This is a genomic window from Shewanella sp. UCD-KL12, from assembly GCF_001957125.1.
Lineage (GTDB): Bacteria > Pseudomonadota > Gammaproteobacteria > Enterobacterales > Shewanellaceae > Shewanella.
The window spans coordinates 288358-346028 of the sequence record NZ_MPHJ01000002.1; the positions used below are offsets into that span (position 1 = coordinate 288358).

A 57671-nucleotide genomic window follows, 5' to 3' on the forward strand; every position below is an offset into this window, starting at 1 on the left:
TTCGCTGACTTTCGACTTATGTGTCGCGACCAAGATAGCGCCAGCACAGAAGAACAAGGTGATTTTGCCAAACGCATGGGTCGCAATGTGCATCGAGCTACCGATAACCCCAGATGAGCTAGCGAGTAGCGCCCCTATGGTGATATAGCCAAGCTGGCTGACGGTAGAGTAGGCAAGGCGCGCTTTTAGGTTGTCCTGACGCATGGCCACGATTGAGGCAAGCAGTACCGATGCACCGGCTAAATAGAGCAGGAATTCAGTTGTCGGAAGCGTGGGCAGTAACTCAATACCAAAGATAAACACGCAGACCTTTAATATGGTGAACACCCCTGCCTTAACAACGGCTACGGCATGCAACAGGGCGCTCACTGGCGTTGGTGCGACCATAGCGGCAGGCAGCCAGCGATGGAACGGCATGATGGCAGCTTTACCGATACCAAACACAAACAGTACCAATATTGCCCCGGCGACGCTGGTATCAACGTTATCGCCAAACACGCCACCTGCGGTGAAGTCTAAGGTGCCAGCGACAAACCAGGTCAAGATAATCGCTAACAGGAAGAAGGCGATAGAGGTGCCGAGCAAGATACCTAAGTATACGCGTCCTCCCTGCTTGGCTTTTTCTGTGCCTGCATGGGTCACTAACGGGTAAGTGGATAGGGTTAACACTTCATAGAAGATAAATAGGGTGAACAGGTTGGCGGAGAATGCCAGCCCCATCACTGCACTTATGGCTAAGGCGAAGCAGAGGTAGAAGCGGGTTTGATTCTCCTCGCCGTGACCGCGCATATAGCCGATGGCATAAAGGGTGGTGATAAGCCAAAGGAAGCTAGCAATAAGGGCGAATAGCATGCCTAACGGCTCAACCACGAAGCTGACTTCAAGGCCTGGCAGCAGTTGCCACCAAAATACCTCGATAGAGGCACCAGCAGTGAGGCCTTGATAGAGGTTCACAACGCAAAAGAGAACGGCAAGGCTGATGGATATGGTGACAGCCTCACGCAGGTTGGGATATTTTCCCGTTGCCAAGATCGCCAAGGTGGCAAGCAAAGGCAAAATAATGGTTAGCTGCAGTAACAGCTCCAAAGATAGATTCATGGGTTGATTCCAAACAAGCTTTGAGAAGCCGCCTGTGCTACCTGCACACTAAGACGGGTATCGATACCAAAATAGATATTGGCCAGTACGAGCGCCCAAACTGGGGCGAGGAAGGTCCAAGGTGCTTCCTGCACCGCTTCGCGACCCGGCAATGGCGGCTTGAAGTAGGCCGTTTCAACGATGCGCCATATATAAACGACTGCCAATAGTGAACCCAGTAATATCAGTACTGCCACGGGCCACATTCCCTCCTCAATGGCGGCGACAAGCAGGTACCACTTACTGACAAAGCCCACGGTTAACGGTACGCCAATCAAACTCAAGCCACCCACAACTATGGCTGCCATCGTGATGGGCATCTGCCTACCAAGGCCTTGGAACTGACTTAGCTGTACACTGCCTATGCGGTACATCACAGCGCCTAATGCTAAAAACAGCGCGCCTTTCATCAGGGCGTGATTAAACAGATGGAGCAAAGTAGCCATAAGCCCTGTGGTGGTGTTGATGGCATAACCAATGATCATGTAGCCAACTTGAGCGATGCTCGAATAGGCGAAGATATGTTTAACATTGGTTTTGTATATTGCTGCCGTTGAGGCTGCGAAAACCCCGACCAGACCCAGGGTGATAAATATGTTCTGTAGCGGCAAGGTTGAGAAGGAAAACTCGATGCCAAATACCGTATAGGTGAAACGTATCAATAGATAAACGGCAACCTTTGTTGCTGTAGCAGCGAGGAAAGCAGTTACGATTGAAGGCGCATAGGCATAAGCATTGGGTAACCACAGGTGCAGTGGGAACAAGGCTAGCTTTAAACAGACACCGACGATTAAGAAGGCAAATGCGGCAAATACGGTGCGGGTTTGGTTAACCTCTGCCAGTCGGTCTGCGAGATCGGCCATATTCAAAGTACCTGTCATCTGGTACAGCAAGCCAATGCCGATCAGAATAAAGGTCGCACCTATGGTGCCCATGATTAGATATTGATAGGCGGCCCAAAGCGCGCGTCTATCTTTACCCAGTGCAATGAGGGCGTAGGCTGACAGTGAGGAGATCTCTAAAAATACAAATACGTTGAACACATCACCGGTGCAGACAATGCCGAACATGCCGGTAATTGACAGTAGATACAGGCTATAAAAGAGTGTGTGTCGTTCTTTTGGCAGCTCTTTTTGAAGGCTGGTATTGGCTGCAAAGAGGACGACTGTCCCTATGGATGAGATGATCAGCAGTAGCAGAGCGTTGAGCTCATCGATGCGATATTCAATCCCCCAAGGGGCATCCCACCCGCCAAGCTGATAGATAATGGTGCCAGAGCTCATCACCTGTTGGAGTAAAAGTATGCTATTGAGGCAGGTAAAAGCGCTCACCAGCAGGGCGAATAGCCAGACTAGCTTAGAGCGATTTAGGAACCAGCATAAAGGCGCTGCCATCAGCGGCACAATAACTTGTAAAATAGGCAGATGGGCTAGCACGATGTTTTATCCTCAGTGAGCTGATCTTGAATTTGAATCTCATCCTCCTCGATAGAGCCGTATGACTCTTTGATTCTTACGACTAAGGCCAGGCCGAGTGCTGTTGTTGCAATGCCAACCACAATCGCGGTGAGAATAAGCACATGGGGAAGCGGGTTAGAGTAGCGTGCCACGCCTTCTGCCAAGATTGGCGCGCTACCGCTATCGACATTGCCCAAGCTGATGTAAAAGATAAAAACCGAGGTCTGAAAAATCGTTAAGCCAACCAGTTTTTTGATCAAGTTGCCATGGGCGATAACGATATAGAAACCTATCATCATCAGTAGGACTACGATCCAGTAGTTATAGAGTCCTAGTATCATCACTCCACCTCGCCATTGTTCTGTTTAGTGCTTTTTAGTTCAGGGGTGCCCTGTTGACTAGTCTGCTGTTGTGCTTCTCTGCGGCCTGAAAAATTGAAAAAGATAATGATCATCACAGCGGCAACGGTAAGGCCCACGCCCAGTTCGATAATCAAAATGCCTAAATGCTGGCCAGCAACGGGATCGTCAGCGAGTACGTTGTAATCTAAGAAATTACCGCCGTTAATGAGTGAGACCACTCCCACGCTGGCGTAGAGCAATAAGCCGATAGCGGCGACCAGTTGAACAACCGTTTGATTAAAGACACGTCTTGCGGTGTCTAGGCCATATAACATGGCATAGAGAATAATTGCTGCGGCAAAAATCACCCCCGCCTGAAATCCACCACCAGGGCCAAAGTCGCCATGAAATTGCACATAGAGTGCAAATAAAAGGATAAAGGGGATCAGTATTTTGCTAACAATGCGTAGCACCATATGCTGCTCATGCATCTCATCTTTTTTGATCTTTTCTCCGTTTTCATCTTCTTGATGAGACTTGCGGCGTCGAGGCAGTGACAGTAGTGATAGCACACCAATACCAGCAGTAAAGATAACGGCAACCTCACCTAAGGTGTCAAAGGCACGGTAGCTCGCCAGTACTGAGGTGACAATGTTAGGTACACCGACCTCCTGCATAGAGTCGTTTATGTAGCGCGGAGCGACATGCTGATGAACGGGGGCATCGAAGCTGCCAAAGTAGGGCATATCTAAGGTGCCGTAGATAAGCATGCCACCTGTGATAAAGACAACCAGTAAGGCAAGCAGGGGTTTATGACGTTTTGGCGCCTCGCTACGTCCTGTCATGGTGATAGCTGTTAGCATGAGCAAGCCTGAAATACCCGCGCCGACTGCCGCCTCGGTAAAGGCCACATCTACTGCATCGAGTACCACAAAGAAGCTTGCGGACAGTAAGCCGTATATCCCAGTTAGCATAACGACGGCCAATAGATCTTTGGTTCGCACAATGGCAATAGCGATCACGACGAGAAAGCTTAATAGAACGACATCAACTAAAGTTTCGATGACTTGTCCCCTCCCTGGTTGATTGAGTCGTCAAGCATTGGCTGCACATTGTTACGCAGTGCGGCTTTGGCCAGTGCATGGCTTGCTGTTGGGTTGATAAATAGGGTGAATAGCAAGATCATCATCAGCTTAAGTAGTACTAAACCTGCAGGATTTTGTAGCATTAGTCCAATAAGAATCATCCCCGCACCTAAGGTGTCAGTGACGCCAACTGCGTGCATACGGGTAAAGAAATCGGGGAAACGTAAAATACCGACACCACCTGAGAGGCACAGAAAAGAGCCGAGCAGCAAACACAAGCCACTGGCTATCTCGAGTATGAGATTCATTATTTATCCTCTTTCGTGGATGGGTGTTTTTGAGGTGGATGTTTGAACTCATTTGAGTCTGAATATCGCAATACCCCGATAACACTGATGAAGTTAATTAGGGCATATACCAAGGCGATGTCGAGAAATTCAGGCCGTCCCATCAAAAAGCCTAATATCGAGATCAGCAGGACCGTTTTAGTACCGAACATATTAAATGCTAAGATTCGATCGTATAGGGTTGGCCCCACGACACAGCGAGTGATCGCGAGGAGCATGACAACAAGAATGGCTATTGTGGCTGCAGTTAACATCTGGTTTCCAATTCAGTGACTCGGCGATCCATCTCGCCAGCTTTTAAGGTATCGATATTTTCTTTGATCAAGGCGTGTATGGTCATACGATCATCGACGATGTCTACAGCAACAGTGCCTGGCGTTAAGGTGATGGAGTTGGCGTAAATAACCTTACCGAGATCTGTTTTCTGACTGGTATCTATTGTGACGAGTGTGGGGGAGATACTCGTGTTACCCAGCCAGATATGTTTGACCACTGAGATGTTAGAAACAATGATCTCTTTGGTGAGCCAAAGCAGGTAGCTTGGTAGCTTCAGTGAAAGATGTGTGGGCTGAGACTCATGGTCAATCACATCCATGCGGTGCGCGATAAAAAGCACCAGCAGGATAGATGCAGCCCCCAACGACAGGAGAAGTAGGTTGCTGTAGTTAGAGTTTATCCACCAAAAAAGAACCAGACTCAAACATAGGTAGAGGGTATGGCTCGGTGAATATTTAGCTTTTTTATCAGCTGGTCTTTCGTCTAATGGTTTATTGTCTTTCATGGTCAATTTTCACCATAACCAATGTGCTCATTGGGTGGGTTAAAGGGCAACACTTGGCTGTGTGTTACGTGTTGTCTATGGTTCGCTGTGCTCTATAAGCATGAAGATTCGACTTCAAGCGCCCCGAATATTTGGGTATGTAGTAATGGCATCGACTCGATTGGATATGACAAGTGTCCAACCAGGCGTTCTGCCAAGTGTTTAACATCTTCATTTTGAGGCAGGCATAATTGCGTGGGTTGCTCTTTCGAAGTCTTTTTCCCTACTCGTGTTTGGTAGGCTCTATCAAAAAACTCTCCTGAGGTTTCACGCACTACATAATTGGACTTTGTGGATAAAGAACCTGCAAGAAATCCTTGAATGTAGTAAACACAGGCGTTGTCTGAATATCCTTCAGTGGCATTTTTAAGTGACATACAAGAGTCAAGTACCGCTTGCTCCTCATCTGTGGGACCATTTGGGGCTGCAAATACCGAAAAAGATAAAGTGAATGTCAGTGTTAATAGCACTAATAGCTGTCTGCACATCATGTAAACTCCTTGTTTATATGTTGACTTAATCGAGTGTGTAGTAATTCGAGTGTCATAAATGCATAGAACGCAGAAATTTATATATTCTCAGAAAAGATTTATATCTGAATTTCTGTACTGCTACTTAATGAACCTTGACGTGTTCACATTTTTTATCTTGCGCGCATTTTAACAGTCTATGTTACTGTTTTTATCTGTATATAGAGCCTAGCAGTAATACATTAAGTATTCATTCCTACTTAGGATTTATATTTCCATTGTTATTCATTGTCGTCAATGACTTTGATAGTTAAGAGCAAAGAGCTAGTTACTGTATACTCGGATATTGCTTTATCATTCATCGGAAATATCGAGGTGTTTTTGTATGTCATTGTTTTAGCTGTGTTTTATTTTTTGGTTTGATGCATATTTAATCTAATTGAATAAATGATTAAGTTTTGATTTATGTTGGGTTAAGCTTGTTTATGGCTATTTTTAAGTTTATTTTAAGTTTTCGATGCGCTTAGATTTATCAATTTTTGAGTGTTTTCATTTTAAATGGGGTCGAAAGATGTGTTGGTAACCACTATTTCTTTGTGGGTATTTATTACGGACTGATTGGCTATTCTGTAATAATTATATTAACAGTGCTTATCTTTATTATTTTATTAGTCTGGTTGGTTTTGGCTGTACCTATGTTTGTTTTGTTATGAGTGTACAGGTTTAAATTGAACGTTTGGTCTTGATAAGCTGGCTGCTAAGTATTAACAAATCCATAGGTAAACAAATCATCATTAATGCTTAGCGTGTGGTTTATATTTTTAAGTCTATGGATAAATAAGTGATGCATATCGCGGTGTGATTTCGATGTTTAAGAGTGAGTTTTATATAGTGGTTTTGGGAGTGAAAGTTGCTTGTTTTATCTGTCGATTAAATGGAGATTTTTATAGATCTTTCCCTAACAGTAGGGGCTTTTGTTTAGAGAAACGCTCAGCAGGTCAAAATGAAGGCTATTCGAGCACTTCTTTGATGTAACCCATCTCTCTTGTTCTCGCTTGGGTTTATGATTCTTGTCTATTCTCACACAAAGAAGTCGCATGCAGATGACAAGTATTAATCAACAAAGGCTCGTTGAGCATTTTTTCTCGCTGGTAAAGATCGACAGTGAGTCAGGTAATGAAAAAGCGGTTGCCCAAACGTTAGTGGAACAACTCGGCCAACTTGGCTTTGAAGTTACTCAACTTAGTGTGCCAGGCACTATTACCAATGGCTTTAATATCTACGCTAAGCTGCAAGGTAAACTCGCGGGAAGTATTGTTTTCAGCAGTCATATGGATACGGTCACTCCAGGTAATGGTATTGAGCCTATCATTGAAAACGGCATTATCCGTGCTAAAGGCGATACCATATTAGGCGGGGATGATAAATCTGGCATTGCGGCAGTTATGGAAGCTGTACGTAGCATTTTAGAGAGCGGTGAAGCGCATAAGACCATTGAGGTTGCCTTTACGGTGTATGAAGAGCGTGGCATGCATGGCGCTAAGCATTTCGATATGGATAAAATTGAGTCTAAGCAAGCTATTGTGCTCGATTCAGGTGGACCGATAGGTACCATTATCACTACAGCGCCTGGTCAGCAAAGCTTGAAGATCACCATCGAAGGTAGGCCTGCACATGCAGGGCTTGAGCCTGAAGCAGGCATTAATGCGCTAACTGTTGCAGCGGACGCGATCAGTCAGATGCAGCTGAGTCGTATCGATGATGAAACCACCGCCAATATTGGTGTGGTGCAAGGCGGTCAGGCGACCAATATTGTGATGCCTGAGCTGTATATTGAAGCGGAAGCTCGTTCACTCAATGACGACAAGCTAGCCAAGCAAGTAAACCACATGGTGTCTACCTTTGAAGCGGCGGCAGAAAAGCATGGCGCAGGTATCGAGATAACTTCAAATCGCTCCTACAATGCCTACCATATTGCAGATGATGACAGTCATGTCGTTGAGATTAAAGCCGCCTTTGAAGCCATGGGAGTTGACGCTGTCACTAAGCCTACCGGTGGCGGCTCTGATGCCAATATCTTTAATGAGAAAGGTTTGAAGACGGTTAATCTATCGACGGGCATGTCGAAAGTGCACACGACCAATGAGTTTATTGCAGTCGCCGACTTAGTGGCCATTACAGAGTTTGTTCGTTGTTACCTGACGCGCTGATTAGCAAAATGGGGCCATAAGGCCCCATCTTTTAGCAGTCTAATAAGGCTATTTGCTATCTGTTGTAGGCACTTGCATCCAATCGACTGTAACGCCAGCTTGGTCGAACATATCTTGGCTTATTTTGATCTTCTCTCCCCAGCGAGACAAAAAGTCCTCACTAGGTTGTGGGCTATGCACTGTGCTTAATCCTGTTTGGATTATCTTTGCTGCGCAGTTAGGGCAGGGAAAGTGGGTTACCCAGATCTCACAGCCACTAAGATCGCGCTTGGCATAGAGGATAGCGTTCTCTTCAGCGTGAAGGGTTTTGAGCAGTTTCATCTCACGGTTATCGGTTTCTGCGCTGTCGGACACACCGTGTGGGTAGCCATTGAAACCTAGGGAGACAATACGATTGTCTTCGGTGATCACTGCACCCACTTGAGTTGAAGGATCTTTACTCCAAGATGCAACGAGATCTGCCATCTGTAGAAAACGTGTCGCCCACTTTGTCATCATCTTAAAGATACTCCAATTCTATGCTACTGAATAAACTCGCCTAACTAGGCGCTATTCTCTCTGGAGAACAGTGATAAATCAACCTCTAGACGCCTCATGTTTGTGACTGTTTTCAGACATGATTCGATAGATGTTCATACAAGCGATGTAAAATACCGCTAATAGCGATGTAGCAAAAATCCCCCCCATCTGCTGCAGATGAGTATGTGTTGTCGTGTTCCAGGCAAAATAGGCTATTGAGTATGCCAACGTTATGTAGGTGATTAAGGCATAGACCTGTTTACTGTCATTAAAGGGGCTTATATTGGTGAGCTTATGCAGTATAAAGCCGATTAGACTCAGGGTAACGACAAATAGAAAGGCATGTAAATCAAACAGCACAAGTGCCATCTCTAGGTTGAGGGTTCCAATATTCATTGTTTCTCCTTAGCTTTCCCCCTTATTACCAGTCGGTATGAGCTCGAGTTGGTATGGGTTAAAGCTGCAATTGACTCAGTTCATTTATTGTTTTGCTTTATAAAGGGTATGCAATATTTTGAAAAAAACATCTCGACAGGGCATTTTATTCACTCTGATTTATCACTCGCTTTCACACTTTTAGCGAGTTAGCTGAGCATCGAGCACTACAGTTGTGAAAGCTTCTGAGTCACCGCTCATTCACTGGCTGACTAAAAGACAAAGTCGCGCTGAAATGATTGTTCGTCACCTCAGTTGTAAAGTGATGAGAAAATCTCTCTGCAAGATTTTTTATCAGCGTAAGCCCGAGGTTAAAATGTTGCTGCTTACTGAGCTCATGTTCTAACTCATTGGCGATGGCATTGGTAAACGTTATCCCATGCTGCTCAATTGTGATGTTGAGGCCGAGTGCTCCCTCGCAGTGTAAGCCATGATGAATGGCGTTGTTTATCAAATTGAAGAATATAAGTTCTATTACCTCCTCAGGTATAGATGCTGAAGTTGGGTATTGAGCAGTATTCTCTAGGCTTATATCTAGCTTATGAAGAGTTGAAAGTGCTTTTGATTCTAGTATTACCTTATCAAGTACTTTATTTATGTTCGATTTTGCTTGAAATTGATCTTTCGAGGTGAGCCATAGCAGGGCATTGCTGATCCGCTTTATGCGTGCCAGAGATCTGACTAAGCGTTGCATTGATGCTTGCTGATATAGCGCTGGCTGATTGACCTCGATTAACTCAAGGGAGTGGTCCATTACTTGTAGAGGTGTTCTGATCTCATGGCTCATACCTTGATTAAATGCTGTTTGCTCTTCGATGAGCTGGGCCTGTTTTGTGAGTGCTTGCTCTAATTGCTCCGCAATGGCTTTAATGTCTGCTTCTTCAATATCAATCAGCTGCTCAGAAGATGAGGTTCCTTGCTCGCTTCTTAATTGAAAGTGTTGGCTTAACCGGTGAAAAGGCTTTAAAGCATGACTTGATATGGACTTGGCAATGAATACAGACGCTGCGATACAGGGGATAAACAGTAAGAACAAGATGAGAAGAATATCTTTAGCACCACGCTTAACCACAAACTGCTCGGTTACATTCATCAACAGTAAGCCGTCTGAGATTTTCATATAGTGGTAATGCTCTTTGCCATAACTAAACTCCCCAAATGGCTCATCAGTATCTATGCCTAACAAGGGGTTATTGTTCGAGGTGCTGAAACCGAATGCAGTTAAGTCGGCGACCTTGTTGATATGGGGCGGCAAGGTGTCTGTTTGCTGTAATTGATTATCGGCATACTGAAGCTGGTGGTTAAACATGGCGTCTTCTAGCGAGTAGGCGATGAAAAAGGTCACCAATGAGAACAGTATAAACAGACAGAAAGTCAGTAGGGTGACTGTTTTAGTGACTCTTGTTGATAATGTGGCCGCGCTAAATAATCTCAAAGCGGTATCCTATGCCTTTTACTGTTGTGATAAAACTTTGGCCGAAATGCTGTTCGAACTGCTTTCTCAACTTGTAGATATGGGCCCTTAAGGGATCGCTGTCGGGCGTATCTTCCCCCCACAATACTTTATGTAGATGTTTGGTTTTAACCACTTCTGGCGCATGCTTTACAAGTTCAGCGACAATATCAAAGCCGACTTGATGTAGCTGTAACTCATGGTTTGTATAGCGAAAAACAAGGCTGTCTTGGTTGAGTTCAACACCATTAAAAGAGATGGAGGCTGAAGCGGGTTGGCTATTTTTGGCTAAATTTGCTGTGATACGAGCAGAGAGCTCAGCAAACGAAAACGGCTTAACCAGGTAATCCCAAGCGCCTGATTCAAAGCCTTTTAAAATATCATCGGTAGCGCCTCTGGCCGACATCATTATTACAGGCAGCTTAGCGAGTCGGTCCTGGAGTAATGAACGGCAAATATCGAAGCCATCAACAAAGGGTAAATTAATATCAAGCAGTACCAAATCATAATGGTGTTTATCTAAATGGTGCATTGCCTGTTTTCCGTTATAGGCAAAGTCGAGCTGATAACCTTGTGGGGTTAAAAACTCGGCTATTCCTTGGGCGATATCAATATCATCTTCTACGATCAATATATTTGCCATTTGCACCTTACTTATGAGCCTCAATTATTTTATATACTTCTGGTTTTAGCCACTTTTCGAGTGCTATCCAGCCATTTTCAATCTGCATCATCACCACGACTTGCAGGTCGTTGACTGGATCTGCCCAAAAAAGGGTTCCGCCTTTACCAGCCCAGAAAAAGCTTCCTTTTCCTTGCGCCTTGCCTGGCTTCTCTTTAATGCCAAGTCCATAACCGAAGCCTGCATCTTGGTATACTTTTGGTAAAAAATGAGTATCTAAACCTGTGGTTTTCGAGCTTAACATTGTTTCTACTAATTGCTGTGATAAAACTCGGTGACCATTGAACTTGCCTTTTTGTTGTAGCATAGCGAGAAAATTACTGTAATCCGATGCTGTTGATACTAACCCGCCTCCGCCAGACATCAGCACTGGTCGCTCTAGGTATTCACTGTCATCGCCTGCCTCGCTTAAGTCTATGTCCCCATGACCGTATTGGTAAGCTTGTTCAAATTTGCTGATATCATATTCATACATATCAACTAAGCGAGACTGTTTATTTTTAGGTACATAAAAACCTGTGTCTTTCATGTTTAACGGCATGAAAATATGCGTTTTTAAGTAGTGGTCTAAGGGCATATTGGCCACACTCTCTATGATGGCTCCCTGGATATCGCTGGCAATACTGTATCTAAATTGATTTCCTGGTTGAAACCTCAAGTCTATGCCAGACAGGTCATCGACTAGGTCCGCTAAGGTGTTGCTGCGACTTAATGGGTTAGCGAGCAAATATCGAATACTGACCCAACTTTTAAAGCCTCCGCCATAGCCAAACCCTGCGGTATGTGCCAGTAGTTGATGTACGGTGACTATCTGCTGCTCACCTTCAAAAGTAAAAGGCTCAAAGTTGGGCAGGTATTTACGGATATCATCATTGAGTGACACTTTTCCTTGCTCAACGAGCTGAAGTAACGCCACCGCCGTGATAGGTTTACTCATAGAGTAGATACGAAAAATTGAGTCGTGCTGCATTGGGCGGTTTTGTTCTACGTTAACCTTACCGTAGGCGCGGTAATGGAGTGTTTCATCGCCTTTTTTTATTAAAACGACAGCGCCAGGGAGGTTATGCTCATTAATGAATGAGGTGAACTTACTTGAAAACTCTTCGTTTGCTAGTGTGCTACTTGAGAATAAATAGAGACTCAATAGCAACTGAAAGGGCTTGTTCATCATCTTGGGTTAACCTTATTAATTGAATTTCTAATAGGATAAATCCGGTGATGTAAACCCAATGTAAATTGGAACGATGGCGTCAATGGTTGTGTAATATCCGAGTTAACCTGTGGCAGTACCTCACTACTTATTAATTTGAGTTGCGGGTGCTTGAACGTCAATTTTAGTTATGAAGGAAGAAAGATGAGAAAAGGAATTTTTTAAATGGATAGCTTTGTGAAATGGACAGTTTTGTTAACTATATTATGTTTCATGCCAGGGGTTACTTATGGCGCTACGCAAGATGAGCTGATTGTTGGCAAGTGGACTATTATCGATAAGTCTTCAGATACGACAACTGTAAATGGCCAATATGAAAAAGCGACTTGGCTATATTCTTATCATTTTAAAACAGATGGTCACGTTGTCATCACGGACGAAGAATAAAGCAAAGGGCCTTTTGCATATCGTATCGAAGGCAGTACACTTTTTATTACCAAGTATGGTCTTGTTGCGACTTGGGATATCGTCGAAGTGTCTAACACTCTTTTGGCAATCAAGTCACCATTTTATATAACCCGTTTCAAACGAGATGATGAGTAGCAAAGTTAAAGGGTTAGCCATACTAGCCAAGTTATTGTGCTTATTCCCAAGTTTGCTTTATCAGCTCAATGAAGTTATCCCTCATGGTGTCGCTGAGGGGGAAGTTAAAATCCTGCTTATCGACTAAGGTGGTTGTGGCTTTTGAATCATCAAACTTGTTAACTGTGATATGGTCATTGGCTCTTGCGATGCCGTCATACTGGCCAAATAGTTTGGCTGCTAGTGGTTTGGGAATATTGTGATTGGTAAAATCTGATGTGATGTAGTTATGATAATCATTAGGGTCTTCATCTAATGAGCGATAGGTTGCTAGCTCAATATACCCTTGCTGGACTTTCATCCAAGATTGATTCTTCCCCTGTTTATAGCCCACTTCAACCTTATCTGGCGCTGTGACTATGTTTGATGTGACAAACATAAACTCCCTGTCTTCTAAGTAGAGACTGATGTGGTAGTAGCTGTGATGTTCATAGAAGCCGTCTACTGCACTTTCGAGTTGAGGGAGCGCATATTCAAAGGAGATATGGGCATTAGATTTATCAAAGCCATAATCATGAAAATAGCATGTCACACGTTCAAATTCTGGCGTCTCTCGGCACAGGGTGTCGATAAGCTCCTGAGTTAAGCCTAGGGCGAGTGCTGCTTGGTTAAAGCCTGCAGAGATAGTGAGTTTAGCTTCGTCGATGGCTTTTTCTCTGCCTTGCTCGCGAACTTTTTCGAAACCATCTTCTAAATGCTCATCTCGTTCAGGGTTGGAGTCGGTGTTACTTGCGTTTGCGATAGGAGCTAACACTAGAGTCAAGCATAAGGACAATAACTGCTGCATTATTTCTCCAATAAGGTTCGGTTTCATCAAACTGGTTAACAAGGTGCTTTTTATCTTTTGCTGCGCTTATTATCATAAAGTGGCGTTATGAATATGGTTAGGGCGACCGCATTTATGCAAAACTTTTCTTAGCACCGCTTGGGTGAGGGCAGATTTACATCTGCTCTGGGTAAAGGTTTTAGCATAAAGGCGTTAAACCGAGATTAACGGGCTCGTAATCGGCATTGCGAGCGATAAGGCAAGCAGGCTAAAAAGGGGGATTTGCAGTCATTAGGACAATTTTGAGCGTATTGGCTAGGGATTATGATTGCTGAGCTTGAGCATGATGGCGCTATTGCCTACAATAGCGCACGATTATTTATTATATTTTTACACTACAGGCCACGACCATGACCGATACAAGTTCACAACCAGCCTTACCCGATCGCCTTTCCGTCAACCCTCGTAGCCCACATCATGTGGAAGCTATTTTCGAGCATGACATAGGCATCACGCTTAACGGTAAAGAACGTTTTGATGTTGAAGAGTACTGCATCAGCGAAGGCTGGGTAAAGATCCCTTCACCTAAAGCATTGGACCGTCGTGGACAGCCACTTTTGGTGACTCTGAAAGGTACTGTTGAAGCGTTTTATAAGTAAACACGCTTGATTGATTAAAAGCGATAGCGGTGCATCACCGTTAACGTTTGTGAAAACGCCCTTTATCATGGCGCTGCTAATTTGTATTAGTAGTACCTTGAAAAGGGCGTTTTTTGTTTTCAGCCCTAAACCACTGGCTTCAGAAGGTGGTTATCATCCATAGGCTTTGCCTGAAGTCGTTAATAGAGCCTTTTTATGCCGAACTTTGTGCAGAGGTTTAGTGAATAGTGCAGTGCAAGCTTCTAAATCAGGGATGATTTAGTAGAGCCTATAGGGATATATCAACGGCGACTTGCAGGTGCACAGTAACTAAAGCTCCCTTATAGGGAGTCATTTTAAAGCCACCTCCTTCAGAAGGTGGATTGTTTATATCTGGGGCAGTTTATCGGAGCGTATTGTCACAGTAGGCATAGCGAACACTGAACATGCTTTCATACTCATGAGGGGATATCGCAATCGGTATTACTTTCTTTGGTCTCACCAGTGTTTTCGTTTCGAGAGAAAGAAATCAATAAAAGCGCGAACCTTAGGCTGCTCAAGCTTAACTTGGTGATAATAGATATAGAGATCGACGGAGGAATACCAATATTCCTCTAAGACAGGTACTAGCTCTTGATTGGCGACATAGGATTTTATATCTAAGTTATCAACGAGTGCGTTGATTAATCCAAGCCCTTGAACGGCGAGCTTTGAATGTCCGGCAACAGATTTTATCGGTGCATTGAGTAAAACATACTCCATTTCACTTTGCTGGCTGTTGGCGGTCTTATTAACGACTAGCGCATTACTCGGTTGTTGATGTGGGTGACTGATCATCTGGTGCTTGGCGAGTTCGTCCGGTGTATTTGGTGTGCCGAACTTTGCCAAGTAGTCAGGCGCTGCAAAAATACCAAGCTTTGCCTGCCAGAGTAGTCGTTGTTTCAGGTTCGGGTATTTTATGCCTAAGTAATCTGATATCCCCCAATAAATATCATGATGATCTTCATCGACATCAATAATGTTTTCTTTCATATCAATCATGAGTTCAATATCAGGATAGAGGCGATGAAACTCTGCTAACCAGGGAAAAATGGTTTCATCATAAGTTTGTATATCTTGAGCTATCACTTTTAGGGTGCCAGTAAATTTCCCCTCTCGTGACTCAAGCCAATGGGACAAGGAGTCATGTTGCTGAAGTATTTTTTGCGCTCGAATTAGAAACTCGTCACCAAACTGGGTTAATTTGATTTTGCGGGTGCTGCGTTCAAACAAAGGGGCACCCAGGCGCTTTTCAAGTTGTGATACCTGCTTGCTTATCGCCATCGGTGTTTGTTTTTGGGCGTTTGCAGCTAAGGTAAAACTGCGGTGTTTGGCCACCAAAATAAAGGCGGTGAGGGTTTCTGTTTTGAACATAATAGCCAAGTTTGTAAACTTTTAGTTTATCTAGCTTATACCTGTAAACCATTTTTCTGTAGCTATATTCTCTATACAGTATTCTTTAATCGCAACAGCATGCACGGAGAGGAATTATGGATTACTTGGAATATCTACTATTGGGTTATTTAATCATTTGGCCCATATACATCTATTTCACCCATGAAAAAGAACAGCAAAGTGTTATCGCACAGCCTGAAAAACGATTAGCTGTTTACCGCCTTACTATGCTTCAGTTGTGGGTGCCCGTACTGCTCTTGATGATACTGGTTTTTCAGGAGCATATTTCGATGAGGGATATCGGCTTGCAGTGGCATTGGGGACTGGCTAACCAAATTGCTATGTTAGGGCTAGTATTGGTAACTGGGTATTTTTTTCTATCGCTCAAACAGCTCAGTGAAAGCCCAGAAAACCATCAAGCTATACGCAAACAGCTCGCTCATATTCAGTGGTTAATGCCGACAACACGTAAAGAGTCCGGTTACTTTATCTTTGGTGTTTCTATCACTGCGGGTATCTGTGAAGAGTTGTTGTTCAGGGGCTATTTAATGAATATGTTAGCCGAGTATATGCCCATGTATGGTGCGGTCATCGTCTCGAGTCTGGCCTTTGGATTACCGCATCTTTATCAAGGGGCGATACATATTCTGAGAACAGCGCTTATGGGAGTGGTAATGGCGTTGATTTATCTGGCGACAGATTCGATCATCATTCCTATTGTATTACACGCAGTGATTGATATGTACAGCGGCGCATTGGCTTACCTAGTTTACAGAGCGCAGCCCAGTGATGTGTTTGTTGAAAATACTTGATGGCTACATTCGCACTACGAACATTTATTGCATTGAACAAATCAACTCGTTAACTATTATTAGTACTACCCTTTCAGGATAAGTTGATTCGAATGCCAAACTCTCCTCTCGATTACGCTAAGCAAGCGCAAGAGCTGTGTGTGCTTTCTGATGTTTATATGACGCTTAATAAAATGCTATCTAGCGATGGTTGCAGTATGGAGGAGTTAGCTGATGCTATTGCCTATGAGCCCGCTATCGCCGCATCGATTTTAAAAATTGCTAATAGCGCCATGTTCAGCATGCCAAGAGAGGTAGATAGTCTCTCTAAAGCCTTAGTTTTACTGGGCATTCAACAGGTTAAAAAACTGGTTAATGCCTATGGCATTACAGCGGCATTTTCTAGCATAGATCCTAAAGTGGCTGATATGGACAAGTTCTGGGAGATAAGTGTCGATTGCGCTTTGATCTGTCAGTACTTTGCAAAGAGCAAAAGGGTTCCTGATACCGATAACATCTTTCTTTCTGGTTTATTTCATAATCTGGGCATGCTGGCCATTGTTCACAGTGAGCCCGGCAAAGTGAGCTATTGTGAGGACTATAATAGTGACGATACACCATGGGAGCGGCAGAGTGAGATGTTTGGTTTTACCTTTGCAGATTGTACGACTGAGCTATTAAAGTTGTGGAACTTGCCGGAGACTATTATACAGCCTATCTCAGATTTCAACTCTCCTGCACTTGGCCAGTTACCTGCTAACTCAAAACTACTTTATATGGCTTCCCGCTTAGCCGTAATTAATGCAGAACCTGGGATGTTTACTAAGGAAGCACTCATTAATCAGGCGGTGTTGGTAGAGCTGGATATTAGCTTAGATGAGATCAACGAGTCGCTTGAGTATTGTAATTTACAAGCGATGGAGCTTTTAGCGACTTTTCCTATACAAGGTAAGAACCGTTAGCCTTGAGGCTCATTGTTAAGGCTTTCGCCGATATATATTTTATCATGCTGCAGAAAGACTGTATGAGTCACAAACTTGAGTTTTTTGCATGAAGATTTTAATAAATAAATCATATTCGTAGCGTATTATGTTGAGAATATGTTTGCCAAAGTGCTTTTTTAATCGCTTGCCGTAACAGTTTATCGTTAGCATTGGCATCAAGCTACATATGGTTCACTTATCACAAGGAATATTTATGTCCCGTAGCCATCAGCAAAAAGTGTACATACCCAAGGATGTTCGCAGTAACCAATTCATTACAGCAGAGATCAAAGTTACCGATGCTTTGCTAGCGCATTATCCTGATTTTAAAACATGTTATCAGACCCTTAGCCGCTTAATCTTCCAGCTTGGAGTGCAAGAGGAGCTATATAACATACATGTGATAACTAACGATAAGTTACCTGTGGTGCGTTTTCATACCGAAGCGTATTGTTTCCCTACGGCTGAGCAGATCGTGCTGTTCTATAATCCTGATTACCATGAAGCACAACGCCTTCATAGTCAGGATGATTACCGAGCGCGAAAAATCAGAATTGTATGCTTAGCGACTGGCGAAGATATCCGTGCTAACTCAGCTAACTTCCATATTAAGGTGCAGTCGTTCCTTGCTAAGCTGATGCCACAGTTACCGGAAACTGATCTCACTGTAAAAATTCGTGATCATCAACACCTCTCTTATGATCTTTTTGCCAAAGCTAAAGGTAACAAAGAGAGCTATGGATATAAGCTCCGTTCAATCAGTGAAAGGTACCGAGCAAGAACTTGTCAGCTTCCTGAAGGGCACGGTTCATTATGTTATGTCACGGTAAAACTGCCTTTAAGCCGTAAGCTTAAGCAAGGTCTGCTACCTGAGAATACTGATGATTTTACGCCAATGTATCAGAAGCTAGAAGACGCGTTTATTCAAGCTGCATCAGCTAAACAACTTAACCGAATTGCTATGGTTGCGAATGGCTTAACGCCGCTTGTACGTAACAGTAAATACGACCAAGTTGATGGTACTGATGAAGTACAAATGCTCGGCTTTGACCCTAATATAGACGAGCAGCAGTTTATCAGTCACTGGAATGGTGATCGCTTAGTTGAAACGGTCAGTTTCACTATCGCTGCGGCAGAAAGTGATAGTAAAGAGGGTGGACTTGGGCGCTATTTGAATCGAGTGGAGGAAGCACTAAAGAGCTTTACTTCGGAACTCGAGTTAGACCGAGCCCGTGAAGATCTTATTGTGCGTTTCCATCAGCATATTAGTTACCACTCAGTTAAATAGTTAAGCTCTCACCTTAATGTGGCACCTATCTAACGGTGCCACTTTCCTCATTGTTCGCTAGCCTCATGTGCTCTTGATCTCTTGGAGTCATACAGCTTGAGAATATATCCAGATTTTTATCGTATGGGCTGGTGGCAACATTTAAAACACCTAGCATACTGTGGAAAATATTATCGTGGCTAAAGGTATTGTTTTTAGCCTGAGTTCGAAGGCAGGCGGTATCTATGTATGGGCTTCGTTGCTCTGGAAACCAAGCTAAAAGCGGGATGTGTGTCTGCTCTTGTGGGGCAAAGGCATAGGGGAAACCGTGTAGATAGGCGCCGGACTCACCGAGAGACTCACCATGATCTGAGACGTAGAGCATAGATGGCTGAACATCTTTTGGTAGAGTGTCTAAGCTCTCGATCACTTTAGACAGTACCAAATCGGTATAAGCGATTGTATTATCATAGGTATTGACCAGAGACTCTGAAGAGCAGTTTTGTATATCACTTCTTTGGCAATCGTCTTTAAAGGGACGAGTTTCACTGGGGTAACGCCTGTAATAGGTCGGCCCGTGAGAGCCAATCATATGGAGTACGATAAAGGTGGTTGGAGCGGTGAGGTTTGCAAGCTTCTTCTGCAGTGGCTCTATCAGCACCTCATCGAAACAGTATTCACCATCACAAAGTGGGTTATCAGATTTCACATCGATATTGATGGTAGGCACACGTTCACATACACCTTTGCAGCCGTTGTTATCTATCCAAAGTACATCGACTCCGGCAAGGGAGACTAAATCCATTAAATTCTGTTCATATTCAGCGTCATTCTTATCAAAGTTACTTCTGGTCAAGGCTGAAAACATACAGGGCACAGAAACGGCTGTCGCCGTTCCGCATGAAAACATATTTTCAAACGAGATGAGACCGTATTTTTCCGTGGCCTTGTTTGTTGGCTTGTCATAACCGTTGTAACTGAAGTTTTGGGCTCTGGCGGTTTCACCTAATACCATGACAATCACTTTCTTCTGAGTCTCATCATTACTGAGCAGGCTCGGGGCGTTGTCTAAAGTCTTAAAGCTTCTTGGAGCGGTAAAATATTGATCTTTGGTGTACTTAACACTGTCTACTAGATATTGAAAAGGGATAGATGATTTTTGTAGCTGCCTATGATTACGCCCTACAGAGGCGTAGTTTGGGTAAAAGATCGCGGCAATGATCAGTATGGACAGTATAGAGGTTGCCATGAGCTTTATTCTTGATACCAAAGATTTTAGCGTGGTGGATTGCTTCACTCTAACCAGTTGAATAAAGGCTGCAGGTAAAGCGCCTGTCACGAAAAAGAAGGCTACAAGATGCCAGTTAAGATAAGACAATACTTCGGCCGTATAGGTTTCAGCTGAGTTTTGGATCATTCCGTAATCGAATATGACGCCATAGCTTACCTTGGCATAAAACACCAATGAGGAGATGAGCGTTAAACTTATCAGGCAAGGCTTTAGAATCGGTCTCGCTGAAAACAAGCAGAACAGCAAGGTACACAAGTTAAATGCCAATATGGGAACTGTGGCAAGAAATAGCAGATTATAGTTATCTAAGGCCAGTACGGTTCTTGTTACCTCTTGTAGAAACGGGAAGTTAAATACCAGAGTAAAGTAGAGTGCGACTAACAGGATGAGTTGATTTGTGCTCAATTGGCATATTGAGAAACGTTTAAATGAAGGTGACATGAATTAAAGCCTTACGATAGCGAGCTGTAGTGATCTATTTTTGAAGCTCATCCCTAAGCACAAAAAGGATATCACCCGCATGAGCACTGGGGTGTAAGCAAGTGAAAGCCTTAAGTAAGCGTTTGTAAGCGCCTGGTCAGGGAAATGTTGGCGAGCTAAATTTGAGGATGTTTAGGTGTAGGCTTGTGATTTTTAGGGGGCAGACATCGTCGTAGGCACAGTTGGAGAGATTGTGAAGATTAGGGGATATTTTTATTGATATGCACTGGCTCTTGGGGTCAAATAAATATAGTGCTTCTAAATATACCAACCACAGTAATGACCTCCTGTTAAGAGCCTTCTGTTAAGAAACGAATGTAGCCATGAATGAAAAGATCACCATCTCACTCCCTTCGCTTATTCATCGCATAGGCAGAGAAGAGGTCAACCAAGCCAAAGCAATAGCATTACAGTATCAGTGCGAGCTAAAGCGTGTCCGACGCTCTAGAAACTGGGGGCTTACTGGTGAAGCTATCAATATCCAATCTTTTGCTGCTTCTCTCAGAACAAAGGATGCAGCAGGCAGTGAGCTGAAAACTGAGCGAGTGAAAAATATTACTGGTTTTAGTTACCTTATTAAAAAAATAGCAACCGCTTTGCTAGGACATGCTGACAAGTTAGAGCCTTTAGAGGTGAAGTTGGTACGGTTAATTGCAGAAACCCCTAATATTACCTTGGCTGAATTGGTACACATTACAGATTGCACGTTAGCCCAGGCTAGAACTGCTCGTTCTCAAGATGATGCTTGGTGATAAAGCGATATTATCATTGTTGAAAAACGGTCAGTGTTAGAGGTTAAGGCTGGTAGATGGCAGGTAAAGAGCCAGCTAATTAGGGGGGAATAATAGCGCCACTAGAGTTATGGCGCTATATCAGCTGTTTGATTGAGCAGATTTAATGCTGAGATTGACCTGTTGCTGTGCAGTAAAGAGTGCCTGAGTATTGGTCAAAACTAATTCGAGTTCGAATACTTGTCACATCTGAATATTTCGCCCTAAGTTGGCTAGCTGCTTTGTCGCAGACTTGGTTATGATCGGCTGGTACACTTTGTGATGCAGTCACAGATACAGTTCGCCACCAGTCTCCAGCAGTTGCAACACCTGCAAATAGGGTAGAAGCGCATAATATTGTCGTTGCAACCAGTCTAATGTTTTTCATTTTTATTCCTTTAAGTTTATGAGTTTTGTATTTGTTTTAAAAACAGTTACTCCTAGCGGTACTCCTTTACCCCCTAGTCGTAAATAACCTACACGCTAAATGACAGCGTTGTCAACGCTGGTTGAAAATCATCCATCTCAATCTATTCAAAGTGCAATAATAGGGCGTTTTATCAGTAACTGAATTTCTTACCTATGGGATGAGAGCTATGTCTGCTGTATCTAACTAAAACCTGCAAAGATATCAGGCAATTTTGAAAAGTTTCATTCTCCGTATTCTATGGCTATATTTCATTGATGGACTAAGCAACTCTCAAGCTCTGCAAACATGGACAGCTATGTCATTCTTTCAGAATAAACTACGGTTTCAGATCATCGTCCCGCTATCGCTTATTATGCTTGTTATGTTAGTGGTACTCAGCTTTTCTATTCCTAAACTTGTTGAGAAAAATGCTGAGCAACATGCAATACACACTGCGATTAACTCGTTAAAACAACTAAAAATATTACGAGCCTACTATACCAATAACGTGGTTAAGAAAGTACAAGACCATGGCGTATTAAACCCTGCGATTAAGCACAAAGGTGAGCCTGATAAAATTCCACTTCCAGCGACGATGATCCATGACTTGAGCCAACTGTTTGATGAAGATAATCGTAAGCTGAATTTATATAGCGCTTACCCTTTTCCTAATCGCCAACATATTGAGCTTGATGATTTTCAGCAAAAAGCTTGGTCGCAGCTTATTGATAATCCGAACCAAATTGTGAGTGAGCTCAATACCAATGATAGCCTCACGGTACTCAGAGTCGCTATCTCTGATCCAATGCAAGTTCAAGCTTGTGTTGATTGCCATAATAGCCATCCATTAACGCCTAAAGCTGACTGGAAACTCGGTGATGTACGCGGCGTTTTAGAGATGAGTGTCGATATTTCATCTCAGCTGGCTTTAGCCAATACGTTAAGTTTTTGGATAATTTCATGCTTACTTATTGCTTCTATATTACTGATTGTGCTGTTTTATTTTCTAACCGGAAAGATAACCGAACAAGTCAGTAATATCTCCGAAGGCATGGTTGAGCTTGGAAAGGGTAATTATGAAACAGAGATACCGCAAAACTTTACTACCCAAGAAACCCATCAGATGTACACAGCATTTCAACTGTTCAAAACGGCATTGTTAGAGCGTCAATCTCTTGAAAAGCAACAGCAGGTGTTTGAAACTGAAAAGGTGAACTCACTAGGGCGAATGGTGGCCAGTATTGCCCATGATGTGAATACACCAATAGGCATTAGTGTTACAGCAACCAGTTTTTTGCAAGACGAGATTGAAATCTTAGCTAATAAGCTTGCTTCAGGGGAGTTAGATGAAGAGGATTTTGAGCACTTTTTAGATTCAAGTCGCAGTTCACTAACGATTTTAAGCCGCAACTTATCCTCCGCGTCCGAGCTCATTAGCAGCTTTAAGCAAGTGTCGGTTGATCAGATGAGTGAGCATGCTAGGGAGGTGTTGTTATCTGAATACTTTAAAGAGGTCATTCATAGCATGTTGCCTAAAACTAAGAGGGCAAATGTGACAGTGGCGCTAGATTGTGTTGAGGATCGTAGCTGCTATATTTATCCAGGTTTCTTATCTCAAGTACTCACGAACTTAATAGCCAACTCCATTATTCACGGTTTCGCTGAAAAGCAGAGTGGTCAGATCAATATCACGGTATCGGCGCAGGAAAGTGAAATTAGCATACAGTACCGTGACGATGGTAATGGTATTAGCGAGGATATTTTACCTAAGGTGATGGATCCCTTTTTTACCACTAAACGAGATGAAGGCGGCAGTGGACTGGGCTTAAGCATTATCCATAATATTGTCACTCAAAAACTCAAGGGTGAGATAAAGCTCAGTAGTAGTGTTGGCAAGGGGCTAACCGTTGATATCTCTTTTCCTCTATTGAATCAAACCATTCAACAAGAAGATTAAGTAGGGTCATTGTTAATTTTTAATGGATTCCGGCTAAAAGCAAACCGGAATGACCTTGAGGAAAGCATACCAGAATGACTGTGAGGAAAGAGTACCGGAATGACTGTGGGCGAATACTGGAATGTCGGTGAGGTGACAGTGGATGAGTACCAGCATGTCAGAGGGGGCTGATCGATCTATTCGGCTGGCCATAGTTATGAGTCGATGTAAAAAGCCAGCTCTTTAGCGAGTATTCAAATTTGGGGGTACTCGCGAGCTGGCTAAAATCTTCTTAAAACTTAAAACTTAAAACTTAAAACTTCTTAGCCTTACTCTTCAATAAACTTATGCTTTATCTGGCTGCGTCGCTCTTGGGTTTTAAATTGATTAAAGCGTGGTAGTAGCTTGTCCCAATCGATCACATGGCTGTTGATCTCCGGGCCATCGATACAGGCATGCTTTCGTACTAGCTTGCCATTTTCCATGACGGGCACCATACAGGCGCCGCACATACCAGTGGCATCTACCATGATGGCGTTTAAGCTGGCTACGGTGGGCACTTTATAACCTAAGGTCTGATCGCTCACTGCACGCATCATCATAGGCGGACCTATGGTGACGACCTCTGCGATGAGCTCTGCAATCAGCTCACCCTTGCTTTCTTGGTTGTGTTTATGCTGTTTAAGCATGGTCTCGAGTGGGGCAGTGACAAAGCCCTTGATGCCGAAACTGCCATCATTACTGGCATAGAACACCTCAAATTGATCACCGTATTTATCGCGAAGTACCTCAACCTTGTCTCCTTCATCAGTCCAGAAGCGTTGCTCTATGCCTCTAAAGCCGGATATCAATGTGACCTTGTTACCCAGTGCTAAGTGGGCACGCATGATGGGATGTACAGCGGGTAGGCCGACTCCACCTGCGGTGAATACCACTCGCTCATTGCTCTTATATTGCTGCAGGTGGCTAGGTTGACCAAGTGGGCCTGCGATAGCGGTAAAACAGTCACCTTCTTGCATGAGATTGATCAGGTTGGAGCTGCTGCCTAGGCCTTGTATTACCAGATCGATAGTGCCTTTTTCTGCATCCCAATCAGCTAAAGTGAGTGGAATTAGCTCGCCCTTTTCATCGGCGAGGACTCGCACAAATTGGCCTGCCTGAGCTGAGCGGGCAATAAAGGGCGCGTTAATGGTGAACTCGACAATTTCATCGGTTAACTGACGGCGGCCGACTATCTTAGAGGGCATTTGACCAATATCAGTGTAGTCCTTCGCCGTAGCCACCATAGATTTGATCTCTTGGGGATTAAAATCTAACCCTTTCATAATCTCTTTGGCGGCAGCCTGACCATCACCAGCGGCTTTAATCGCGGTAGAGCCCCCTCGGGTGGCATCACCACCTGAGTAGATCCCCTCAAGAGAGGTTTCTTGTGAGTTCTTCTTGACAACAAGCGTGCCCCACTTAGAGGTTTCAAGATCCGGCTCGGCATCTTTTACTATTGGGTTGGAGTCATTACCCAAGGCCATAATGGCTAAGTCGACTTTCATCAGCTCTGATTCACCAGTGCGCTGTGGGCGGCGACGGCCCGATGCATCGGGCTCTCCCAATGACATAAGGCCGAGAGTTGCACTCGCAAGTACATGGTTTTTATCGCCATGGAACTCGCTAGGAGAGCAAAGCTCCTTAACAACTATGCCTTCCTCGAGTGCATGGTGTAACTCCTCAACTCGGGCTGGCATCTGATCTTTAGTACGGCGATAGACTATGGTGACGTTTGCGCCTAAACGGCAGGCAGTACGGGCGGCATCCATGGCGGTATTACCACCACCAATAATCACGACCTCTTTGTCTTCGACGTCGGGAAGTGGCGTCTCGTAATCATCTTTATGCGCCTGCATCAAGTTGACGCGAGTGAGAAACTCATTTGCCGACATGATGTTGTTTAGATGCTCACCAGGGACATTCATAAAGCGCGGCAGACCTGCACCAGTACCGACAAACACTCGAGTAAAGCCTGCACGTTTAAGGTCGGCAAATGTTGCGGTTTTACCTACGATATAGTTAGTCACAAAACGGCCGCCAAGGGCTTTAATTTTAGCGACAACATCATCGATCAGCTGATTAGGCAAACGGAATTCAGGAATACCGTAACGCAATACTCCCCCTAAGGCATGGAAGGCTTCAAAAACGGTAACTGGATACCCAGCCTTGGCTAACAGGTAGGCGTTGATCAAGCCTGAAGGACCTGAGCCCACGATAGCGATAGGCGGCTTAGTGGCTGCCGCCCATGGATTGACTTCACAAGGTACGGGGAGATCTGTGCCAAGCTCAGACTCGCGTTGTGGCAGGAACCACTCAAGCTGACCAATCTCAATAGGACGCTCATTGTGAGTGCACACTCCCTGGCATTGCAGCTCTTGGGGGCAGACTCGACCTGTTACATTAGGCAGTGGGTTAGCTTCACGAATGAGTTCAAATGCGGCGCGAAACTTTCCTTCACCCATAAGGTTTAGCACCTCAGGGATTAAGATTTTAACTGGGCAACCGCCTTCGTTCTCACCTTGCTGCTCGCCTTTGTCGTTGCATACAGGCACACCTATCTCGCAGGGCCTGTCTTCACATTGCTTGTCGCGGATCACTTCAAGCCAGACAAATAGTTCAACCTCTTTGAGGCTATAACCTAGCCCCATATAGCCAAGATAGCCTTGGGTCACTAAGTCAAAGTCTCGGCGACGCTCCTCTGCTGGGCGGACATAAGGCGGAATATTATTCTTACCTGGCCAGCCTTCTGAAAGGCCTTTGAACATAGGATAGCGCTCACTTAAGTGCTCATCGATCCCCTGAATAAAGGCCCGCTTCTGTTTTAGCGGTATACGCCATAGATAGCGTTGTAGTGCGACACTAAGATCGTTTTCTTGTAATAGAAGCTCCCATAGCTTACTAGTGAACTCAGCACTGAGCTTGCCATTTTTCATCGTTTGACGAATAGCTTGCATGCTGTCGTCAATTACCATCTGTTGAAAACGCTTGGGATCTTGCTCCATTCGCTGCATCAACAAGTCGCGCTGGGGCTGAGATAAAGAAACAGTCATAATCAGACTCCTACCTTAACTGGTGCATTGAAATGGATGATCTCCGCATCGCATTCATCAACGATGCGCTCGGCTCTGCGTATTAAATCATCAGTTAAGGTGACACTGTCTACGGCGCCAGGGATCACTTGGGCCACGACTTTGGCTTCGCCGTTGTCAATAATCGTTGTCTTCTCGAACAGCTCGCTCACCTGCTGGTAGCAGGACTTACAATCATTACACTCAGCCTTTTCGTCTTCATTGATAACAACGATAGGCTGATTGCCTGCGGCTGGTGAACTTGAGCCACTTGTGCTGCTATCTAGCTGGGTTACCGCAATACGATTATCTGCTGCACGAGAATCTGGCGCGAATGAATTTGCTGTCATCGCAAGCTCGGCTAGGCCATTGGCCATGTTATCGATTGTTGCCTCTTTAGCTTCCATAGCTTGGTCGTAGCGTTGGCGCCACTGCTCTAGCTGCTGCTGATAGCCAAGTTCAAGTTGCTTCACATACTGACCACTGAGCTGCTGCAGCATTCTCCAGTTACGCAGACGCTCTTCACAAAGGGCAACCAATGAGTCGACTATGCCGAGTTGGATAAGCTGCTGTTTTTTGTCTGTCGCCCAGATCACGGGGGTCTTATCTGCGCGCTCTGTTTGACTCAGTTCAAGATAGTCGGCTATCTCAACCACATCATCGTTTGCGCTGATGGTTCTGAACTGCTTTTTGAAGCGTCCCTCAAATAGCGCGAAGTCGGCAGGAGTAAATGGCACCTGCTTAAGCTGTGTCATGCCATCGCTATCAACATAAGTAATGGTTTGGGTTGCCCAATCTTGTGTGACCTCTGGGTTTCCGTCCAGTGAGAAGCGCTCCGCTAAGGTTTCGCCCTTACGTGGATCGTGCACAAATACCGGGTTCATCCGACTCTCAACCGCTAAGCGTGAATGGCGGGTACTGGCATCATCGGCGATACCGTGCTCACCCATACAGGGGGTGTATACATCAAGCAGTGCTGGAGCATCTTGGTAGTTTACATACTCCATTAGGCTAGACATAAAGTGACCCTGAAGGGCTGTTGATGTCTGAATAACCAGTACCTTAGGGTGGAAGCTGGCAATGATACCTAGCTCTTTACGCACCTCTTGCTTACCGCTATGGGCCTTACCAACACGGCTAAGATCTGAGTCCTGTCCGGTGAAGCTTGAGGTCGACGCTTGGCCACCTGTGTTTGAGTAGCTACCAGTGTTAAGCACCAGCACCTTAACAGGAGTCGATGTGGTCAATAAGCGGGAAAGGGCGCCGAAACCGATATCATAGGTTGCTCCATCACCACCTACGCTAAAGACGGTAGGAAGTAGCGCAAGCTCGCTGTCGCTAAGGCCTGTCCACTCAAGGTATTTAAGTTGCTCATCGTGTACCTGTGGATCGTATTGGTCGTTAATATCTAGCTTGGCACTGCGCACCGCTTTGATCTGTGCAAGTTGATTAACCACTTCACCTTCAAACAAGCCTTTAGCAATCGCTGGCGTGTCTTGGAACAAGCTATTGATCCAAGGGTCTTGATAAGGATTCGATGGGAAGGTTGATGCATAAACACTACTACAACCTGTGGCGTTGGCGATGAGAGCGTCCGATGGACCATTGCCTGTAGGGCCTTGCTCAAATAGGTAAAGGCGCTTATCGAGTAGCTTAATGGTTTGCTCGATACGCTCAAGACGATGTGGGTCGCGGCTATCGACAGTCTTCTCAGCAAGCAGTGTCTCTTGCTTAGCTTCTAGCTGCTCAATAAACTGCTCTAGTTGCTCGATATGTGCCTTATAGCGCTGCTGCTGTAGGGCGCGGTTAATCGACGTGACGAGACGAAGCGCGGTGACCTCACCACAACCACGACAAGCCCCATGACCTGAGCTCATGGCGTAGTAGTTATTTCTATCTAGCAGTAACCGTTTAGCTTCACCGGCAGATTGAGTGGCTTGCTCTAGGAAACGGATTGGGGTGTTGGGTAACTCGGCTAAGGTATCGAAATGCTGCTGGACCTGATTACTAAGCTCTGTTGTTTGGCGGGCCTTTGATAGGGACTTAGGTCCACAAACATCGACGCACTCCATACAGCCTGTACATTTACTTGGGTCGACGGCTAGGCTAAATAGACCACCTGTACCGGGAACATCGTTTTCCATTGCATCGAAAAATGGCTTAGTAAAGCTCATCGGTATGGTTTCGAGTACCACACATAAACCTGCAATATGTTTCACCGCAGGCCCAGTGAAAGACATCTTGTCGACAACGGTTGCGACAATTTGCGGTAGTGTTGGTGATTCACCTTTCGCTAGATTGCGGTAATGGTGACGAATACCATCACAAATTGGCTGGATTTGAGATTTGGCCTGCACTAACTGAGCCGGTGGAATTTCAAGCTTGTTAAGGGCGTAAGTAAGTAGATCGTGTAGCTCATATACACCATTGGGGATCGCGCCATCAGGGCAGGCGATAGTACATTCCATACAGCCTGTACATGAGTCTGGATCAAACTTAGGTACGTTAAGACGGAATAGACCTTTATCTTTAGTAATCGCACTCGATGGCGGGATAAACATGCCTGAACCTGGAATGACGGGCGCATCGCCGATTGTACCGTCGATATATTTCTCACCTGCGATATTGTTGAAGTAGCTTTGATCAAATAGGCCACAACTCGCCTGATTCTGCTCTTGCTTCTTAGCACATGAGCTTACAGCTGGCTCTGGAATATCATCACTAAAATCGGCATAGTTAACCGCCTGAGTTGCCTCAATACCGTCACTAATTACCGCCATATTACCGGCAACAATTTTCTCGCCCTTGGCGCCAAATTTCTTGTTGATCTGTTTCTCTATTCGCTCAAGCATCTGCTTAGGATCGGTATCACCTGTCACCTGATCGGCATGGCCTGATAACGCGCCAATAAAGGCGATACCCATCATACGAATTTCGAGATCTGGCGTAGGGGCATGTTTACGTGCTACTTCAAATGCATCGACAATATAGAAGTGGATATTGTTTTCACGAATATACTGTCGGGCTGTAGCTGGGATCTCTTTCCACACCTGCTCTGGAGTATGGTGGGTTTGTAAGATGAAGGTGCCATCTTTTTGAAGGCCAGCGAGCGGGTTAGTGTGCATAAACACCTTATGATCTGGTGATAGCACTACCTCCACTTGCTGTAGCTCGGCGTTGGTTAATTTGATTGGGTCTGGCGAAAGCGTGATAAAGAAGTTAGTGGGGGCACCACTTTTTTCTGAGCCATATTTAGGCATAGACTTGGAGTGTAAGCCCAGTGCCCCAGAGAGGATATCGGTGAGCAGCTTACCTGTTGCGATTGTGCCGTAACCCCCTACAGAGTGGAAGCGGATGCGCATAGCGCTGTCTGGTAGCAAATTAGGGTTCGCACCCACTTCTAGTGCCATCAGCTCTGTGCCTGGATAGGCTTGACGTAAGCGGTTTTGAACAAGCTCTAACTCGCCCTTGGCATTTTCATCGAAGAAGGTCGTACCCACATAGAAGAATGGCTTAGTCGCCTTGGCGTACATGTTATCGAATACGGCAATAAGGTGCGCAGGTTGTAGATCGTGACCACCTAAACCGAAGATGCCTGTGCTTAACTGAGGCAGCTTTTTAAGGGGCATGATACCTGGATGACGTACTTGGTCGGCATTTTCACGGGCTTTCATCAATGAACGAGACACGCTTTCAGTCAGGCGAGTCTCATCACAACGCTCGAGAACGGTGACTGACTTTTTACCTGCTAGCTTCTCAATGAGCTTAGCTTCTGGGAATGGGTAAAGCTGCTTAAGTGAAAGTACGCCTACTTTTTTACCTTGGCCGCGCAGGTATGTCGCAACAGCTTCGGCGTCATCGGTGACTGAACCTAGCCCGATGACGACATGCTCTGCATCTTCACACATAAACTCCATAACAGGTTCATAGTGACGACCGGATAGCTCACCATATTCCGCCATCGCTTGTTCGATAAACTGCGGTACATCGCTGAGAAAGTGAGTGCGGTGATCGACAATACCGGCTTGATAATCTGGTTGGTTTTGCACGCCGCCAGTTAACCCTGGGTTATGGGTATCTACCAATGCGGGGACGCGCTGGCGAGTGTCTTTCTCGTAGGCATTTAACCAAGCGCGGCGCCACTTGTTTTGCAGCTCTGTTGGCACCAACGTTTTGGTCGCTTCAATGAGCTTACCGCTGCTGTCTGTTTCGACTTGCTCACTGTTATTATCAAGGTAGGCTTGAAGTTCAGTCAGTTTTTCAGGCCAGAACTCATCTTGATTTTGCCCGATAAAGTGATTCAGTTGCCATACACGGCCCTTAGCACCATAAAGTAAGCGTTGAGCTTCTGTTGGGGCGGGGATACGATCGCTGGGATCGCCAAGGAACTGCTTCAGTAGTTCAGGCTCTGGCAGTTGTACTTTGCTTTGAATGTGGCTGGTGGCAAAGCCATCCATGGTATTCGCCACTGGGATCAATGACTGGGCGCTCACTTTATAGGAGATAGCCGCCATATCGGCCGCTTCTTGGGCGTTACTGGCAAATAGGGTGGTGTAGCCAGCCGAGAGTAAGGCATAGACATCATCGTGACCTGCCATTACGTTCAGTGAATGGCGAGACACGGATCGCGCTGCAACGTGTAATACAAACCCTGCAGTCTTCTTACCAACAGTGACGTAATGTGACTCTAGGGCGTAGAGAATACCTTGGCTCGATGACGCATTGGAGATATATTTCCCGCCTGTTAAGGCTGCGGCTAATGCGCCACTTTGCGCTGAGTGTTCCCCTTCTGGCTCGAAGAAGAAAGGGTGATTCCCCCAGACGTTGCAACCACCTTGGGCGCGAAACTCTTCATAGATCTCGGAGATCTCTGTCGATGGGGTGATGGGGTAGCCAATTACACCGCCACAGACATAGTTCATGACATGCGCAACGGCACCATTTCCGTGGATGACGGTATCTAAACCTGGGTATTGGTTAGGCTTGCACGTTTGTTTGTTACTTTGGCTGCTCTTTTGATCAGATGAAGACATAACTTGATGTTCCTAAATTTAATTAGGCTAGTTAAGTCGTCTATGATATGTGATCAATTATCCATTGGATCTGCATAAAACGCCGTTGGCGCTAACTTAAAAGACGTACCTTAGCTTTGGCCTAAAAGGTGGTTGAGATACCTAAAATGCAGGTACACAAAAAGAGGTATGCATCAGATACTACATCAGGTTTAGAGAATGAAAACGTGGCTTAGATCACGAATTTAATGTGAATCCACTTAAAAGCATCAGTGCTTAAGTTCATGAAAATTAAATAGAATCATATTGATAGTGTTATCATCGAGAGTATCATTTTGATAGCTTTTTTATCATAGTAATTACTATCGATAATCATGCTCATTTACGTTTTTTTGCTGGTTTTCACAAGGTGAAATAACGGGCTTAAATTTTTTCGTTTAAGTCGTTACAGCTCATGAACTTACAATTGATACAGTCATTAAAGTGACTAGCTACCTGCATATCATTCATTGTTTATCACTTCTTGATTAATAATCGGCATTGCTCTGTGATTGATACACATTATTTTAGGGGTAACTGAACTAGTCTGAAGTAGGTAAAATCATGAGGTAAAGCTGATTAAATTTAAATTAATCTGTTAGATACCTTAAATTAATGATTTATAACTATATGTATTTAAAGTTTATTTGTTTGAAGTTGTGGTGTTTATTACTGTTATTGTGGGTATCTTGTTGTGATGGAAATAACCTGGTGATTATATTCTGTTGTCAGCCCTAAGTATTGGTGCTCTAATCGCAATGTATCAATTACTTAGAGGTTTTAAACTTAAAATGGATGACCCACGAAGTCGACTGACAATGTTATTTTGCTACCAATACCAGGAGCTTAATTCATCATGTTAGAACTCTTCCTACTACCTGAAACTTGGATTGTATTCGCCACCCTGTTTGCACTGGAAATAGTCTTAGGTGTCGATAACTTAGTCTTTATTTCGGTGCTTTGTGAGCGTTTGCCCAAAGAGAAGCGCGAGCTGGCACGTAACTTAGGCATATCATTAGCTGTACTATCTCGTATCGCTTTGGTCTTTTCGATTAGTTGGATAATGACACTCACTAAGCCGTTATTAACCTTGGCTGGAATGACCTTTACCGGTAGCGAGTTAATTTTAATTTTGGGTGGTCTATTTTTGCTACTCAAGAGCTTAAAGGAGCTTTGGTCTTGGCTAGTGAGTCATTCTGAAGTGAATCAATCTAACTATGCTAAAACAGGTTTAGTGGTGATTTTATTGCAGATCGTTGCTGTAGATGCAGTGTTTTCTATGGACTCAGTGATCACTGCGGTGGGGCTTACTAATGAAGTGCCTATCATGGTTGCAGCTATCTTATCCTCTGCAGTTGTGATGGTATTGATTGCTGGTAAGATCAATAACTTGATTCTAGCTTATCCAGGTTTTAAAACCTTGGCGCTACTCTTCCTCGTTTTATTAGGAGGACTATTGATAGCGGAAGGTTTTGGTGTGCATGTGAATAAGGGTTATGTGTACTTCGCCATGGCTTTTGGTCTAATCACAGAGCTTTGTCATGTGTTATTAAAAAACAAGCAAGGCAAGCGGTTACTGATTAAGGCCAAGTTCAAAGCTAAGGTTAAAGCTGGTGTAAAAGTTAAAGCTAAAGCACTCGATGTTAATAAAGCTATTGAAGCTTAAACCAAGTTTGATAAGCCAGCTTATGGGTTAATCTAAAACCTCTTAGCCAAAAAAGGAGCGGTATTACCGCTCCTTTTTTATTTATGCTTTACCTGTGTTTATCTTATTGCTTTTAATACCAGTTGTATTAAAAGTTTGACCATTCAGCGGGAATTAAAAGCCCTGTAGGCGAGATGGGCGATTGAAGCTAATAGTTATTCTATATCGAAAACGCTCATCGAAGTATAAAGGGCTTTGCCATTGCTTTGAACATCAGCCGCACTACGTGAACGTCTTAGACTTCCCACTTCTGCTTTGCATTAGCTCAAAAGGGAATAACCATTTGCTCACTAATGCGCCTTGAATTGAAAAGCCTAAGGCGCTCTGAATTGCTTAAATACTTAATGCAATTGGTATAAGGTTACTCAATAATCTGTTTTGTTACTGACTTAGTAACCCAGCTACCTGATTGATAAACTTGTTTATATGTTGACCTTACATTCTCTCTCGTTTGAGTTACCGACTGGCTATCGCCCTCTTGAGGAGGAGCCGGGAGGTTATGATGGCTATAAGCTGCAACCGTTTTTTTTGGGGAGGTGTTATGGCTTTTTAGAAGATGGTCATCATCTGTCAATGTGCAGCTAGTGAGTAACGTAAAAGTGCTGAGGTATACCAGTGAGGCTCTCATGATTCAAAGTCCTTTTATAAAATCATAAAGTCTATGCTACTTATCTTTGATCGGTTATTTCAACCTTTTTGGTGTTTTAACTTGTATCAGGGCGCTATAACTTAAGTATTTGATTTCAATTCTGGTTCGCATCACATAGGGTTGACGATTCACAATAAAGGCTCATTATAGGATTAGATATCCAGCCTGTTCTGCTATCTGCTTTTGTAGATGTTAGCGTTAGTGCATTAAGGGAATACATTTAGATGGAGAAGGGATAGTGACAGATGCCAAACTTATCTTAATCCTTAAGTGCTGCATCTCTGTGGGCATTTGCTTAATCCTACTCGGGATCTACTTTCATAACTTTAGTGAAAGTATAGAAGCCATGGGCGTAACAGGTATCATCATTAGCGCCATGTGTGTGGCTTTTGGCATGGCATTATCCTTACCCACTAAAATGTATTTGACCTTTATCCTGGTAAAACGGGAAGCTGAAAAACAAGAGTAGTCAGTGTTGGGACTAATGAATTCGAACATTGCAACTGACTATAATACCAATCGGTATAAAGATGTGGCCATTCAGCGAGAGTTTAGCGCTTGTGAGACAAGGCAACGAGTGAGAGACATAGTTATTCTACGTTTAAGCTCGTTAACGCAGTATCAGAAGTGCTAAAACTCGCCTTCTAGGAGTTTTTTTGGCAGCCTACTTCTGTGTTGAATAAGCTCAAAAGGGATCACCATTCCCTCACTCATTCGCCTTGAATTAAGCCGCCAAAAATAACTCTGAACTGACTACTTTCTTATACCGCTTGGTATAATACTTGTGACTAAATCTATAGTTATGCGCTAAAAGCTGAGGTAAGATGCAAGCGATATTAAAGATAACTTTCTAGATGATTTTCTAGGTAATCTAGGTATGGTTATCTTGCTTTAATATGGGATTTTCGTCTGCGCCATCTCTCTTGATGTGTGCTCAATGGCATTCAATGCAAAAGCCCTATTTTTTCCCTTTCGTCAGTTCGATTTCAAGTCTAAAAGTGAGTTGTTGATGCGTGCAGAGTTGTACCTACTTGTCGCCACCTTGTTGGCTGCGCTAGGTTGGATTGCCTCAAAACTAGTTGTTTTGGAGATGCCGGGTGAGGCATTTATTGCTGTAAGATTTTTGCTTGCTAGCCTAGTTTTATTGCCATTTTGCTATAAGCAGATGCGCAAGTTAAGCCTGCGGCAGGTACTATTAGCTTGTGGAGTAGGCGTGTTTCTTGGGCTTGCACTGCAAGTTTGGGTTTATGCAGTCTCTATCAGCGCGAGTTTGTCGGAAGGCGCTTTTATCATGAGTTTGGCGATGATTATAGCGCCTATGACTTCATGGTTGCTGTTCCAATTAAGGCCAAGCAGAGCATTTTGGCTGGCACTGCCTGTTAGTATTGTCGGCATGATGTTGTTGACTTTAGGTGATGGTTGGCATCTCGATGAAAGCCAGCTCTATTTTCTCTTAGCGGCTGCATTGCTCTCAGTTCACTTCGTGTTAAACAAAAGGATTAGCAGCCAGTTAACACCGTTGGTTTCAATCTGCTTGCAGATGTTTATGGTCGGTGTTGTGGGGTTAATCTATGTGGCATATACCCAGAACTTTAACTTCGAATACAGCCATAGCTTACTGTTTTGGTTTACGGTTTCGACTATTTTTGCCACTTCGATACGCTACTTGCTGCAAACGATGGGGCAATATTCTGTGAAAATGGAAACAGCCGCTTTGATAATGATCTTAGAGCCAATCTGGACCATGATGTTAAGTGTCTCTATGTTAGGGGAGACACTAGAGGCGCAAAAGGCGTTAGGTGGTGGGGTAATATTCTTATCTTTGTTCCTCTATATTAAGCTCTCTAGGCGCTATGCAATAGCCGCAAAGTAAACCTGATATAAGCTCATTACTCGTATCAATGCTTGTTAGCAACACAGGTTTAAAATATCTAGGATTTTTCTATTTTCCCTTTATTGAAGGGGAAAATAGAATTTTCATAAGATCCAATCCTCTGAAACTCATATTGTTTTTCCTATCAACAAAAGGAAATTGATATGAGCCCATTACTTAGATTCAACCCAATCATTTTAGCCCTTACTGGCATAACATTAACCTCTACAAGTTCAGTATTTGCTGCACAGTCCGATTTTATAGAGCCTCCTATGGTAAGTATTCCAGCAGGAGAATTTTTAATGGGTAGCGATCGCGGTGATGAAAATGCAAGGCCCATTCGTAAAGTGTCTATTTCAGCTTTTCAGATGGGCAAATATGAAGTGACGGTTGCAGAATTTAGAAAGTTCATTAAAGCGACCGACTATGAGATGCCAAGTAATTGCTATCAGCATGTATTAGGTGGCCCAACAGAGGAGTTAGCTGCATGGGACACTAATATTTATAACTTTAGTGATTATCATCCTGTGGTGTGCTTACCCCAGCAAGCTGCGGTCGACTACGCCAATTGGCTGACAGAGCAAACAGGAAAGCATTATCGACTGCCATCAGAAGCTGAGTGGGAATATACCCTACGTGCAGGAACCAGTACTCGATACTTTTTTGGTGATGAGCAAGCTGCTTCAAAAGCCTGCCAATACGGTAATGTTTCCGACTGGTATGCGGCGGATAAGTCAGCGGAAATATTTCCTGGAGCCAATGTAAGAGATATCGAGCAATGCAGTGACAATGAAGCCACGCTAGCAATGGTTGGCCTCTATCAAGCCAATCCATTTGGTGTACATGACCTAATTGGTAATGCCATGGAGTATCTAGCAGACTGCTATGTTGATAGCTATAAGGATGCCCCTGTGGATGGCAGCAAGGTGACAGTCGATGGTTGTGAGTCTTTTGTCGCTCGTGGTGGCAGTTGGCATTGGTTCCCTTGGCATTCAAGTGAGCGTAGCTATATAACTAACGACTTTTTGGGCGCCATTGAAGGCTTTAGGTTGGTGCTTGATACCAAAGGAAAAGAGTTACCTTCGCAAAAGGGGGATGCTCAGTTCGTGCAAAAACTGACTCTTGCTCAGGATAAGGTGAAGCTTAAGCATGCAAAGAATCCTGCGTATCCTAGTAAGCCTCAGGGATTAAAGGTTGCTGAAGTTAAAGGAGGCAAAGTTGCACTGAGCTGGCAAGGGAACAGCGAAGCCTATTTGAGTGGCTACAAGGTCTATAGACAGGACCCGCTCACTAATACCAAGAGGGCTATTTCTACACTCATTAAAGACACGCACTTTATCGACACGTCGCCTTTAGCGCATAACGCGCGCTATTCGGTCGTGGCATTAAACGGAACCACTGAGAGCCAAAGCAGTGAAGCCGTCGATAGCGGCTCAAGTTTGGTACATACCTTACCCATTAAAATTCAGGGGGAGGCGTTTAATTTTGCCCATGGTGCAGAGGTGAGAGATTCAACCATGGAGCCTGATAATGATAAGATTTTTAGCTCTTTAGGGGACAAAAAAGCGTCTTATCAAATTCGAGTCGCCCGTGGTGGCAAGTTTCAATTTGATGCTAGGGTATTTCATTCCGGTGAAGCTCAAAAATTTGAACTTTGGCTTGGCGATCAAAAGCTGGCGTCACCTCAACTTGAAGGGGAGAGAGGCTGGAAAACGGTCAATAATATCGTGATTGAATTACCCCAAGGTGTTCATACACTGACCATTGAAGGTAAGCAGCCTAGGTTTGCGGTTAATTGGTTGGATGTAAAAGCCATCTAGTCATCACTCGCTACAGCCACTTGAAAGTGCGAGTTGAAGTGGCAATAAAGCCTAAAAGAGCTGGTAGCTATGATGCTGCCAGCTTTTACCGTTTTCCTTTATAGATTAACTGCCTTTATAGGTTAAGTGCCAATAGCTTAGTTTCGTTAGCCTGTCGCCAATTTACTGTGGCGTTTTCATTAATATACTGCGAATAAAAGTCATAATTTATCTGTTCATTAGGCGAGTTGCATAAGAGTAAAGCCACGTCTAAACCAATATATAGTTCGCCTGAAAGCTGTGCTTGTTCGAAAGTGCGCCGGGCATGACTGATAAATAGGTCTGTTTGCTGTTTAGCCTGAGCCAGAACTGTTTTTAGGTATGAGTTATAAGCATTATCAGCTGTGACATTATCAATCAATGCCTGTGCTTCATCGAGTCGATTGTGTTTGATGTAATGAGTCATCAGTTGTTCACGGCTCGATTGAGCGACCCAATGCTCAGGTGTTAGCGCGGTAAACTCGAGCACTTGTTTTAAGTGTGGCTCTTTATCAGCTGGATTTTCGGCAAAAATAGCATAATGAAAGGGGACTTTTGCAAAGTGATAAATAGGCAGTTGATACTCTCGCATCTTATTTTCAGCTTGTTGTAAGTACAAGTATTTATCATCTTCTTGATGCTGCTTATGGGCCATAATAGAGAGATAGGTGAGCGCATCGAGTTCGCGGGGAATGTCTTTAGCATCAAATGAGAGTTGAGCCGATTTGAGTAAACTGGCTTTTATCGCAGCATAGTCATCTTGTAGATGATATAACCAAGCTTTTGAGTGCCAAGCATCGGCCTGACGATTGAGGTCGTTAATTTTTTCAAATTGCTCAATGGCTACAGTGAGTTTTTTAGCACTTAAATCGTATAATTTCTTGCGGGTTAAAATTGTACTTTGAAGCAGGTAAGCGTTACCTAATTGCTGCATATCTCCTTGAGCTAGTGCTAGCTCGGCAAGTTTATCTGCCATCACCATGGCTTTTTCAAGTTCCCGGGTACTTAGGTAACTGAGTATCAGTTTACCTAAAATTATCAGGTCGTCAGGGGCTTGTTGGTTGGCAATCGATAACTTGGCTTGTTTTAACTCTGGTGACTGAGGTTGACTCATTAGATCATAAATCAGCGTTTGCTTTAAGTGCAGCCTTAATTGTTCGATCACATCTTTTGTTGATGTCCCAGTGAGTTGACCATACCAGTCATCGAAAGGACCCTTGATAGAAAAGTCCAAGTAACTGAGCTGTCGATAAGTACGTATCTTGCCAGTTAAAACATATGGGTTTATCTGCGCCACATTAGGGTATTCGAGCTCCGCTGAGGTTAGGAACTGGGTTATCTCTAAGTGAGGTAAAGGGATGAAGTCAAAGAACTCGCTGTCTGATAGTGTCACCTTATTGGTGTCTTGGGTATCGGTGAATGGAATATAAGCTATTTTTATAGCTGGCCCGTCATTTAAGCCATCAGGCTCGCTTGGCCAATTGATTACCCCAATCATGCAGATAACTAGAGCTGCTAGTACGGCATACAGCCAATAGGGCTGAGCTTTGGGCATGGAGAGGCTTGATGAATCTTGTGCGCTGTGGACTGCACTGTCTAGGGGAGTCGGGGCTACGATGTCAAAGTCTAGTTGCCATTGATAACCTCGCTTGGGGAAGGTTTTAATCGCAGTGTTGCCAAAAAGGGCTCTTAAATGGCTAATGTTTTGGAAAATCGCTTGTTCTGAAACGACCTTGTCTTGCCAAACCTGAGATAAGATATCTTCTTTGCTTAACACTTGGTTGGCGTGCTCAAGCATAAGTAGTAAGACTTTGGCTTCGTTATTGCGAATCGAAACGGTTTCACCATTTTTTGATAATACTAAGCTTTCACTATCAAATTCAAAATCTGTAAATCTATAACGCATTGTTTTTATTATGTGGACTTTGACTGTTAACTAGTTTCACACGATATTAACCTGTTGGCTACAGGTGGATGGGCTTTTAGCCGTAAATCAGCAAAGGCAAAAGCCCTTGCTGACTGGAAAGTTAGTATTCTTGCAAATTAGAACTGGTGATTAAACTCGATGCGCCAATCGATATTGTTATCTTGGTTAAACTCTGTATTGGCATAATTGGCAAATAGACGAATATTCTGCTTAGGGTTTATCTGATAGCTGGCTACCACCTCATGATACAAGCCGTCCATTCTATCTGACATGTACTCGTTGTTGTTTATCGTGGTCATGTACATGGGGTTGTAGTTAAGCCAAATTTTATCGGTGAGCGTTATTTTTGCATAGGTTCCCACCACCGCAAAGCTAGATGGAATGGCGTAACCTATGCTGCCCACTGGGTTTTCATCTCCTCTGATCACTGCCGAATCGGTGATCGTGATACCCACGCCAGCAAGCGGATATAGCTGTAGTGGCCCGAGTGCAGGCAGGGCCTGAATGAAGCTATAGGAAGCACTGCCCAGGTTCGTATTGAAGTCCCAGTTGACATCAATTTGAGTGCCGCGGCCATTAGTTGTATCTAAATTAAAGTTTCGAAAGCGCACTGTGTTGATAGAGTCATTACCATCGAGTCCTAGGCTATCACCTGCAATCCCCTTGAGCTCGATGATATTCATCGCCATGGTGTCGATATTACCAGTGTCATAACTGTTGCCAATTTTTAAGTTGAGCCCGTTATTAGTGACGCCGGCACCTGCCTGGGTGTAGACAGCAAGAGGATCTGACATGTCTTGTGTTTCATCAGTTTGCTCGGCAATAGCATGAGCGGATAATGTTAGCGGCGCTAAAACTGCCAGTGTATTGATAAGGGAAAATGTCTTCATAATATACTCACTGAAAAGAGAGATAGAGCCCTGATAGACAGGGCTGCTAACTTAATGTGCTTAGAGGTTTTCTGGGTACGGGATTACTTGCTCTGGGCGATGGGCAAGATCTCAAACAGTGGGCTGAAGGTATCTAGAGTCGGCATAATTTGTTGGATAAAATCTTGCTGCCCCTTGATGCCGGCTTGTTTGCTCTTTAACAGCTCAGCCAGCGTTGTTTCGCCTATCATCACAGAGGCCAGATCGGCTTTGTTGATGTAGAAGGTTGCATCGGCACCAGCAACTTCTTGGCTGGTACTGACGTTTGCCATATTGCCGTTGGAGATCTCTGAGTAGAAGTACTCTTTGGTATCTGGGTGCACTAAGTTGAAACTCAGAGTTAGCCCAGCTTCAACAGCTTTTGGTGCATTTAAACGAACCGCAAGGTAGTCCAGAATATTAAGGGTCGGGCTATTAGCGACTATGTCGGCAGAGTTCTGTTTGATTGACTCATGAATAACATTGGTGCGTAACTCGTAAGCACCAGATAGGTATGAGTTGCGCCATGCCATTGTTTCAGACTGATAGCCTTGCTGCTCAAATGAGTCTGCTAGCAAGTTACGGGCTGCTTGATTATTGGGATCACATAGCACCACATCATTAACGAGCTGAGATGCGGCTTGATATTCACCTTTATCAAAACGGGCCTGTGCACCTTTCATTAAAGTGTCGACACCTGCAGTTTCAACATAGACGCAAGATTTGTCCTGGCTCGTTAACGGGTTGGTGTTGACAGGGTTTAGGTCATGGTAACCAAGGTAAAGGTTAACCACTGCACGGGCATTGTGTGAGTATGAACCATGGTAACCATTGGTATGCCAGGTATTAAACTGAGCCTCTGGAATAATCTTATCAATTTCACGGCCTACATCATTGATGGTGGTGCCGTGGTTCGCTAAACGCAGTGCCTGGTTATGAATAAAGCCGTAGTTATCACGTTGTAAGGTGATGTACTCATTGATATCGGCAGTTTCCCAAACCGGAGCTGAGTGAGACGAGGTAAGGGCTTCAATACGATCGCCATAGGCAAGCTTCATGTCAGTGAGATACTTACTCCAAGCCAGTGCATCACGAACTTTAGCGCCACGGAAGGTATAGATGTTGTGCATGCCGTGGTAGGTCAGTTCACCGGTAAATAAGGTTTTGTACTTCTCTACCCAAGTAATAATTTCTACTGGGGCTTCAGCTCCTGGCACATTGGTAAATTCAAACTCAACACCATCGATGACATGTTTCTCAATCTTGTCAGTGATGTCTAATGTTGGCGTGATTAGCGTCAGTCCGCCTACCACTCCTGGTGTTAGCCCGATGGCGTTATCGACGGTGCCGTGGGCGTCTTTACCCAGTGTGACACCATATTGGTAGTTTGAGCGGCGAGACATCGCGTTGCCCGCCAGCATATTTTCATCGGCGAGGGCCTGTACAAAACCATCGGCTGCCACGATCTTCACATCATCGGCAAAGTCTTCGCTTAAGCCACGTACGCCACCAAAATGATCACCATGTGGATGAGAATAGATCACTGCGTGTATGGTGTGCGGGGCTGGTAAGTGCTGCTTTGCAAACTGCCAGGCAAGCTTAGTGGTTTCATCAAGAAAGCCTGGGTCGTTAATTACATAACCGCTGTCGGTTTTGAAAACGGTAATATTGGCAATGTCGTTGCCACGAATTTGATAAACCCCATCGACGACTTCATATAAGCCCTCGGCTTGATAGTTCATTAAGCCTTGGCGAAAGATGGAGGGGTTAACGGTATCAGGAAAAGCTTGTGGGTCTATGTCTTGCATCATATCGCTGAACTGCAGACGTGCTTTACCGGCGTCATGATCGCCAAATGCGGCGATGAGGCCTCGCTTTTGCTGTTCAAACGCAGTCATATCAGAAAATGGGAGGCGCTCGGCAAGTGCTTTATTAGCCGCAGTTGTGTGTTTTGTCGCAGCTTTACCTTGGTAAGCGGCCATTTCGGCTGCATTGATATGCTCATGCTCATGGTTATGAGACTCGCTGTCATCATGAGAGTGAGCCGCCACAGTATTAAAAGAGATCAGGCTAATAATGCTTGCTGCAAGGACCGTTTTTTTCATCATCTTGTTTTGCATAAGAGTCACCAATTAAAGTAAAAACTGATAAAGGCAAGGAAGCGGCGGCTGTGAGCTAACCGATCGCGGCTTGGCTTCAAATCTTGGTGATAGGATAGGCGTTGGAGTTTTTCTAACCAATAAACTCAAGTTTAGATAACATATAACTATTTTGTATGTATTACGTGATTTATGTATTATTTATACTTTGGTTTGGCAGCGGGAAACTGGGGACTTTGATGGATAAAAAATTCGACTTTAATCTATTGGCGATATTTTTAGAGGTTTATCAGCAGCGCTCGATAACACTGGCAGCGGATGCTCTGGGCCTGACACAGCCTGGTGTCAGTGCAGCATTAAAGCGTTTACAGCAAACCATAGGGGTTGAGCTCTTTGTCCGTGAGGGGCGAGGGATCTCGCCGACCAATGCCGCTATTCAGCTAGCCAATCAGGTTTCACCGGCTTATAACTTGGTCAATAGTGCACTGAGCAATCTTGCGGGGTTTGATAAGCAGACGCCGCGCCAGTTTTTGGTCTACGTTGATGAGCCCATGATGAACTTGCTGCAGCCTTTGGTTGAGCAAGATCCTGATATGGGTAATTGTGAGATAGAGTTTAAAATGACTCCCACAAATGAGGATCAATTACTGCATCAGTTAAGCTTACAAAAAGCTGACCTGGCTATAGATATAGGCCAACTTCCCAGTCTTTCCTATTCAAATGAATTGTTTTACCGCGAGCAGATATCTGTCGTCTGCCGTAAGGGGCATCCACGCATTGATGGAATTATTGATAAGGCGCAGTTTTATCAGGAAAAACATATCACTATCAAGGTTCGTCGTTCAGATCTCTCTGTGTTGGATTTTTTTACGGAGGAGGTGATTAGTGCGCGAAAAGTCAGTTGTGAATGCCACTCATTAATCGCCATGATGGCGTTAATTTCTGAGAGTGACTGTATCGGTATTACCAGTAGTATCATGGCAGAAAAATATGCAGCAAAATTGAACCTGCAATTAATTGAGCTTCCCTTTAAATGCAAACCCATTTTGCACAATATGATGTGGCACAAACGTAATGAGGTTAATCCTGCCCATGTATGGCTCAGAGAAAAGCTTAATCAATTAATAGCACAGTCGACTTGAAATACTGTTATCTGATTGAGATAAAACTGCTAACCATTAATAAGTAATGGCTAATGTAGTTGGCAAACGTGTTTTAAATAAATCAGCCTATAATTATTCAGTAATGGCTTCAGCGATTATCAGTATCATTTCAAGCCACCTCTAGCTATCTGCATGATAATTCAGCCCATCAGTATTTTCGTACAAGAGTTTGTATTGATTTTTTTACGTCTTTATCCTGCCTTCATAAGAAATACAATTGAAAAATACTATTTTGCGTGTATTTTGTTAGTGCGACCCTCTAGTTGTTAACATTTGTGTAACACTTTAGTTGTAGGGGTTAGGGAAAATTAATAAAAATGAAAGGAAACAATATGACGCTTAAATTAACTAAATGTAGCGCAGCGATTCTACCGCTGATGCTATCTACTGCAAGTTATGCAGGAGAATCCGATCCCCTGTATGAGCACCAATGGCACTTGAAGAATACTGGCCAATCAGCTTTTTCACAAAGTGGTGGCAAAGCTGGCAACGATTTGAACACGAAAAAAGCGCACAAGAAAGGTGCACTTGGTCAAGGAGTTCAAGTATCGGTAGTAGACACAGGTTTGCAAATTGATCACATAGATTTGGCCGATAATGTTGTTCCAGGTTCTATGGATTTAATTACTGGTGGTGACTATCCAGAAGATACGCATGGCCATGGTACAGCTGTGGGAGGAATTATTGCTGCAGTAGGGTTTAACTCTGAAGGCGTTCGAGGAATTGCGCCTAACGCTGGCATTAATGGCTTTAACTTTCTTTCTGAGCAGAGTATGAATTCTTGGTTACTTTCTCATGGTTATGGTGAAGGCACTGAAGATACAGAATTATTTAACCAAAGTTATGGTTCATCAGCCCTATTCGTACCTAAGTTTGAACTTGAAAATGATCCTGAGCTGGCCATCGAAATGACTGTGATGGAAGATGTGGCGACGAACAGTAATGGCGGTCGTGGTGCAGCTTTCGTATCATCAGCGGGTAACTCATATAACTACTATGGCTTCTCTGGCTATTACTTCCTGCCGGGTGATTACTTCGATGTAGAGGTGAGTAATCATGGTTTGCCAATGCAAAATAGTAATATGACCAACAGTAAAGCGACTCACTGGAGCACGACGGTGAGTGCGATTAATGCAAACGGTGAACGCTCTAGCTATTCAACTGTGGGCGCCAATGTCTTTATGACCGCTACAGGTGGTGAATATGGTTCAGATTCACCAGCTATGGTAACCACAGATTTAATGGGTTGCGATAGTGGTTTTAATGATGCTGAAGGCTTAGGTGACAATGGGCTTCATGGTGGCACAGTTGATGATCCAGATTGTAACTACACCAGTGTCATGAATGGTACTTCGTCTGCTGCACCGAGTATGGTTGGCGCGATTGCGGCTGTGATGTCAGCCAATCCTCACCTAACAACTCGTGATGCTAAGCATGTATTGGCGTTAACGGCTAAAAAGACGGATCCTAGTAATAAAGGGGTAACGTTAACTTTTACTGATGCTAACGGTAACTTGGTTGAATACCCAGCGATCGATGGTTGGAAGAAAAACGATGCAGGGTTTAACTATCACCTGTTTTACGGTTTAGGCCGCCCTAATGTGAGCAAGGCTGTATCGTATGTGATTGATGCGGATGAGGATGATTTAGAAGATATTAAACTTCCGCCTCAGTTAGTCAGTCAGTGGCATGATCAGTCAGTTAATGTTGCTGTGCCTGATGTTGATCCAAACGGTGGCATGACCTCTCAAGAAGTCGATCTTGATGATTTTGTTATCGAAGGGGTTGAAGTCATATTGACCATAGATCATCCAAGGGTGACTGATTTAGCGATTGAGCTTATCTCTCCTGAAGGAACCCGAAGCGTACTCATGACACCAAGAAATGGCATGTATGGCCAATCTTTTGGTGGTGATGGTTACGTCAATAAGCTGCTATCTTCAACGCATTTTTATGGCGAAGAGGCAGAAGGTGATTGGACGTTGAAGGTCGTTGACACAGGTGGTGAAGGCGATGGAGACTTTGTCTTTTACCCTGTAGAAAATGTTAGTCCTGCGAACAATACTAGCCCAGGTATTATTAACAATTGGTCACTACGCTTTATTGGTCACGAGGAGGACTAAACAATGAAACAAGCAATAATTTTAATGGCGACTTTAGCCATGTCTAGTCAAGTCTTAGCGTCTGTGACTAAAGAGTTACCTGTTGTTGAGAAGCAAGCCTACTCTTCAGTTGGCACCGTTTACCTACAGGGTGAAGAGTTCCAGAAAGTTGTTAAAGATCAGGCTAAATCTAAGACAAGTGCCGACCCTTCGATGAAACAGTTTGCCTTCGGTCCGGTTGAATTGTTTGCCGGAGACATGATTAAAGGTGGTCAAGTTTCGAATGTCGCAACCTTAAATGGCAAGTTCTTTTTGTCGCTTAAAAATAATGCCGATATTGAGGAGATAGCCAAAAGTCATGGATTAGAGATTGAGTTTTCCAAAGGCAAGCTTGCTATCGTTAAAGCACCACAAGATATGGAGCTATCGGCTTTACTCGATGCACTATCAAGTGATGCAAGAGTCTCTGTGGTGAATTTAGAACAAATTACCAATGAGATGGAGCCTGAATAAGCCTCTTGGTAAGTTTTCGCCATAGCTAAAAATGGATGCTCGCATAGTGTTGTCTATGCGAGCATTTTTTTAAATAATGACTTAGTTTAAGAGAGTAAGTTTTCTACATATGGCCTAACGGCATCAAGGCTATCACAATGATTCGGGATGGATATACTGCGGTAACCATCACCGCTAAAAGCTCTGTCTATTTCGATAAGTACACCCGTTTCTTCGCCATTATCGACAAAGGTCACTTCCAGCTCTTTAGTACCAAAGAAGGAACGTGACTCAGGTTTAAACTCGTATTCCTGATAACAGGGCAGGTGAGATGAGAACTCGTTGGCACGCACATAACCTGCTTCCAGATCGGTTTTAAAGAGTCGATAACCGCTGTTTTCTATTAGCTCTAGCACCGCTAATTGCGTATTTGATGGGACAATAGTCAGTGGATCTTTATCACTGCCATCGATACCATTTTTAATATCTAGTCCTGTCTGCAGCCAGACTTTAGCGATCCGCTGACCGAAGAGGCTTGTAGCAGGCGCTTCAGGGTGTAGATCTAGATTAAACTGCCGAGTGATTGTTTCACCAGGCTGTATTGTCTGTTTCAGCATAGGTTGCCAACTTTGTAGTACCACACTTTTATTATATTTGACCTCGTCATCACCCACAGTTTTCTCGGCTTTAGCTTCAGCCATAATGGCGAACTCTAGGCCATTAAGCTCCTGCTCGACCTCTCCGCCTTTGATAACAACCTCAATGGCAAATGGTTCACCGGCGCGCAGTTGATCATTGAGCAAGATGGTATCAACCTTCGCCTTACCGATACCTACACTCGCTAATAACTTCTTAAACATGCTTCTTTCCTTAGATGTTTCATATGCTTGATGCAGACAGTATCACTCATTCAATTTCGTGTTTCTATGGAAAGTTTGATGATTTCATCAGGTTTGTAGTTTGTTAAATTTATAGCGGGCTTGTTGGCATCTAATCTTTACTCATTTATTATGACCAGAGCTATAAGCTGGACAGCTACTCTGAAAATGGACTGCTACAACCTACCATCACTTTTGGGGGGCAGACTTATTCATCGGGTTCTTCCACAATAATATGGAATTTATTTTGGCACGTTTACATTACAAGTTAGGCATAGTATCCCTCATTTTAGGGAGTATTAGCCAAGTTCAAGCATCAACAATGAGTGATTGTATCGCCAAGCAAGTTGAAATTGGTACCGATGAGATGACACTTGGTGAGATCCGCGGGATCTGTGAGGCTCAAGTCTCTATTGCCCGTGATGATACAGTTACTATATTTGGTAAAGAGTCTAAAGCTGGCGCCTTGAGTAAACGTATTGTTCAGGAGCGCCAAAGTGAGCAGTCTGAGTTTGTGCTGACGCCACACAAGATGAACTATATCTTGCCGGTTTATACCACCAGTGAGATCAATCCAGACGCTTATAGCAGTGACAAGCCCTTCGATGAAGGCCTTAAAGATATTGAAGCTAAATTTCAATTGAGCCTTAAGTTTCCGCTGACTTATAACTCGTTATTTGTTGAGGGAGATAGAATTTATGGTGCCTTTACCATAGAAGCTTGGTGGCAGGTCTATGCCGATGATATCTCCAGTCCATTTAGAGAGACCAACTACAACCCTGAACTCTTCTATGTGATGCCGTTAGATTGGCACCCTTATGAGGGCAACACCGGCTTAATGTTTGGTATTGAGCATCAATCTAATGGGCGTTCATCGCCACTTTCTCGCTCATGGAACCGTGTTTTTGCCGAGTTTATCTATGAAAAAGAGAATTTGGTTTGGTTTGTCAGGCCTTGGTATCGCCTGCCTGAAGATGAGAAAACAGATCCCCTTGAGTCTGGTGGCGACGACAACCCTGATATTGCCGATTACATGGGCCATGCAGAGTATGGTGTGGGTTACGATTTTGGCAATTATGAGCTGAGTGTAAAGCTGCGCCAAAACTTCTCTACCAGTAATGGGGCGGTACAAGTGAACCTCACTACGCCACTTTATGGCAAGCTAAAAGGCTACGTGACCTTCTTCAACGGTTATGGCGATAGTCTGATTGATTACAATCATAGCCAAACACGTGTTGGTGTCGGTATCGCACTCAATAATATGTTTTAACTGTTAAGCCGCGACTTCTATCAAGTGAGAGTTTCAATTTTTTACTATGATCTGTAGAGTACGCGGCAATTAATAATTATACCAATTGGTATAATTCAGCGCTGTTAGCAGCCAGATAAACAGATAAGAGTAATAGATAGATGAATAACGAACATGATGTTATCGATAACTTAAAAGACCTAGAGCAATTTTTGTTGTCAGTTGAAAATGGTGGCTTAGGCTTAGAGGGTGTTGCTGGGGTTGGTATGGCAACCAATAACGCTGATGGCCGTCATTTTGTTGCAGTTTTTGATAACAATAATAAACTGCTTCATGCCCGTTGGATCACCCAAGAGATCTTTGATACTGGTAAAGATATGGTGCGTAACGGCGTTAAAGCAAAACATTAAGCTTCGCTTTAACTGAAAACACCGTTAAACAAGGGGCAGCTACGGCTGCTTCTTTAGTACTGCATCTATGTCTGCTGCGCTATGGCGCTCAGACAGCTGTTCCCACTCCTCTCCCCAACTTCGATTGACTATTCTTCCACGTTTAACTGCTGTACGCTGATCAATCTGCTTAGCCCAGCGCTGAAGGTGAGGGTAACTCTCGACATCAAGATATTCAGCTGCATCGTAGAGTCTGCCAAGTACTAAGCTTCCATACCAGGGCCAAATTGCCATATCGGCAATACTGTACTCTTCACCTGCGATAAATTCATTATTAGCTAGCTGCTTATCGAGTAGATCTAAGTGGCGCTTGGTTTCCATGGCAAAACGGTTGATGGGGTATTCATACTTTTCTGGTGCATAACTATAAAAATGACCGAAACCACCGCCCAGATAAGGTGCCGAGCCCTGTAGCCAGAACAGCCAATTCATAGCTTCTGTACGCTGTGCATGCTCTTTTGGAAGGAAGAAACCAAACTTTTCGGCGAGATATAATAAAATATTACCAGACTCAAATACCCTGATAGGCTCAGCCCCTGAGTTGTCTGAGAGCGCTGGGATCTTTGAGTTAGGGTTGATATCGACAAACCCTGAAGAAAACTGTTCGCCATCGCCAATATTGATCTGATATGCATCGTACTCTGCAGCTGATACGCCCAAAGCTAATAGCTCCTCAAGCATGATGGTGACTTTTTGGCCGTTTGGCGTTGCTAAAGAGTGAAGCTGTATCGGATGCTTACCTACAGGTAAAGCTTGCAGATGCCTTGCACCTGAGTCGGGACGATTGATGCTGGCCCATTGACCGCCACTTTCATTGTCCATGGTCCAAACTTTTGCGGGGGTGTATTCGTTAGTCATATCATTCCTAATTACTTAGCCGGTATAAGAAAGGATATCGGGGCGAGTTTGCTATTTTTAAACCTAGATTGAAAAAATCGACCTTTTTAATTTATCAAAGAGGTAGCAATACCAGTCAAAACAGCGACTGGTATTACGATCATTCTAGGCTGGCGTGAGCCTGCCTTTAGCTATTACCAGATGCGTACACGCTGATCTTCAGGTAGATAAAGTTCATCACCTGGCTTGACGTCAAAGGCTTTGTACCAAGCATCATGATTTCGTGGCGCTTGAGCACGGTAACGGCCCGGGGCATGTGTGCCACCACGGAGCTGATTAAGCATGCTCTGTTCAGTGCGCTTCTCTTTCCAGACTTGAGCCCAAGCAAGGAAGAAACGTTGATCGCCAGTCACACCGTCAATGACAGGGGCTTCTTTGCCGTTCAGGCTTAGCTTATAAGCATGATAAGCCATAGAAAGGCCGCCCACATCACCGATGTTTTCGCCTAAGCTGTTACGGCCATTGACGAAGTTATCTGGGATTGGCTCGTATTTACTGTACTGAGCAGCAAGCTGGTCGGCCTTAGCATCAAATGCGGCTCGGTCGGCATCTGTCCACCAGTTACGCTGAATACCGTTAGCATCTGATTTAGAGCCTTGGTCATCAAAACCGTGACCCATTTCGTGGCCTATCACAGCGCCTATGCCACCATAGTTAACAGCAGGGTCGGCGTTAGGATCAAAAAATGGTGGTTGCAAGATTGCTGCAGGAAACACGATTTCATTAAATGAGCTGTTGTAATACGCGTTAACGCGCTGCGGTGTCATACCCCAACGATTACGGTCTGTTTTCTTCAGCTCTTTAGCAACGCTGTCAGCTTTAAAGAACTGACGTAGGTTATGGACATTACCCACGAGATCCGTTTTGGTCATTGCCAGGCCATCAAACTCCTGCCATACATCAGGGTAACCAATTTTAGGGTTGAAGGCAGCCAGCTTAGCATGTGCGTTGACCTTAGTTTCATCGCCCATCCAGTCTAGACCATCAATACGTTGACCTAAGGCAGTACGTAGGTTCTCGACTAACTCAGCCATCTGCTGCTTAGATGATTCTGGGAAGTAACGTGATACATATACCTTGCCTATGGCAAACCCAAGAGACTGAGTGCCTGACATTTCAGATACCGCGCGCTTCCAACGAGGGCGAGGCTCCTCCTGTCCTTTTAGCGTTTTACCATAAAAATCAAAGCTAGCAGCATGGATATCTTCAGACAAAAGACCTGAGTTATTGCTGATAGTGTGGAAGGTCAGGTAATCCTGCCATACCGTTAATGACTCATTATTGACCAACTCAATCATAGCTTTAATAGGCTCAGGTTGAGTGATGTTAAGTTGAGGTACTTTATAGCCAGTTTCATCAAAGTAGATATCCCAGTTAAAACCTGGGTACTCTTTTGCTAGATCAGTACGTTTAATCTGGTTTAAAGTCAGGTCGCGATTACGGCGCTTCTCTCTTGGCCACTGTCCTTCAGCAATCTTAGTCTCTAGTGCTAATATCGCTTCAGCTTTTGCCTGACCATTCTCGATGCCAGCAAAGCTCAGCATCTTAGTGATATGTTCAACATAGGCATTACGGATGTTAACAAAGCGCTCACTGTCTTCAAGGTAGTAAGAGCGGTCTGGTAGACCTAAGCCACTTGCACCAATAGACATCTCATATTGGTTAGGGTCAAGGCGGTTAAACCACATGCCCCCAGAAATTGGAGAGGTTGCACCCGATAGCCATGCGCCACCGAAAACTTTGGTTAATTCATCGGTAGAGCTGATAGCCGCAATCTGATCTAAGCTAGCTTGGATTGGCGTGATCCCCAGCTTGTTGATGGTCTCAGTATCCATATATGCCTGATAAAAATCAGCAATTAGCTGCTCTTCGGCGTTTAGGTCACTGCGGCTGGCGATATCATCGATGATCTCTTTAACCTGCTTTTCACTGCGTTCAGCTAGGCCTGTAAATGCCCCATAACGGGTTTTATCAGCAGGCATGATGTAGTTGTCATACCATGTGCCGCTGGCATACATAAAGAAGTCATCACCAGGCTTAACCGCTTCATTACGGGCAGATAAATCTACACCGAAACTACCAAGCTCTGCTTTAGTTTCTGCTGTTGTAACTTCTGTTTGGGTTTGTGTCTTATCGACATCTGAGGTGCCGCAGCCAGCTAAAAAGGTGCCAGCCAATGCGATTGCAATTAAGGACTTTTTCATTTTTTTATATTCTTCCTTGCTAAAGGGTTGCTGTTAACCGAACTCATACTCTATCACTATCAAAAAATGTCAATGTTATAATTGTTAGCAAAGTTTTACTAAAGCAGGTACTTGAGCTTACTTGGCTCTATAATCGAACGTGTTACAAGTTAAGCGAGCTTGCCGTGTTCATTACCAAAAAAAAATTGATAATGATTCAATGGTTGCCTACTACAAATTGTAAGAGACTAAGCTTAATATCCCTACCATCAAATGAAAGACCCAATTAACAGCGGGGAGCGATAGGCTTCCTGAACGATGTAGAGACAATTATGACTAATCCAATTATTACTGATTTAGAAAACCGTTACACAGCGAAAAAATATGACGCCTCTAAGCGTGTCTCTGCTGATGACCTAGCAGTGATTTATGAAGCAATGCGTTTATCTGCATCTTCAATTAATTCACAGCCTTGGAAGTTTATTGTGATTGAGAGTGATGAAGCTAAACAGCGTATGCATGATACCTTCGCTAACAACTTTCAATTTAATCAACCACATATTAAGTCTGCATCACAGGTTATCTTGTTTGCTCATAACCCAGCTTATACTCGTGAAGATTACGCTAAAGTTGTCGATAAAGGCATAGCGGATGGTCGTACTAAGCCTGAAGAGAGAGAGCAAGCGTTCGGTGGTTTTGCATTTGCAGAGCTAAATACTGACGAAACTGGTGACACGTCAACTTGGACTAAATCGCAAACTTATCTGGCACTAGGTAATACATTACATGTGTTAGCGCGTTTGGGGATTGATTCGACCACAATGGAAGGTGTCGATAGTGAGCTGATTGGTGAAATCTTTAAAGATGAACTTGGTGGTTTTGTTTGTGAGGTTGCACTGGCGATTGGTTATCATCATTCGGCAGAAGATTACAATGCTAAACTACCTAAGTCGCGCCTAGCGATGGAAGACGTTCTTCAGGTATTGTAGTCGTAGCTCATCTCTATTTTACTAAAACGGGAGCCTATAGGGCTCCCGTTTTTGATCTACCGCTTTTGAACTAGAGTCTGGTTGCTTTTATGTGCTAAAGACTCTTAACTCAGTTAAAGGTTTTTAGCTTAGCTAAAGGCTTTCTATTTAGCCGAAGGCGCTCTGATATCCATAATTGGCATCACGCCTTCACCCATCATGGTTGATGGCAGCTTGCCGTCCCAGCTTTGGGCTTCGGTCAGCTTAACAATCAGTGGGTTATTCTTCAGGGCTTTAGCTTTGGCTTCAATAGCTTGAGCCTCTGCTTTACCTTTCAAGAGAATAGACTGAGCTTCAGCTTCGGCGATTTTTAAAATTCCTTTCGCTTTAGCATCGGCAGTATTCACTGCGCGTAGGGCCTCTAAACGTTGACGCTCAAGCTTATGCTCTTCGGCTGCGGCGAGGTTTTTCTCAGTTTGCTTTATTTCGATAGAGTTGATGTATTTTTGCGGAAGAATAATATTTTCAATTTGAATATTATCAACGACAACGGGGAAGCCTTCCATCTCTTCAGCTAAGCGGCGCTCAATACCCTGAATCGCACTGGCTCTGTCTTGAATTAACTGCTCTGCTTCAAACTGCGGAATGGTATCTTTGGTGGCTGAACGAAAGCGAGGATCTAAGATACGTTGCTCAAATTGAGTTAACCCGCCATATCGTTTGAATAGATCAAGGGCCGCTTCTTTGTTGACTGTCCAGTTCACTGATACTTCAACTGTCACTGGCATCTGCTCTTTGGTGCTAGATGCCATTTTCTCAGCATTTTTACGAGTACGAACTTCAATCGATTCAACAGTTTCAATAAAAGGGATCTTAAAGTGTAGCCCAGGGTTTTCCTGTCCTTTGGCTTCACCGAAACGCTTCACTACTCCGACATGGCCTTCAACGACGATAAAGTAGGAGTTAAATAAAGCGATGATAATCGCAAAAATGGGTAGGGTTTTTGCGACTGATATTGATTTAAAAAATTGCAGTGGGCTGAACTTTTGCTGTGGCATTTGAGTATCCTTTCTAAATATGCGCAGCAAAGATACCAGTTAAGCTTGTTGTGTGAAACACCTGTAACGAGTTTGTGAGAGCTTGGTGGCTGCCAGTTATAAAAATAGTCATGTAAATAGTCTTATGGCTTGGCAAATGAGAGTGGCATAAGTCGCTGATAAAAATCAGAGATACTTAACTACTTAAACTACTCTTTTTGCCGCTATTTTAGACTGAGTCATCACAAACGCTTAGTGGGGGTTATTTAATATGCATGACTGAGCTTGCTACTTCGGTAAGCCTTGTTTGCGTGCCACGTCTCACTGATAAAGAAAACGGCAGGGATAAAGACTAATATTGTTGCGATAGAAAACAAGCTGCCAAAACTTAAGCTGATGACCATAGGGATGAGGTACAGTGCCTGAGTCGATGTTTCAAATAACATAGGGGCTAAACCTAGTGAGGTTGTCAGCGCGGTGATAACCACAGGCCTAAAGCGCCTAAGTCCGCTATTGATAATCGCTTGGTGTATATCAGCCCCCTGTTTTAATTGCTGCTTTATCTCAAGTAGCAGCACAAAAGAGCCGTTAAGGACCAAGCCCGATAGTGCGATCATGCCAAACAAGCTCATCACGCTGAAACTGTGTCCCAATAGGATATGACCAAGCATAGCGGCGGCTAAACACAAAGGTATGACACTGAGGATCAGTAAGGCATCAAGCGTACTCTTAAAATAGATGGCTAAGAAGCTAATGATGATAAATAGTGCCAGTAATACACCTGTGAGCAGTTCGCTATTGACCTCTCTTTCGGTGCGAGCATCACCGCCTAATTCAATCTCTACATCTGGGTACTTGAGCATCAGTGCAGGTAAATTGACATTTGATAGCTGGGTGGTGATAAGTGACACGCTTGCCATTGACCTGATAAAGCTGGCACTGACTTCAACTTGCTCAATGCCATCGACTCGGGTTATCTGGGTGGCGGCATTAGTGGGGGTTATTGTTGCGACTTGGCCCAATAATACCTGCTCACCTTTAGGGGCCGTGATAAGTAATTGTGCTAATGCATTGGCTTTATAGCGTTCGCTGCGGTGGCGCATGACTTTCACTTTGACTTCATCGCTACTTTGGATCTGACGAGTGACTTCATCACCATAGAAGGTGTTACGCACAATAGCGCCTAAACTATCACTGTCAAAACCCAGTAAGCTGCCCCTATCATTAACCGCTAAGGTATATTCTTGCTGTGCATCCACCAGTCCGCTATCTATATCTGTAACGCCTTTGATCTGCTGTAATTGCTGCATCAACTCAAAGCTTGCGGCCTCAAGGGCGGCACTGTTTGAAGCGCTAAGCTCGATAGAGAGCTCTTTTCCTCCACCCGGACCGACTTCAAAGTCGAAAAAGAGTGATTTAACACCCGCAAGCTCACCAATTTGAGTTCGCCAAGCATCGACAAACTCCCTGGCGTTGTAGCTTCTTTCGGTATCGGCAACAATTTGAATGGTGGTCGATGCAGAGCTGGCCTCAATCTCCATCATGACATGCTTATAACTGTCAGGCTCTCCAAGTTGCTGTAAAGCTTGTAAGCCAGAACGTTCGATGACTTTCATGGTGGCGAGCTTTTGTTTCAGAGCCGTCCCAGCCGGGAATTCAACCTCTGCATCTATGCGCTGAGACTCAACTTTTGGCACAAAGCCCGAGTCGACTCTGCCGGAGTTCACCCAGCTAAATGTGATTAAACTGATTGAGATAAACAGTGCCACTACACTCCAAGGATGGTTTAGGCTGTTTGTCAGTAGTCGCCGATAATGTTTATCACGTAGACCCTCAAATGATTGCATGCTGAGGTGCTGAATGCGTCCGATTAAGCCTGGTTTACCCGTTTTTTTAATCCCTCTTAAGTGATGTGGCAGAATCAACAAGGCCTCAATCAAGGACACTGTGAAGATTGCAAATATCAGCAAGGTCATGGGTTTGTACATCACCCCGAGCTCCCCTGGTACAAATAACATTGGTAGGAAGGCAATAATGTTAGTTATTACTGAAAAGCACACTGGTAGGGCCATCTCCCTTGCGCCGCTTTTGAGCGCATGGTTTATCTCTTCACCCGCTTGTATTTTTTGATAGATGTTTTCGGCCACTATGACGGCATCATCCACTAATATGCCTAAGGTGATGATGAAGGCGAATAGGGTGATCATATTGAGGGGAATATCGAGTAGCGGCATCAATGTGAGTGAACCAATGATGGCCACCGGGATCCCCATGCAGACCCAGAATGCCAATCGCATATCGAGAAATAAAGAGAGGGCCAGAATGACTAAAATCATGCCTACAACGCCATTGCTAAGTAGTAACTCAATACGTTGTTTGAATGACTGTGCCTGATCATCTAACACGATGAGCTCTGCACCTGAAGGTAAAGACTGTTGGTACTGACTGATATAGTCCTGTACCTGCTCGCTTATAGCGATGGGCTTAGTTTGTTTACCTTGATAGATCACTAACATGATGCCAGGTTGGCCATTGACTAAAAAAGGGTCGCGAGTTTGTGAAAAACCAAAACTGATAGAAGCAATTTGACCGAGTGTTACCTCTGGCCCATCTTGGGCCGAGTAAACGGGGATCAGGCTAAATTGTGCCAGCTGCTCTTTTTGTCCTAAGGTACGGATAAGAATATCGCCTGCATCTGTGCTGATGCTGCCTGCGGAAACATCTGTCACTGAAGCGGTTAGCTTTTGTGAGATTTGATCCAGTGTCAGCTGATATTGATTCAGCTTCTCTTCGGTTATTTCAATGATTATTTCAGCTTCAGCACTCCCTGCTAAGGTGATCTTGGCAATATCAAACTCACTGAGCAGCCGCTGTTTGAGTTGTTTGGCCGCATCTCTTAAGGCTAGGTCATCAAGGTTGCCATAGAGGCCTAGCTCGATTAAGGGCTCTAGCTCCTCAGCGAGTGCAACGGTTAAGGGCTCCATGCTTGCTGGGAAGCTATTTATGGTATCTAGGTCATTCTTAATATCAGCTAAGACCGCATTGGCATCGACCCCTTCATTGAGACTGAGCACTAGCTTGGCTTCTCCCTCCTCTGCAGTCGCCATGATGCGGTCAATATTGCTGTTTTCAGCTAAGGTTTTTTCAATCGGAAGTAAAATTCCTTGTGCGATATCTTTGGGTGTTGCGCCGGGAAAACTGGCCGAGATCTCTACTTCATCCAAGCTATAGGAGGGGGATGTCTCTTGCCTGATATCGGTAAAGGAGTAGATTCCCAGCATGAGTATTGTCAAGGTGAGTAGATTGGCAGCGATCGGATTATCCATCATCCAGCCAATTAAAGTACTCAGCGGGGAGCTAAGAGGAGCAGGCTGATTTGGGCTTAACTTATCCATTAGTGTGTACCTACTAAGTTAACCGTCAGGCCATCTTGAGGCATATGCATCTTGGTGGTTATTAGCTGCTCTTCAGCGTCGATATTGTTCATTATCACAGCGTGGCTTTCGTCTTGAAAAATAGACTCCGCGGCTTTTTGTTTGAGTGTATTCTCTGGGGTGACCACCCAAATGGTGTCATTGTC

General features: G+C 44.2%; 46 protein-coding genes (2 of these 46 only partly in view). 18 read left to right on the forward strand and 28 right to left on the reverse strand.

Going from position 1 to position 57671, the window contains the following annotated elements:
• From BM736_RS07350 to BM736_RS07385, 8 genes are all read right to left on the reverse strand, one after another.
• Nucleotides 1–1098: the 5' portion of a monovalent cation/H+ antiporter subunit D family protein gene (locus tag BM736_RS07350; RefSeq protein ID WP_076410428.1), read on the reverse strand. 393 nt of this gene lie to the left of the window's left edge; only the first 1098 of its 1491 coding nucleotides appear in the window; its start codon is at nt 1096–1098; the stop codon falls past the left edge of the window.
• Nucleotides 1095–2573 (reverse strand): monovalent cation/H+ antiporter subunit D family protein, encoded by a 1479-nt coding sequence (locus BM736_RS07355; RefSeq protein WP_076410430.1) that lies wholly within the window; start codon nt 2571–2573, stop codon nt 1095–1097. The genes BM736_RS07350 and BM736_RS07355 overlap by 4 nt, the downstream gene beginning before the upstream one ends.
• Nucleotides 2567–2935, reverse strand: a complete 369-nt coding sequence (locus BM736_RS07360; RefSeq protein ID WP_076410431.1) for a cation:proton antiporter subunit C — start codon at nt 2933–2935, stop codon at nt 2567–2569. The genes BM736_RS07355 and BM736_RS07360 overlap by 7 nt, the downstream gene beginning before the upstream one ends.
• Nucleotides 2935–3957, reverse strand: a complete 1023-nt coding sequence (locus BM736_RS07365) for a Na(+)/H(+) antiporter subunit B (RefSeq protein WP_256717753.1) — start codon at nt 3955–3957, stop codon at nt 2935–2937. The genes BM736_RS07360 and BM736_RS07365 overlap by 1 nt, the downstream gene beginning before the upstream one ends.
• Before the next feature lie 29 nt (nt 3958–3986).
• Nucleotides 3987–4328 (reverse strand): monovalent cation/H(+) antiporter subunit G, encoded by a 342-nt coding sequence (mnhG, locus tag BM736_RS07370; protein WP_076410434.1) that lies wholly within the window; start codon nt 4326–4328, stop codon nt 3987–3989.
• Nucleotides 4328–4621 (reverse strand): monovalent cation/H+ antiporter complex subunit F, encoded by a 294-nt coding sequence (locus tag BM736_RS07375; RefSeq protein ID WP_076410436.1) that lies wholly within the window; start codon nt 4619–4621, stop codon nt 4328–4330. Before BM736_RS07375 ends, mnhG begins: the two co-directional genes overlap by 1 nt.
• Nucleotides 4615–5148, reverse strand: a complete 534-nt coding sequence (locus tag BM736_RS07380; RefSeq protein WP_076410438.1) for a Na+/H+ antiporter subunit E — start codon at nt 5146–5148, stop codon at nt 4615–4617. The genes BM736_RS07375 and BM736_RS07380 overlap by 7 nt, the downstream gene beginning before the upstream one ends.
• Nucleotides 5149–5240: 92 nt before the next feature.
• Nucleotides 5241–5678, reverse strand: coding sequence for a hypothetical protein (locus tag BM736_RS07385; protein WP_076410440.1), 438 nt, complete (start codon nt 5676–5678; stop codon nt 5241–5243).
• A gap of 1076 nt (nt 5679–6754) precedes the next feature.
• On the opposite strand from BM736_RS07385, the gene BM736_RS07390 reads away from it, so the two are divergent.
• Entirely contained in the window at nt 6755–7867 is a 1113-nt protein-coding gene (locus BM736_RS07390) for a M20/M25/M40 family metallo-hydrolase (RefSeq protein WP_256717754.1), read from the forward strand.
• A 48-nt stretch (nt 7868–7915) separates the two neighbouring features.
• Here the strand turns inward: BM736_RS07390 and BM736_RS07395 are convergent, their stop codons facing one another.
• The 5 genes from BM736_RS07395 to BM736_RS07415 form a co-directional block, all read right to left on the reverse strand.
• Entirely contained in the window at nt 7916–8365 is a 450-nt protein-coding gene (locus BM736_RS07395) for a dCMP deaminase family protein (protein WP_076410442.1), read from the reverse strand.
• Between the two features lie 78 nt (nt 8366–8443).
• Nucleotides 8444–8782 carry a hypothetical protein gene (locus BM736_RS07400; protein WP_076410443.1) on the reverse strand — a complete coding sequence of 113 codons (339 nt, stop codon included), beginning with the start codon at nt 8780–8782 and terminating at the stop codon, nt 8444–8446.
• A 229-nt stretch (nt 8783–9011) separates the two neighbouring features.
• Complete coding sequence (locus BM736_RS07405) at nt 9012–10256, reverse strand: sensor histidine kinase KdpD (protein ID WP_076410445.1); 1245 nt, start codon at nt 10254–10256, stop codon at nt 9012–9014.
• On the reverse strand, nt 10243–10917 hold the full coding sequence (locus BM736_RS07410) for a response regulator transcription factor (protein ID WP_076410446.1): 675 nt from the start codon (nt 10915–10917) through the stop codon (nt 10243–10245). The genes BM736_RS07405 and BM736_RS07410 overlap by 14 nt, the downstream gene beginning before the upstream one ends.
• 7 nt (nt 10918–10924) lie before the next feature.
• Complete coding sequence (locus BM736_RS07415) at nt 10925–12127, reverse strand: serine hydrolase (protein WP_076410448.1); 1203 nt, start codon at nt 12125–12127, stop codon at nt 10925–10927.
• 204 nt (nt 12128–12331) lie between these two features.
• Between BM736_RS07415 and BM736_RS07420 the strand changes: the two genes are divergently transcribed.
• Entirely contained in the window at nt 12332–12553 is a 222-nt protein-coding gene (locus BM736_RS07420; RefSeq protein ID WP_076410449.1) for a hypothetical protein, read from the forward strand.
• A 196-nt stretch (nt 12554–12749) separates the two neighbouring features.
• On the opposite strand, the gene BM736_RS07425 is transcribed toward BM736_RS07420, so the two are convergent.
• Nucleotides 12750–13535, reverse strand: coding sequence for a hypothetical protein (locus BM736_RS07425; RefSeq protein WP_076410451.1), 786 nt, complete (start codon nt 13533–13535; stop codon nt 12750–12752).
• A 389-nt stretch (nt 13536–13924) separates the two neighbouring features.
• Between BM736_RS07425 and BM736_RS07430 the strand changes: the two genes are divergently transcribed.
• Nucleotides 13925–14173, forward strand: a complete 249-nt coding sequence (locus BM736_RS07430) for a DUF3297 family protein (RefSeq protein ID WP_076410453.1) — start codon at nt 13925–13927, stop codon at nt 14171–14173.
• A gap of 477 nt (nt 14174–14650) precedes the next feature.
• On the opposite strand, the gene BM736_RS07435 is transcribed toward BM736_RS07430, so the two are convergent.
• The gene (locus BM736_RS07435) at nt 14651–15565 is read right to left on the reverse strand and encodes a LysR family transcriptional regulator (RefSeq protein ID WP_076410455.1); all 915 of its coding nucleotides are present in this window, start codon (nt 15563–15565) and stop codon (nt 14651–14653) included.
• A 116-nt stretch (nt 15566–15681) separates the two neighbouring features.
• On the opposite strand from BM736_RS07435, the gene BM736_RS07440 reads away from it, so the two are divergent.
• The 3 genes from BM736_RS07440 (at nt 15682) to BM736_RS07450 (ending at nt 18648) form a co-directional block, all read left to right on the forward strand.
• A complete protein-coding gene (locus tag BM736_RS07440; protein WP_076410457.1) occupies nt 15682–16398 on the forward strand; it encodes a CPBP family intramembrane glutamic endopeptidase in 717 nt (238 codons plus the stop codon).
• A 92-nt stretch (nt 16399–16490) separates the two neighbouring features.
• Nucleotides 16491–17339: an HDOD domain-containing protein gene (locus tag BM736_RS07445; protein WP_076410459.1), complete on the forward strand. Its 849-nt coding sequence runs from the start codon at nt 16491–16493 to the stop codon at nt 17337–17339.
• A 235-nt stretch (nt 17340–17574) separates the two neighbouring features.
• A complete protein-coding gene (locus BM736_RS07450) occupies nt 17575–18648 on the forward strand; it encodes a DUF3083 family protein (protein ID WP_076410461.1) in 1074 nt (357 codons plus the stop codon).
• Nucleotides 18649–18673: 25 nt separating this feature from the next.
• Here BM736_RS07450 and BM736_RS07455 read toward each other — a convergent pair whose 3' ends face one another.
• The gene (locus BM736_RS07455; protein ID WP_076410462.1) at nt 18674–20359 is read right to left on the reverse strand and encodes a phosphoethanolamine transferase; all 1686 of its coding nucleotides are present in this window, start codon (nt 20357–20359) and stop codon (nt 18674–18676) included.
• Between the two features lie 362 nt (nt 20360–20721).
• Between BM736_RS07455 and BM736_RS07460 the strand changes: the two genes are divergently transcribed.
• A complete protein-coding gene (locus BM736_RS07460) occupies nt 20722–21150 on the forward strand; it encodes a ribosome recycling factor family protein (protein WP_076410463.1) in 429 nt (142 codons plus the stop codon).
• A gap of 142 nt (nt 21151–21292) precedes the next feature.
• On the opposite strand, the gene BM736_RS07465 is transcribed toward BM736_RS07460, so the two are convergent.
• Nucleotides 21293–21556, reverse strand: coding sequence for a hypothetical protein (locus BM736_RS07465; RefSeq protein ID WP_076410465.1), 264 nt, complete (start codon nt 21554–21556; stop codon nt 21293–21295).
• A gap of 337 nt (nt 21557–21893) precedes the next feature.
• On the opposite strand from BM736_RS07465, the gene BM736_RS07470 reads away from it, so the two are divergent.
• Entirely contained in the window at nt 21894–23534 is a 1641-nt protein-coding gene (locus tag BM736_RS07470; RefSeq protein WP_076410467.1) for an ATP-binding protein, read from the forward strand.
• A 308-nt stretch (nt 23535–23842) separates the two neighbouring features.
• Here the strand turns inward: BM736_RS07470 and BM736_RS07475 are convergent, their stop codons facing one another.
• Together BM736_RS07475 and BM736_RS07480 are read right to left on the reverse strand one after the other, a co-directional pair.
• Nucleotides 23843–26605, reverse strand: coding sequence for a sulfide/dihydroorotate dehydrogenase-like FAD/NAD-binding protein (locus BM736_RS07475; protein ID WP_076410469.1), 2763 nt, complete (start codon nt 26603–26605; stop codon nt 23843–23845).
• 2 nt (nt 26606–26607) lie between these two features.
• The gene (locus BM736_RS07480) at nt 26608–31656 is read right to left on the reverse strand and encodes a 2-oxoacid:acceptor oxidoreductase family protein (protein ID WP_076410471.1); all 5049 of its coding nucleotides are present in this window, start codon (nt 31654–31656) and stop codon (nt 26608–26610) included.
• A gap of 874 nt (nt 31657–32530) precedes the next feature.
• On the opposite strand from BM736_RS07480, the gene BM736_RS07485 reads away from it, so the two are divergent.
• The 4 genes from BM736_RS07485 (at nt 32531) to BM736_RS07505 (ending at nt 37721) form a co-directional block, all read left to right on the forward strand.
• Nucleotides 32531–33340 (forward strand): TerC family protein, encoded by an 810-nt coding sequence (locus BM736_RS07485; RefSeq protein WP_076410473.1) that lies wholly within the window; start codon nt 32531–32533, stop codon nt 33338–33340.
• 926 nt (nt 33341–34266) lie between these two features.
• A complete protein-coding gene (locus BM736_RS07495) occupies nt 34267–34497 on the forward strand; it encodes a hypothetical protein (RefSeq protein WP_076410477.1) in 231 nt (76 codons plus the stop codon).
• 468 nt (nt 34498–34965) lie between these two features.
• A complete protein-coding gene (locus BM736_RS07500) occupies nt 34966–35901 on the forward strand; it encodes a DMT family transporter (protein WP_306170159.1) in 936 nt (311 codons plus the stop codon).
• A 164-nt stretch (nt 35902–36065) separates the two neighbouring features.
• Nucleotides 36066–37721 (forward strand): SUMF1/EgtB/PvdO family nonheme iron enzyme, encoded by a 1656-nt coding sequence (locus tag BM736_RS07505; protein ID WP_076410480.1) that lies wholly within the window; start codon nt 36066–36068, stop codon nt 37719–37721.
• Between the two features lie 115 nt (nt 37722–37836).
• Here BM736_RS07505 and BM736_RS07510 read toward each other — a convergent pair whose 3' ends face one another.
• The 3 genes from BM736_RS07510 to BM736_RS07520 form a co-directional block, all read right to left on the reverse strand.
• Complete coding sequence (locus tag BM736_RS07510) at nt 37837–39645, reverse strand: winged helix-turn-helix domain-containing protein (protein ID WP_076410482.1); 1809 nt, start codon at nt 39643–39645, stop codon at nt 37837–37839.
• A 137-nt stretch (nt 39646–39782) separates the two neighbouring features.
• Nucleotides 39783–40556, reverse strand: a complete 774-nt coding sequence (locus BM736_RS07515) for a hypothetical protein (protein ID WP_076410484.1) — start codon at nt 40554–40556, stop codon at nt 39783–39785.
• 83 nt (nt 40557–40639) lie between these two features.
• Nucleotides 40640–42694: an alkyl/aryl-sulfatase gene (locus BM736_RS07520; RefSeq protein ID WP_218638749.1), complete on the reverse strand. Its 2055-nt coding sequence runs from the start codon at nt 42692–42694 to the stop codon at nt 40640–40642.
• Between the two features lie 218 nt (nt 42695–42912).
• Between BM736_RS07520 and BM736_RS07525 the strand changes: the two genes are divergently transcribed.
• The 3 genes from BM736_RS07525 (at nt 42913) to BM736_RS07535 (ending at nt 46451) form a co-directional block, all read left to right on the forward strand.
• Nucleotides 42913–43815: a LysR family transcriptional regulator gene (locus tag BM736_RS07525; RefSeq protein WP_076410486.1), complete on the forward strand. Its 903-nt coding sequence runs from the start codon at nt 42913–42915 to the stop codon at nt 43813–43815.
• A 353-nt stretch (nt 43816–44168) separates the two neighbouring features.
• Nucleotides 44169–45959 (forward strand): S8 family peptidase, encoded by a 1791-nt coding sequence (locus BM736_RS07530; RefSeq protein ID WP_076410488.1) that lies wholly within the window; start codon nt 44169–44171, stop codon nt 45957–45959.
• Nucleotides 45960–45962: 3 nt separating this feature from the next.
• Nucleotides 45963–46451 (forward strand): hypothetical protein, encoded by a 489-nt coding sequence (locus tag BM736_RS07535; protein ID WP_076410490.1) that lies wholly within the window; start codon nt 45963–45965, stop codon nt 46449–46451.
• Nucleotides 46452–46537: 86 nt separating this feature from the next.
• On the opposite strand, the gene BM736_RS07540 is transcribed toward BM736_RS07535, so the two are convergent.
• The gene (locus BM736_RS07540; RefSeq protein ID WP_076410492.1) at nt 46538–47290 is read right to left on the reverse strand and encodes a sporulation protein; all 753 of its coding nucleotides are present in this window, start codon (nt 47288–47290) and stop codon (nt 46538–46540) included.
• A gap of 253 nt (nt 47291–47543) precedes the next feature.
• On the opposite strand from BM736_RS07540, the gene BM736_RS07545 reads away from it, so the two are divergent.
• Together BM736_RS07545 and BM736_RS07550 are read left to right on the forward strand one after the other, a co-directional pair.
• Nucleotides 47544–48578 (forward strand): phospholipase A, encoded by a 1035-nt coding sequence (locus BM736_RS07545; RefSeq protein WP_076410494.1) that lies wholly within the window; start codon nt 47544–47546, stop codon nt 48576–48578.
• Between the two features lie 140 nt (nt 48579–48718).
• On the forward strand, nt 48719–48967 hold the full coding sequence (locus tag BM736_RS07550) for a hypothetical protein (protein ID WP_076410496.1): 249 nt from the start codon (nt 48719–48721) through the stop codon (nt 48965–48967).
• 39 nt (nt 48968–49006) lie between these two features.
• Here the strand turns inward: BM736_RS07550 and yghU are convergent, their stop codons facing one another.
• Nucleotides 49007–49864, reverse strand: a complete 858-nt coding sequence (gene yghU / locus BM736_RS07555; RefSeq protein WP_076410498.1) for a glutathione-dependent disulfide-bond oxidoreductase — start codon at nt 49862–49864, stop codon at nt 49007–49009.
• A 173-nt stretch (nt 49865–50037) separates the two neighbouring features.
• On the reverse strand, nt 50038–52107 hold the full coding sequence (locus tag BM736_RS07560) for a M13 family metallopeptidase (protein WP_076410500.1): 2070 nt from the start codon (nt 52105–52107) through the stop codon (nt 50038–50040).
• A gap of 311 nt (nt 52108–52418) precedes the next feature.
• Here BM736_RS07560 and BM736_RS07565 point away from each other — a divergent pair, with 311 nt between their 5' ends.
• Nucleotides 52419–53075, forward strand: a complete 657-nt coding sequence (locus BM736_RS07565; RefSeq protein WP_076410502.1) for a nitroreductase family protein — start codon at nt 52419–52421, stop codon at nt 53073–53075.
• Between the two features lie 143 nt (nt 53076–53218).
• Here BM736_RS07565 and BM736_RS07570 read toward each other — a convergent pair whose 3' ends face one another.
• The 3 genes from BM736_RS07570 to BM736_RS07580 form a co-directional block, all read right to left on the reverse strand.
• Complete coding sequence (locus tag BM736_RS07570) at nt 53219–54112, reverse strand: prohibitin family protein (protein WP_076410504.1); 894 nt, start codon at nt 54110–54112, stop codon at nt 53219–53221.
• Nucleotides 54113–54357: 245 nt separating this feature from the next.
• A complete protein-coding gene (locus tag BM736_RS07575; RefSeq protein WP_076410506.1) occupies nt 54358–57486 on the reverse strand; it encodes an efflux RND transporter permease subunit in 3129 nt (1042 codons plus the stop codon).
• Nucleotides 57486–57671, reverse strand: the 3' end of a protein-coding gene (locus BM736_RS07580) for an efflux RND transporter periplasmic adaptor subunit (RefSeq protein ID WP_076410508.1). It continues 960 nt past the right edge of the window; the window shows 186 of its 1146 coding nt (coding positions 961–1146); its start codon lies beyond the right edge, outside the window; it ends in the stop codon at nt 57486–57488. The genes BM736_RS07575 and BM736_RS07580 overlap by 1 nt, the downstream gene beginning before the upstream one ends.

What these genes read in the sequence shown, in the direction of transcription:
- BM736_RS07360 (WP_076410431.1), bottom strand. Translation starts at nt 2,935, where the DNA reads ATGATACTAGGACTCTATAACTACTGGATCGTAGTCCTACTGATGATG.
- mnhG (WP_076410434.1), bottom strand. Translation starts at nt 4,328, where the DNA reads ATGAATCTCATACTCGAGATAGCCAGTGGCTTGTGTTTGCTGCTCGGC.
- BM736_RS07375 (WP_076410436.1), bottom strand. Translation starts at nt 4,621, where the DNA reads ATGTTAACTGCAGCCACAATAGCCATTCTTGTTGTCATGCTCCTCGCG.
- BM736_RS07380 (WP_076410438.1), bottom strand. Translation starts at nt 5,148, where the DNA reads ATGAAAGACAATAAACCATTAGACGAAAGACCAGCTGATAAAAAAGCT.
- BM736_RS07385 (WP_076410440.1), bottom strand. Translation starts at nt 5,678, where the DNA reads ATGATGTGCAGACAGCTATTAGTGCTATTAACACTGACATTCACTTTA.
- BM736_RS07390 (WP_256717754.1), top strand. Translation starts at nt 6,755, where the DNA reads ATGCAGATGACAAGTATTAATCAACAAAGGCTCGTTGAGCATTTTTTC.
- BM736_RS07395 (WP_076410442.1), bottom strand. Translation starts at nt 8,365, where the DNA reads ATGATGACAAAGTGGGCGACACGTTTTCTACAGATGGCAGATCTCGTT.
- BM736_RS07400 (WP_076410443.1), bottom strand. Translation starts at nt 8,782, where the DNA reads ATGAATATTGGAACCCTCAACCTAGAGATGGCACTTGTGCTGTTTGAT.
- BM736_RS07410 (WP_076410446.1), bottom strand. Translation starts at nt 10,917, where the DNA reads ATGGCAAATATATTGATCGTAGAAGATGATATTGATATCGCCCAAGGA.
- BM736_RS07415 (WP_076410448.1), bottom strand. Translation starts at nt 12,127, where the DNA reads ATGATGAACAAGCCCTTTCAGTTGCTATTGAGTCTCTATTTATTCTCA.
- BM736_RS07420 (WP_076410449.1), top strand. Translation starts at nt 12,332, where the DNA reads ATGGATAGCTTTGTGAAATGGACAGTTTTGTTAACTATATTATGTTTC.
- BM736_RS07425 (WP_076410451.1), bottom strand. Translation starts at nt 13,535, where the DNA reads ATGCAGCAGTTATTGTCCTTATGCTTGACTCTAGTGTTAGCTCCTATC.
- BM736_RS07430 (WP_076410453.1), top strand. Translation starts at nt 13,925, where the DNA reads ATGACCGATACAAGTTCACAACCAGCCTTACCCGATCGCCTTTCCGTC.
- BM736_RS07435 (WP_076410455.1), bottom strand. Translation starts at nt 15,565, where the DNA reads ATGTTCAAAACAGAAACCCTCACCGCCTTTATTTTGGTGGCCAAACAC.
- BM736_RS07440 (WP_076410457.1), top strand. Translation starts at nt 15,682, where the DNA reads ATGGATTACTTGGAATATCTACTATTGGGTTATTTAATCATTTGGCCC.
- BM736_RS07445 (WP_076410459.1), top strand. Translation starts at nt 16,491, where the DNA reads ATGCCAAACTCTCCTCTCGATTACGCTAAGCAAGCGCAAGAGCTGTGT.
- BM736_RS07450 (WP_076410461.1), top strand. Translation starts at nt 17,575, where the DNA reads ATGTCCCGTAGCCATCAGCAAAAAGTGTACATACCCAAGGATGTTCGC.
- BM736_RS07455 (WP_076410462.1), bottom strand. Translation starts at nt 20,359, where the DNA reads ATGTCACCTTCATTTAAACGTTTCTCAATATGCCAATTGAGCACAAAT.
- BM736_RS07460 (WP_076410463.1), top strand. Translation starts at nt 20,722, where the DNA reads ATGAATGAAAAGATCACCATCTCACTCCCTTCGCTTATTCATCGCATA.
- BM736_RS07465 (WP_076410465.1), bottom strand. Translation starts at nt 21,556, where the DNA reads ATGAAAAACATTAGACTGGTTGCAACGACAATATTATGCGCTTCTACC.
- BM736_RS07470 (WP_076410467.1), top strand. Translation starts at nt 21,894, where the DNA reads ATGTCATTCTTTCAGAATAAACTACGGTTTCAGATCATCGTCCCGCTA.
- BM736_RS07475 (WP_076410469.1), bottom strand. Translation starts at nt 26,605, where the DNA reads ATGACTGTTTCTTTATCTCAGCCCCAGCGCGACTTGTTGATGCAGCGA.
- BM736_RS07480 (WP_076410471.1), bottom strand. Translation starts at nt 31,656, where the DNA reads ATGTCTTCATCTGATCAAAAGAGCAGCCAAAGTAACAAACAAACGTGC.
- BM736_RS07485 (WP_076410473.1), top strand. Translation starts at nt 32,531, where the DNA reads ATGTTAGAACTCTTCCTACTACCTGAAACTTGGATTGTATTCGCCACC.
- BM736_RS07500 (WP_306170159.1), top strand. Translation starts at nt 34,966, where the DNA reads ATGGCATTCAATGCAAAAGCCCTATTTTTTCCCTTTCGTCAGTTCGAT.
- BM736_RS07505 (WP_076410480.1), top strand. Translation starts at nt 36,066, where the DNA reads ATGAGCCCATTACTTAGATTCAACCCAATCATTTTAGCCCTTACTGGC.
- BM736_RS07510 (WP_076410482.1), bottom strand. Translation starts at nt 39,645, where the DNA reads ATGCGTTATAGATTTACAGATTTTGAATTTGATAGTGAAAGCTTAGTA.
- BM736_RS07515 (WP_076410484.1), bottom strand. Translation starts at nt 40,556, where the DNA reads ATGAAGACATTTTCCCTTATCAATACACTGGCAGTTTTAGCGCCGCTA.
- BM736_RS07520 (WP_218638749.1), bottom strand. Translation starts at nt 42,694, where the DNA reads ATGCAAAACAAGATGATGAAAAAAACGGTCCTTGCAGCAAGCATTATT.
- BM736_RS07525 (WP_076410486.1), top strand. Translation starts at nt 42,913, where the DNA reads ATGGATAAAAAATTCGACTTTAATCTATTGGCGATATTTTTAGAGGTT.
- BM736_RS07530 (WP_076410488.1), top strand. Translation starts at nt 44,169, where the DNA reads ATGACGCTTAAATTAACTAAATGTAGCGCAGCGATTCTACCGCTGATG.
- BM736_RS07535 (WP_076410490.1), top strand. Translation starts at nt 45,963, where the DNA reads ATGAAACAAGCAATAATTTTAATGGCGACTTTAGCCATGTCTAGTCAA.
- BM736_RS07540 (WP_076410492.1), bottom strand. Translation starts at nt 47,290, where the DNA reads ATGTTTAAGAAGTTATTAGCGAGTGTAGGTATCGGTAAGGCGAAGGTT.
- BM736_RS07545 (WP_076410494.1), top strand. Translation starts at nt 47,544, where the DNA reads ATGGAATTTATTTTGGCACGTTTACATTACAAGTTAGGCATAGTATCC.
- BM736_RS07550 (WP_076410496.1), top strand. Translation starts at nt 48,719, where the DNA reads ATGAATAACGAACATGATGTTATCGATAACTTAAAAGACCTAGAGCAA.
- yghU (WP_076410498.1), bottom strand. Translation starts at nt 49,864, where the DNA reads ATGACTAACGAATACACCCCCGCAAAAGTTTGGACCATGGACAATGAA.
- BM736_RS07560 (WP_076410500.1), bottom strand. Translation starts at nt 52,107, where the DNA reads ATGAAAAAGTCCTTAATTGCAATCGCATTGGCTGGCACCTTTTTAGCT.
- BM736_RS07565 (WP_076410502.1), top strand. Translation starts at nt 52,419, where the DNA reads ATGACTAATCCAATTATTACTGATTTAGAAAACCGTTACACAGCGAAA.
- BM736_RS07570 (WP_076410504.1), bottom strand. Translation starts at nt 54,112, where the DNA reads ATGCCACAGCAAAAGTTCAGCCCACTGCAATTTTTTAAATCAATATCA.
- BM736_RS07575 (WP_076410506.1), bottom strand. Translation starts at nt 57,486, where the DNA reads ATGGATAAGTTAAGCCCAAATCAGCCTGCTCCTCTTAGCTCCCCGCTG.